The sequence below is a fragment of the Sphingomonas sp. genome (genome assembly GCF_036677245.1).
Classification (GTDB): Bacteria; Pseudomonadota; Alphaproteobacteria; order Sphingomonadales; family Sphingomonadaceae; genus Allosphingosinicella.
Genome location: NZ_JAKFCG010000008.1, coordinates 1 through 40,764, shown reverse-complemented (window position 1 = coordinate 40,764; position 40,764 = coordinate 1). Strand labels below are relative to the sequence as shown.

Genomic DNA, 40,764 nt, shown 5'->3' with positions numbered 1-40,764 from the left:
CAGCCCATATTGGTCCTTCGACCAATGTTCGGGATAGGCCCCTTCCGCCTCCTGCTTGACGTCGAGCAGCTTGCCCTCATTGTTGTAGACCCAGCCATGATAGGGGCAGGACCAGATCTTGCCAGAGCCGTGCGGCTTGCGGCAGACCATCGCCCCCCTGTGCGAGCAGGCGTTGATGAAGCCGCGCAGCTTGCCGTCCCCACCGCGGCTGATGATCACCGGCTGGCGCCCGATCACCGTCGTCAGATAATCATTGTTGTTCGGGATCTGGCTGTCGTGGCCGATGTAGATCCACGTCGCTTCCCAGATGTGCTTGATCTCGAGCTCGAACAGCTCCGGATCGGTGTAGAGCGAGCGATGAACCTTGAACGTCTCGCCCGGCTTGTCGATGATCTTCGAGGCAAGATCCTGAATATGCATCGTGCGCTCCACTCCATGGCGATGAGGCGGCGCTCGGCCGGCGCCTTGACCCAGAATTAGGCGCGCCGCGACCTTGCTGTCAAATGGAGGAAACGTCTTGCACCATGGGTACAGACGACCAGCCTCGCGCTCCCACGCCAGTCGTCCACCTTGGAACCCGCGCCAGCTTGCAGGAACGGCTTGCGCCGGCGCGGCAGGCCAGTACCATCCCGCCCGAGCTGCTCGCCGAGAAGCAGCCGAGAACATCAAGTGCGGGAGGGTTGCGTGCCAGAGTGGCTGAACAGCGGCGAGCGGCATGGCCGCGAGGGCCAGCACCCTGGCGTCTCGCTTCAAACCGTCGCCGACGGCGGATCGATTTCCGCGATCAGCAAGCGGGTCATCGCATTGATGTTCCTGGTCGCGCTGGTCGATAGCTACGACCAGATCTCGCTCGCCTTCGCGGCGCCCGCTCTGGTCGCCGAATGGGGGATCGAGAAGGGCGCGATGGGCCTGGTCTTCAGCGTCCAATTGTTCGGCCTGCTGATCGGCGGCATCCTGTTCGGCGCGATCGGCGACCGCCTTGGCCGCAAGTTCGCGATCACCTCGGGCCTGATCTTCTTCGGGCTGCTGAGCCTGGCGACGATGCTCGCGACCAACATCACCGAATTGACCATCATCCGCTTCCTCGTCGGCCTCGGCGTCGGCGGGGTCATTCCAAATGCGATCGCGCTCTCCAACGAATTCTCGCCGCGCCGCTATCAGGTCACCGCCGTCTCGTTGATGTTCATCGGCTACGTCTGCGGAGGCGTCGGCGGCGGGATCGTTTCGGCCTGGCTGATCCCGCGCTTCGGCTGGGAAGTCGTCTTCCTGGTCGGCGGGGTGACTCCGATCCTGCTCGCGGCCTTCCTGCTGTTCACCCTGCCCGAATCGATCCGCTATCTCGCTTCGCGCGACCGCGAGAAGAGCCAGCGGGAGGCCGCGCGGCTGGCGTCGCTGATGCGGCCCGACCTCGCGATCGGGCCCGAGACGCGGATCGTCGACGAGACGCTGTCGGTCAAGCACCCCGGGATCGGCCAGCTGTTCTCCGGCCCGCTCAAGGCGATGACGCTTTTGCTCTGGCTGATGTACCTCGCCAATTCGATGACCGCGTTCGGGCTGATCTCCTGGCTGCCGCTGCTGGCGGGGACGTTGGGCTTCGGCCACCAGCCCGCCGCTTTGGCGACGTCGCTGACCTTCGCCGGTGCCGCATTCGGCGGCGTGGTGATGAGCCGGATGGTCGACCGGTCCGGGCTCGGCCCGATCATCATCATGCCCGCGATCGCCATCCCGTTCGTCGTCGGCATCGGCTTCCTCACCGGCAACCAGACGGCGCTGCTCTATCTGCTGACCTTCATGACCGGCTTCTTCGCCTTGGGCTTCCAGAACGCGCTGCACGGCATCGGCGGCTCGATCTACCCGACGACGGTGCGCGCGACCGGCGTCGGCTGGGCGATGGCGGCGGGCAAGGTGGGCGGCGCCACCGGCCCCGCCGTGATCGGGGTGCTGATCTCCGCCGGCGCCGGCCCGCAGACCGTGTTCATCGTCGCGGCGGTCCCGCTCGTCGTCTCGATCATCGGCGTGGCGATCCTCAAGGGCATTTACGGCGCCAACGTCCACGCTGCGCCCGCGCAACGCGCCGCGCTCGCGGAGGGCGTCCTTTGAGACCAACCGGTCCTCGCAGCCGCGTCACCGTCACACGCTTGGCGGCGTGGCCAGGAAACGCATTGCACTCTCCTCGTGGCCGCCTACGATCAGCGCCAACGACGCAAGGTAAATAGCCGTCGAGAACATCGGGGAGGCGTCTGTGATCAAGCTGAGGCTCGGCGGCCGGCATGCCCGCTAGCATTTCCGTTCAGGCGGTCGGCGATGGCGCACGCATCTCGCCGATCAGCAAGCGAGTCATGGCGCTGATGTTCGTCGTGACGATGATCGACGCCTACGATCAAATCGCGATGACCTTCGCGGCGCCCTCGCTGATCGCCGAATGGGGCATCGACAAAGCGGCGATGGGCCATGTCTTCAGCGTCCAGATGTTCGGTCTGCTCGTCGGCGGCATCGGCTTCGGCGTGCTTGGCGACCGCATCGGCCGCAAGCTCTCGATCATCCTCGGCATGCTGCTGTTCGGTCTGCTCAGCCTTGCGACGATGGCCGCGGCCGACACGACCCAATTGCTTGTCGTCCGCTTCCTGGTCGGAGTCGGAGTGGGCGGGGTGCTTCCCAATGCGATCGCGCTGTCGAACGAATTCGCGCCGAAGCATTTCCGGGTGACTGCGGTTTCGCTGATGTACGTCGGCTACGTCTGCGGCGCCCTCGGCAGTGGCGCGGTCGCCGCCTGGATGCTGCCGCGCTTCGGCTGGGAGGTGATCTTCCTGGTCGGCGGCATCGTCCCGATCCTGCTCGTCGTCGTGCTCATCTTCGCGCTTCCCGAATCGGTCCATTATCTGGCGACGCGCGGCAGCGACAAGAAACAAGCGGAGGCGACGCGCATCGCCGGCTTGATGCGGCCCGAGCTCGAGATCACGCCGCAGACCAGGATCGTCAACGACACGGGGGCTGAGAAACTGGCGCTGCGCGAGCTGTTCGCCGGCCCGCTCAAGATCATGACGATCCTGCTCTGGCTGATCTACGTCGCCAATTCGACGACCAGCTTCGCACTGTTGGCGTGGATGCCGATCATGATCCGCGATCTCGGCTTCCTCCACGGGGCGGCAACGCTATCGACGTCGCTGATGTTCGCCGGCGCCGCGATCGGCGGGGTCGTCGCCGCGCGGTTCACCGACCGCGCCGGGCTGGGACCGGTCGTGCTGATGCCGGCGATCGGCATCCCGTTCATGGTCGGGCTCGGCTTCGTCGGCGGCGGCAGCCCCCTCCTGCTCTACCTCGTCTCGTTCGGCATCGGCTTCTTCGTCGCGGGCTTCCAGAACAATCTGCACGGCGTCGGCGCATCGATCTACCCGGCGCGAATCCGGGCAATGGGCGTCGGCTGGGCGATGGGGGCGAACAGAGTCGGCGGCATCATCGGACCGTCGCTCGCCGGTTATCTGATGTTCTACGGATTCAGCTCGCAGGCTTTGTGCATCGCCATCTCGATTCCGCTTTTGGTGTCGGTCGGCGCTGTGGCTATGCTGAGCGGCTTGTACCATGTGCATGTCCGTGGCGGACAGGCCGGGCCACCCGCCCTGGAGACGGCGCACTGATACTCGACGGGTCTCAAGGCCCACGCGCGAACGGAGGTGTGAAATGCCCCTGACGAACGACATCGAGGCGATCGTCGACGACCGTGTCGACGAGGGCGTCTTCCGGGTGCGGCGCGAGGCGTTCGTCGATCGCGACGTCTATGATCTCGAGGTCGTGCGCATCTTCGAGGGCACCTGGATCTACATCGGCCTCGAAAGCCAGATCGCCAAGCCGCACGACTTCTTCACGACGATGATCGGCCGCCAGCCGGTGATCGTGATGCGCGGTGCCGACGGCACCGCCGGCGCCTTCCTCAACAGCTGCCGTCACCGCGGAACCCTGCTTTGCCCGCTGCGCAACGGCCACAAGAAGATCCATGTCTGCCAATATCACGGCTGGGCCTATGACAGCGGCGGGCGCAACGTCGGGATTCCGCGCGAGGAGAGCGGCCAATATGACGAGGCATTCGGCCGGCTGGACCATGATCTGGTGCCGGTCGCCCGCTTCGCAAGCTATCGCGGCCTTTTGTTCGCGAGCCTTTCGCCGGACGTGCCGAGCCTCGAGGAGCATCTCGGCGATGCCCGAATCTTCATCGACCTGGTGGCCGACCAGGCCCCGGAAGGGCTCGAATATGTGCCTGGCTCGGTCAGCTACACGTTCGACGCCAATTGGAAATTCCAGTTCGAGAACGGGCTCGATTATTATCATTTCGAGACCGTCCACCGCTCGTTCGTCGACGTGCTCCAGCAGCGCGGCAACCGCAGCCAGGCGCCCTCTCCGGCCGCGCATCTCGCAGATCCCGAGCCGCAGGCACAGGGAACCTTCAGCTTCACGCACGGCCATGCAGTGATGTGGTCGATCGGGGTCCCCGGCCAGGGCCCCGAGGCGCGGCCGTTCGGGCGCGATCCCAAATTGCTCGCCGCGGCCAATGCGCGCTTCGATCCGGCGCGGGTGCAGTGGATGCTGCGCCACCGCAACCTCACTATTTTCCCCAACCTTCAGATCATCGACATCCAGTCGCTGCAGTTCCGCACCTGGCGCCCGCTCGGTGTCGGCCAGACCGAGATGGTTTCGAACTGCGTCGCGCCGATCGGCGAGTCCGCCGAGGCGCGGCGCTTCCGCATCCGCCAATATGAGGATTTCTTCAATCCGAGCGGCATGGCGACCTCGGACGACAATGTGACCTATGAATATTGCCAGGACGGCTTCGCCGCGCTCGCCGCCGGGGACACGCAGGGCCACGTCCGCGGGGTCGGCGCGCCACCCGAGCAGCAGATCAATTACGGCGCCGCGCTGGGGCTCGGCAGCGACACCGCCTGGGCCTATGGTCCAGCCGGCTTCGGCGACGAGAGCGCATTCCACACCGGCTGGCGCGAATGGCGCCGGCTGATGCTGCGTGACGGGGCCGCAAGGTGACGCAGACGAAGGAGGCGCGCGAGGATGAGCGGACGATGAGCGGCGCGGACGAGGACCCCACCCGGATCGCCACCCATTTGCTTTCGCTCGAGGGGCTCTGCCTCGACCGCCGCGAGTGGAAGCGCTGGCTCGCCCTCTATGACGAGGACGTCGTCTACCGCATCCCGGCCTGGCGCAACGAGGATGAGGAGACGAGCGATCCCAACACCGAGGTCTCGCTGATCTACCACGACAGCCGCACCGGCCTCGAGGACCGCGCGTCGCGGATCGAGGCGGGACGCTCGGCGACGACGATGCCGCTGCCGCGCACCGCGCATTTCGTCGGCAATGTCGTCGCGACTCTCGCCAGTGACGGCGTCATCGAAGCCGAGGCGAGCTGGAACGTCCATGTCTACCAGCCGCGCACCGCCAAGCAGTCGGTCCATTTCGGCCGCTACGAGGTCCAGCTGAAGAAAAGGGCTGACGTCTGGCGGATCAGCCGCAAGACGATCCATCTCCAGAACGACCGCGTCTCGACGGTGCTCGATTTCTATTCGGTGTGACAGCGATCCAAGCTGCCATGCCGGCCAACATTCAAGTGAGGACATCATGATTTCAAAGGCAGGCTTGTCGGTGGCGGAGCCGCTCGTCCAGCTCATCGAGCAGCAGGCGCTGCCCGGCACCGGCATCGAACCCGATGCCTTTTGGAAGGGATTCGCGGCGATCCTCGAGCGCTTCGAGCCGGAGAATCGCGCCTTGCTCGCGAAGCGCGATTCGCTCCAGGCGCAGCTCGACCAATGGCATGTCGCGCGGCGCGGCAAGGACATCGACCAGGCCGAGTATCAGCAGTTCCTGCGCTCGATCGGCTATCTGGTCGACGAGCCGGCTGCGTTCACGATCGGCTCGGCGAACGTCGACGAGGAGATCGCGACCAAGGCGGGGCCCCAGCTCGTCGTGCCGGTGCTCAACGCGCGCTTCCTGCTCAACGCCGCCAACGCGCGCTGGGGAAGCCTCTACGATGCGCTCTACGGCACCGATGCGCTTCCCGGCGCAGCCAAGGGCCCAGGCTATGATCCCGAACGCGGCGCGCAGGTGATCGCCTGGGCCAAGGCCTTTCTCGACCGTGCGGTCCCGCTCGCCGCGGGGAACCACGCCGAGGCCACCGGCTACAAGGTCGAGGACGGCCGATTGACGCCGGCGCTGGCCGAACCTTCCGCCTTCGTCGGCTATCAGGGCGATCCAGGCGACCCGTCTTCGATCCTGCTCCGCCACAACGGCCTCCACATCGAGCTTCGGCTCGGCCGCGACCATCCGATCGGCCGCAGCGACCCGGCCGGGCTGCAGGACGTGGTGCTCGAAGCGGCGCTGACGACGATCGTCGATTTCGAGGATTCGACCGCCGCGGTCGACGCGGAGGACAAGGTCGCGGCCTACGCCAATTGGCTCGCGCTGGCGAAGGGCGAGCTCGAGGCGAGCTTCGACAAGGCCGGGCGCTCGATGACGCGGCGGCTCGAAGCGGAGCGCCTCTATGTCACCCCCGACGGCGGCACTTTGACCTTGCCTGGCCGCAGCCTTTTGCTGGTGCGCAACGTCGGGCCGCTGATGACCACGCCGGCCGTGCGCCTCGCGAGCGGCGAAGAAGCGCATGAAGGCATCGTCGACGGCATCGTCACCAGCCTGATCGGCTGGCACAGCATCGATCCGCGCAATCGCTGGGTGAACAGCCGGGCGGGGTCGATCTACATCGTCAAGCCCAAGATGCACGGCCCCGAGGAAGCGGCTTTCACCAACCGGCTGTTCGACGCGATCGAGGATTTGCTCGGGCTCGCCCGCAACACCCTCAAGCTCGGGCTGATGGACGAGGAACGGCGGACCTCGGTCAACCTCGCGGCGTGCATCCACGCGGTCAGGGACCGGATCTTTTTCATCAACACCGGCTTCCTCGACCGCACCGGCGACGAGATCCACACCTCGATGCAGGCCGGCCCGATGATCGCCAAGGGCCAGATCGCCGCCAGCGAATGGATCGCCGCCTATGAAAGCCGCAACGTCCAGATCGGCCTTGCCAGCGGCTTTGCCGGCAAGGCGCAGATCGGCAAGGGGATGTGGGCCGCGCCCGACCGCATGGCCGACATGCTCGCCAAGAAGATCGGCCACGTCCAGGCCGGCGCGACCACGGCCTGGGTGCCGAGCCCGACCGCGGCGACGCTCCATGCCACCCATTATCACGGGATCGACGTGTTCGCTCGGCAGCGCGAGCTGGCGGGTGGCCCAACGCCCGGGCTCGAATCTTTGCTGAAGATTCCGCTCGCCCGCGCGCACAATTGGTCCGACGCCGAGATCCGCAACGAGCTCGACAACAATGCGCAGGGCATCCTCGGCTATGTCGTTCGCTGGATCGACCAGGGCGTCGGCTGCTCGAAGGTGCCGGACATCAACGGCATCGGCCTGATGGAAGACCGCGCGACGTTGCGCATCTCCTCGCAGCATATCGCCAATTGGCTGCTCCACGGCATCTGCTCGCCGGCCGACGTCGACGCGGCGCTCGGCCGGATGGCGGCCAAGGTCGACGCGCAGAACGAAGGCGATCCGCTCTACCGGCCGATGGCCGGGAACGAGCAGACCAGCCTCGCCTTCCAGACGGCGCGGGCGCTGATCTTCGAGGGGCTCGAGCAGCCGAACGGCTACACCGAACCGTTGCTCCATCGCCACCGCCTCGCGGTGAAGCAGGGCGATGCCCAGTCCCAGTCCGGGTCCCAGTCCCAGTCCCAGTCCGGGTCCCAGTCCCAGTCCGGGTCCCAGTCCCGGTCCTGAAGATTCGACCGATTTGACTGGTTCGACGAACACTTTGCAAAGAAGGGAGAGCTGTCTTAGACAGTCAGACAAAGCAAGATCGGGAACAATAAATGTTCCGGGCGACAAGAGGAGAGAATCGATGACGGCCACTGTAGCCGAGCGTGCACCTGCTTCGGATTCGGTCCGCGAATATGATGTGATCATCATCGGCGCCGGCGCGGCCGGTCTTCACGCCATCTACAGGCTGCGCGGTCAGGGCCTCAACACGATCTGCTTGGAAGCCGGCGAGGGGGTCGGGGGGACTTGGTACTGGAACCGCTATCCGGGCGCGCGGGTCGACATCGAAAGCGTCGAATATTCCTACACTTTTTCCGAAGAGCTTCAGCAGGAGTGGGAATGGCCGGAGCGTTATTCCGCCCAGCCCGAGCTGATGCGCTATTTCAATCATGTCGCCGACCGCTTCGACTTGCGCCGCTCGATCGAGTTCAATGCACGAGTCGCCACCGCCCATTTCAACGAAAGCGAAGACCGCTGGGACGTCGAGACGACCGACGGCCGCCGCTTCAGCGCGCGCTATGTCGTGATGGCGACTGGTTTCCTCTCGGCGCCCAACCAGCCCAAGTTCCCGGGCCAGGAGAGCTTCAAGGGCAAGACTTATCACACCGCTTACTGGCCCGCCGAAGGCGTCGATTTCTCCGGCCAAAGGGTCGGCATCATCGGCACCGGCTCTTCGGCGGTCCAGGCGATTCCGATCATCGCCCAGCAGGCCGAGCACCTCACCGTCTTCCAGCGCACGCCCAATTTCTCGGTGCCGCTCCGTAATGGCCCGCTGTCGAAGGAGTTCGAGGCCAAGGTCAAGGCCAATTACCCCGAATGGCGGCGCATGGAGCGCGAGGAATCGTTCACCGGCATGATCTGGATCAATGAACGGCCGGAGGGGATGGTCACCAAGCTGACCACGGAAACGACCCCCGAAGAGCGCGAGGCGATGTACGAGGATCGCTGGAAGAACGGCGGCATCTGCTTCTACAACATCTATCCGGACACCTTCTCGGATCCGATCGCCAACGAATATCTCGCCGATTTCATGCGCAACAAGATCCGCGAGAAGGTCAACGATCCCGACGTCGCCGAATTGCTCTGCCCGAAGGATTATCCGGTGCTGACCAAGCGGCTGTGCGCCGACACCAATTATTACGAGACCTACAACCGCGACAACGTCACCTTGGTCGACATCCGCGGCAAGGAGGTCGGCCTCAACGAGCAAGGCGTGGCCGTCGACGGCGAGGGCTATCAGCTCGACGCGGTGATCTTCGCGACCGGCTTCGACGCGCTGACCGGCGCACTCACCCGGATCGATCTGCGCGGCATCGACGGCCGCTCGCTCAACGACCATTGGTCGGACGGCGCGCGCACCGCTTACGGGCTGATGGTCGCCGGTTTCCCGAACCTGTTCCTGATCAACGGCCCGGGCAGCCCGACGCCGCTCTTCCAGCCGGTGCTGCTCGGCGAGGAGCAGGGCAATTGGTTCGGCGACTGGATCAGCTACATGGCCGAGAACGGCTATACGCGGATCGACGCGGCACCGGAGACCGAGGTCCAGTGGGTCCAAAGGTGCACCGACGTGATCAACGCCACGCTCTTCCCGAAGGCGAGGAGCTGGTACATGGGCGCGAACATCCCCGGAAAGCCGAGCCTGGGGCTGGTCGATTTCGGCGGCATCTGGAATTACCGCAAATATTGCACCGACCTGCTGCCCGACGGCTTCCCCGGCTTCACCTTGAGCAACGGCGCGCAGCAGGGCGCGCGCGCGGAGATGCACGCCGGCGCCGCCAGGGCCTGACAGCGGCGGGCCGCGGTCTGTCGGCCGCGGCAGCGCACCGCCGAACGGGCTTTGGCCCTTGACGTCGCGGCGTCGCGGCCGGCAACCAAGGCTTGCGCCGGATGTTGATCATCGCGAGGCTTTCGGCGCGCCCGTATTTGCGCAGGGCACCATGACAGAGGCGAGATGATGAGCGAGCAGAACGACCCGATCCAGGACGAGAAGGACCCGGCGGCGCTGTCCGAAGCGGAATGGCGCGCGCGGCTTTCGCCCGAACAATATCATGTCCTGCGCGAGGGCGGCACCGAACGCGCCTTCACCGGGCGCTATGTCGACAATCACGACCAGGGCGAATATCGCTGCGCCGGCTGCGGCGCGCCCTTGTTCTCGAGCGACACCAAGTTCGAGAGCGGCAGCGGCTGGCCGAGCTTCACCCAGCCGGAAGCGCCCGAGGCGGTCAGCGAGCATGTCGACGTCAGCTATGGCATGCGCCGCGTCGAGGTGCGCTGCGCGCGTTGCAACGGCCATCTTGGGCACGTCTTCCCCGACGGCCCGGGGCCGACCGGCCTGCGCTATTGCATGAATTCCGCCTCGCTCGACTTCGATCCGGAGGAATAGCTTCGGCTTGTGACGGGCCGGGACAGGGCCTATCTCTGAGCCTTCATGGCCAGTAATGCTTCCTCGCCGATCAGGCGCACCTTTGCCACTTTGCTCAAGATCGGTCTCTACGGCTTCATCGCCGCGCTGATCGCGCTGGTCGTCGCCGTCACGGTCGCGATGAACTCGCTGCCGAGCTACCAGGAACTCGTCCGCCGCGACGATCTCGGCCAGATGATCCGCGTCCGCGCCGCCGACGGCTCGGTGATCGTCTCGCTCGGGCCGAGCTTCGGACAATGGCTCCGCTACGAAGAGATCCCGCCGATCATGCGCAACGCGATGGTCGCAGTGGAAGACCGCCGTTTCCGCATGCACCCAGGCGTCGACGCGCTCGGCATCGCCCGCGCCGTGACGGTCCGGGTCGAGCGCGGCCGCTGGGTGCAGGGCGGATCGACGATCACCCAGCAGCTCGCGCGCAACATCTTCCTCACCAACTCGCGCACCTTCGGCCGCAAGATCCGCGAAGGCATATTGGCGCTCGCGCTCGAGCGCCGCTTCTCGAAGAACCAGATCCTCGAGCTCTATCTCAACCGGGTCTATTTCGGCGGCGGCGCCTATGGCATCGACGCCGCGTCGCGGCGCTTCTTCGGCCATAGCGCGAAGACGCTCGACCTCTCCGAGGCGGCGATCATCGCCGGCTTGGTCAAGGCGCCGTCCAATTATTCGCCGACCGCCGACGCCGAGGCCGCCAAGGGCCGTGCCAGGGTGGTGATCGATCTGATGCGCCGCAACGGCAGCATCACCGCAGTCGAGGCTGCGGCCGCCGAGCCGGCCGCGGTCAAGCTGATCCCCTCGCCGCGGCAGAACAGCGTCCGCTATTTCACCGATTGGGCGCTGCCGCAGCTCGATACGATGATCGACGAAACGGTCGAGCCGATCGACGTCTGGACGACGCTCGACCCGCGCATGCAGCGGCTTGCCGATACCGCGATCAACGCCGCCACGCCGCGCGGCGCGCAGGGCGCGCTGGTGGCGCTCGACCGCGACGGCGCGGTCCGCGCGATGGTCGGCGGGCGCGACTATGTCACCTCGCTCTACAACCGCGCGACCCAGGCGACGCGCCAGCCGGGATCGGCGTTCAAGCTGTTCGTCTATCTGGCGGCGCTCGAGGCGGGCCACAAACCCGACGAGACGATCGTCGACGAGCCGGTCACGATCGACGGCTGGAGCCCGCGCAACAGCAACCGGACCTTTTCGGGGCCGGTGACGATCCGCGAGGCGTTCGCCCGCTCGATCAACACCATCTCGGCCAAGCTCGGGCAGGAAGTCGGCTTCCGCACCGTCGCCGACATGGCGCAGCGCTTCGGGATCACGACCAAGGTCAACACCCAGCCCTCGATGGTGCTTGGCACGTCGGACGTCCGCCTGCTCGACATGACTCGCGCCTTTGCCGCGGTCGCACGGCGCGGCGTCGCGGTCGTTCCCTACGGCATCACCAAGGTCACCACAGCCGACGGCACGATGCTGTACAGCCACGAGGACGACGAATCGCGCGTCCTGGTCGCGCCTTGGGTCGCCGCCCAGATGACCGACCTGCTCCAGACCGCGGTCCTCACTGGAACCGGCCGTGCGGCGCATATCGGGCGGCCGGTCGCCGGCAAGACCGGAACGACCAGCTCGAACCGCGATGGCTGGTTCATCGGCTTTTCGAGCGGTCTGACCACCGGCGTCTGGATGGGGCGCGACAATGCGACGCCGATCCCCGGGCTGCAGGGCGGTCGCGCGCCGGCCCAGGCGTTCAACAATTTCATGACGCAGGCGGTGGCCAACCGGCCGGCCGAGAATTTCGAGGTGCAGGTGACCTTGCCCGATTGGCAGGTCGAGCCGGACGCGGAAGCCTGGTACGGATCGCCCGACGGCATGATGGTCGATCCCGACGGCAATCCGCTTCCCGCGCGCAATCCGGGCGCGCCGCCGTTCGAGGATCCGGTCGCGTCCGCGCCCGGGCGTGATGGGGGTCCGCGCGATGGGGCCCGAGACGGGGGCGTACGCGATCCCGCCGACGAGCCCGAGCGGCTCGACGAGGAATGGCTCGACCGCGCGATCAACCGCAACCGCGAGCCCGTCCCGGAGCGGCGGCCGCGGCCACCCGCCGACCGAACCGAGCTTTGAGGAATGAACTGAGGTAAAGGCGCAAGTCGTTGCGGCCTCGCGGGCCTGCGGGGATAGACCCCCCTCCCGCAGGCGCGACCGCTGCAAAACTCCGTTCGCGGTGAGCTTGTCGAACCGCTTTCCTTCCTATTCCTCCCCCGGTTTTCCGGGGGAGGGGGACCGCGCAGCGGTGGAGGGGGCGCTCTTCACGAAATCGCCCCTCCACCACCCTGCGGGTGGTCCCCCTCCCCTGCAAATGCAGGGGAGGAATGATGATTTATGCAGCGGTCGCGTGGGGGGGAAGGTCTTACGCCTCCAGTTCGAGGAAGCTGGGCGGACTTCAGGTCAGATTGGTCAGGCCCGGCCGAAGCGATGCAGCGAGGCGCCGTGGCGCCGCAGCCAGAGCCGCGCGGGCTTGGGATCGCTCTCCAGCAACTCTTCGACCAAGGCGTGGAAATCGGGGCCGTGGTTGAGGTGGACGCGGTGCGCGACCTCGTGCGCGACGGTCGCCCGCCGTACCCAATCGGGCGCGAGGATCAGGCGCCAGCTGTAGCGGATCGATCCGCGCGACGAGCAGCTCCCCCATCGCGACAGCGGGTCGCCGACACCGACGCGGGTGACGCTGACACAGGCCTTGGCGGCGAAGTGATGCGTCTCCTGCTCCAGCAGGGCATGGGCTTCGCGGCGCAACCAGCGCGTGATCCGCGCCTCGAGCGTCTCGAGCGGCCCGCCGATCCTGATCCGCCCCGGCTCGAGGCTCGCCGTGCGCGGGCGGCTCGGGTCCCAGTCGATCAGATGCGGCTTGCCGTGGAGCGGCACGCTCGCGCCCGGCTGGAGCGCCGCCGGCGGCGGGATCTCGGCCAGCGCCTGCTCGATCCATGCGCGATGGCCGGCAGCCCAGTCGAGCGCACGGCGGCGCGACACACGGCGCGGGACGGTGAGGATGACCTGGCCGGTGCGCGGATCGACCCGCAGCCGCATCACCTTGGCGCGCGGCGACAGACTGATCGTGAGGATTGCCGTGGTGGTGCCGCCGCTGAACGCGAGATCAGAGCTCATGATCGATCAGATGATGCTCGAGATCGCCCGCTTCGTCCTCGGAGACGGTCCAGCCGCGCACCGACATTCCGGCGCGATGCACCGCCTCGCGGTCGCCGCTGACGAGATAATGCCATCCCGGCAGCGGCTGACCGGCGGCGCGCAGCCGATAGGCGCAGGTCGATGGCAGCCAGGCGAGCTTCGCGAGATTGGCAAGGCTCAGGCGGATGCAGTCGGGGACGAAGGCGTGGCGCCCCTTGTAGTTGGAGCAGCGGGCGTTGTGGCGGTCGAGCAAGCGGCAAGCGACGTTGGTCGCGTGCACCTCGCCGCTGAAATCATCTTCCAACTTGTGAAGGCAGCATTTGCCGCAGCCGTCGCACAACGCCTCCCATTGCGCGCGGTCGAGCTGCTCGAGCGGACGCTCCCAAAAAGGAGGGGGCCCAGAAGGAGGATTCATTTCACCCATTTGTCGAGCGTCTCCACCACCGCCTTCGCGCCCTCATCCGAGGGCACCAGCGCGATCGGCTCGCCGCCGGGGCCGAACAGCATCGTCTGGCGCGAGTGATCGACAAGATAGGAGCTCGCGCCCTCGCTGTCCTGCTTCACGAAATAAATTCCATATTTTTTCGCGACCGCGCGAACCTGCTCGACCGGCCCGGTGAGGCCGATCAGACGCGGGTGGAACGCGCCGACATAGTCCTTGAGCACCGCCGGCGTGTCGCGCTCGGGATCGACGCTGATGAAGATCGGCTGCACCGTGCGCGCGCGCTCCGGCGCCGCCTTTTCGAACTGCGTCAGCGCCTGACCGATCACCTGCAGATCGGTCGGGCAGACATCCGGGCACGAGGCGTAGCCGAAGTAGATCAGCCGATAGCGGCCGGCGAGATCGCTGTCGCGCACCGTCCGTCCATTCTGGTCGGTGAGCGCGAACGGACCGCCGATCGAGGCCCCTTGCAGCGGCGGCTCCTCGCTCGATCGTGAGCAGCCGGCGGGCGCCAGCGACGCAACCGCCAGCAGGATCAGGCAAAGCCAATGCTTCATCACTTCGTTCATAGCGCGGCCAGCCTTGCTTTGCTAAGTGGCTGGAAGCAAGTCGGCATCGGCAAAGGTAAAGAGCGTGACGAACAGAATCGTGTGCGGCCTCAGCGCGACAATCGCCCTGTCGCTCGCAACCACATCAGCAGCGCAGGCGCAGATGTTTTCGGACGGCTTCAGCTTTCTGAAGGCGGTCAAGGAACGCGACGGCGAGACAGCGACCAGCCTGATCTCCACGCCGGGCTCGGTCGTAGTCAACGCCAAGGATCGAAGCACCGGGAACGGAGGGCTCCATATGCTCGCGCGCGAGCGCGATCTCGCCTGGCTGGGCTTCCTGCTCGCCAAGGGCGCCAAGCCCAACCTCCAGAACCACAAGGGCGATACGCCGCTCGCGGTCGCCGCGCAGATCGGCTGGGTCGAGGGCGCCGAGCTGCTGATCAAGACAGGCGCGTCGGTCGATCTCCCCAACGGCCGCGGCGAGACGCCGCTGATCGTCGCGGTTCATAACCGCGATGCGGCGATGGTCCGCCTGCTGCTGAACAGCGGCGCCAATCCCGAACGCTCGGACAGCGTCGCCGGCTATTCGGCGCTCGATTATGCGCGCCAGGACGGACGCTCGTCCGCGATTCTCAAGCTGATCGAATCGCACAAGACGGCGAAGGCGACGATCGCGGGCCCCAAGCTCTAACCGCGCCGTCGAGAGAGCCTCAGTCCAGGCCCGCCAAACCAGGGTCCAGGTCTCCCGCCAATCGGCGCGCGGCGCGGCGCGCGAAGCGCAACGTCTCGGCCTTGCGCCGTGCCGGCGCCAGCTTGCGCATCGCCGCCTCGCGGACCACCGCGGCATCGTAGCGGTCGGCGACGATCAGGCCGCAGCAATCGGGCTGCAGCGGCTCGCCGTCGAACAGGTCGAGCGCAAAGCCCGACGGCACCGCCCAGAAGAAGCGGTCGCAATAATCGAGATAGTCGGGCCATTTCTGGTCGCCGAGCAGGTCGGCGCGCGTCACCTTGATCTCGACGATCGTCAGCAGCCCGGCCGAATCGAGCGCCATCATGTCGGCGCGGCGGCCGTTGGGCAGCGGCACCTCGCACAAAGCGAACAGATCCTGGCGGAAGAACAGCCGCGTGACGCCGCGCGCGACGTCCTGCGCGGCAAGCGGCGCGTCGTCGAAGCAATCGGGTCGGGCGGGATTCGTGGCCACGTCCCCGTCTAGAATGAAGCGGGAACAAAGGGAAGCCGAACGTCGTCCGTTTAGGCGCCGACGAGCGTGTCAGCCTGCGGCTTCGCGGTTAGCGGTAGAAGACGTGATTGCCGACCGAGGCGACCCGGGTCAGCTTCCAGCCCGGGGAAACCCGGCGGGCGTGGAAGAACAAGGCGCGCGGAGCATTGCCGTCGGCGAGATCGTGGCGGGCGATATGCGCGATCGCCACGGCCCGGCGCCACTGCGGCGACGCATGCGAGATCGCAGGCAAACGGCCGCCGCGCACGAACGAGAATTGGCCGCGCTGCTTGACCACGCCGCACAGCGAGCTCGGGAAACGGCCTGACTGCGTGCGGTTGATCAGCACTTCGGCGACGGTGAGCTGCCCGGCCAGGGTTTCGCTCTTTGCCTCGAAATAGACTGCCGTCGCGAGGCATTCGAGCTCGGCGTCTGGAACTTCCGAGCTGGCATAGGCGTTTACCAACTCACTCAAGGACTTAGCCGAATCCGGCTTCTCGACGTCCTCGAGCGACGAAACGACCTGCTCGATCGACGCGAGCGAACGCTCCTCGGTAGGATTGGCCGGGATCGGGGTGCTGGTGACGCCGTCCGCCTCGCTCGAAAGCACGGGCGAAGGGGTGAGGCTGTTGACGGCAAGCTCGACGGCGACCGGCGCCGCCGAGGCGTGGTCGCTGTAATGCGCCGTGACCGGCGCGTCGCTTTGCTCTGCTCGAGAAGGGCCGGCAAAGGCGAGACCTGCTGCGGCCGTAAGTGCAGCCACGGCTAAACCCGTGGCCCGTCCATGACGGATCATTCTGACTCTTGTCTATGCGGTCGACTTGTCAACGCTGGATGCGCTTGTGCATCCCCGACTTGTCTCCCGGCTCGCGCGGTCGCTTGCCCCTTGGCGTACTGGCGACCCCCCGCTTCGTCGAAAACTGATGACCCGAGCTATGTTGTGCAGCGCAACAAGGTCAAGTCATCGAGTTCATTTCAGCGGCGAACCGTTCACCGTTCGGGATATCCAGTTCCACTACCCACAGGTCCGGATCATATTTGCGCCGCCGCTCGATCAAGGCGTTGAGTTGCGCCTCGTCCTGCGCCGATTGGCCGATATCCTGCCACAGATAGCGCCCCTCGGGCTGCAGCAGCCGCTCCAACACGCTCGATTTCTGGCCGCGTTCGGCGAGGATCACGAGTACTGCGCCGGCGGTCGCATCGCCTTTGGCGAGCACCGCGGCGAAGCCTCCGGCCGCCTGCGCCTGCCTGGTCAGCGCCCCGACCAGCATCGAGGTCGTGAGCCGCGCCACGATCACTCCGCCGCGCGATAGCCGGGCAGGCTGCTCAGCGGGATATGCGAGCGCATGAAGGTGCCGGTCCCCCGTGCCGCCTCGTCGCCCGCTTCGTCGATCAGCCGCGCCTCGCCGACGTAGAGCCGTTTGCGTCCGCTCACCCAATGGCCTTCCGCGATCAGGATGCCGGAGCGGACCGGCTTGGTGAAATGGAGGCTGAAGGCGGTGGTCAGCAGAAAGCGATCGGTGACGAGGCTGTTGCACGCATAGAAAGCGGCATCGTCGAGCATCTTGAAATAGAGCGTGCCATGCGCCGCTCCGGCGGCGTGATAGACGCTCTCGTCGACCGTGAAGCGGATCCGCGCAAAGCCTTGGTCGACGATCTCGAGCGCGGACGCGAACAGCCGGTTGACCGGCGCCTCTCGATACAGCGCCTCGAGCGCCCGGAAATGGGCGGCGGCCCCCGTTCCCAATGAGGTTGCCGATTCCGGGGCCGATTCCGAGGCCGGAGCAGATGCCGGACGATCAGGCGGCATTGAGCGTTTCGGTTCCCACCAGGAGCGCGAAAATGGCGTCCTTCGAGCGCGCGCCCCTCAGCTTCGCGATCGCCGAGCGGTCGCGCAATGCGCGGCTGACTCGGGCGAGCGCCTTGAGGTGATCCGCGCCGGAATCGGGCGGCGAGAGCAGCAGGAACACGAGGTCGACCGGCAGATTGTCGATCGCGTTGAAATCGATTGGTGTGTTCAGCCGCGCGAAGAAGCCGATCACGCCCGGCAAACCTTCCATCTTGCCGTGCGGAATCGCGATCCCGCCGCCGAATCCGGTCGAGCCAAGGCGCTCACGCTCGTTGAGGCAGGCCAGGATCTTCTTGGCCGGCAGCCCGGTGAGCCGCGCCCCTGCCGACGCGAGCTGCTGGAACAGCGCCTTCTTGTTCATCGCACTGAGATTGGCGTCGATGGCATCGACGCTGATCAGATCGGACAATATGTTCATAGCTGCACCAGCGGGCTCGCGGATTACGGCCTATGCCGCCGCCTATAGACCAAGCCGAACCGGCGTGCACGCCTCGCTCGAATCGGCCCGGTCGAAGGTGGTCAGCCGCCGTCGCGCTGCGGCTCGACCCAGCCGATGGTTCCGTCGTCGCGGCGATAGACCATGTTGAACGTGCCGGTGCCGCTGTTGCGGAACAGCAAGGCATTGGTGTTGCGCAGGTCGAGCTGCATCACCGCATCGGAGACGCTCACCTCGGGGATATCGACGCGCGTCTCAGCGATGATCGGCGGATTGTCGGCCGCTTCCTCTTCCTGATCGGCCGCAAACACCGTGTAGCCGGCGCCTCCGTCCAGCTCTGCGGCGACGTCGTCATTGCCCGGGCCATGATGCTCCTTGAGGCGGCGCATGTAGCGGCGGAGCTGCTTTTCGATCTTGTCCGATGCCTCGTCGAACGCGGGGTGGGCATCGGCGCCGCGGGTGCTCGCCTTCAGCACCACGCCGTTGCGGACATAGATGATGATGTCGCAGGTGAAATTATGATCGTGCGGTCCCTTGCCAAAGGTGGTCTGCGCCGAAACCGGCCGCGCGAAATATTTATCGGCCATGCCCGTGAGGCGTGCTTCGACGTGCTGCCGCAAGGCATCACCGGTATCGACCTGATGACCAGAGACACGAATGTCCATCTTCTTCTCCAACTAAACCCGGCGGCTGGATCAGGCGCCGCCCGGACTCTCCAACCGGGCGGCTTCCAGCCGGTTCCATATGGGGTCCTTGATGGCGCTGAGAAAGGCCGCATGCCGCTCGAGCTCGGCCGGCGACGGATGATGCGGCCGCGGCGGCCGGATGGAGATCCGTGACGGGAGCTCGGCCACCGGCGCCGCCTCGGCCCGCGGGGCGACCTGGGCGGCGAGCGAGAAGCCGATCTGCCGGCCGCCGGTGAGCTCGATATAGACCTGCGCGAGGAGCTGCGCATCGATCAGAGCGCCATGCTTGATCCGCAGGCTGCGATCGACGCCGTAGCGGGTGCACAGGGCATCGAGGCTGTGCTTGGCGCCGGGATGGCGCTGGCGGGCGAGCACGAGCGTGTCGACCATGCGGGTGAGGCAGACGAGCGGGCGGCCGCACAGGCTCAGCTCGTGATTGATGAAGCCGAAATCGAAGCTGGCGTTGTGCGCGACCAGCGGGCTGTCGCCGAGGAAGTCGAGCAATTCCTCGCAATGCTCCTCGAACAGCGCCTTGTCCGCGAGGAAGGCATCGGTCAGGCCGTGGATCGCCTCGGCGCCGCTCGGCATGCTGCGCCCCGGATTGAAATAAGCGTGGAAGGTTCGCCCGGTCTCGACCCGGTTGACGAGCTCGACGCAGCCGATCTCGACCAGACGATCGCCGGTGAGCGGGCTGAGGCCCGTGGTTTCGGTATCGAAGATGATTTCGCGCACGCGCAATTATGAATCGCGCAGGCCGGTGAGACAAGCGATGATCGAACGGACCACCGCATTCGTCTCCGCGAGCGAGCCGCCGGTAGGGATCACGAAGTCGGCGCGCGCGCGTTTTTCGGCGTCCGGCATCTGCAACGCGCGGATTTTCGCGAATCGGTCCTCGGTCATGCCCGGCCGCGCCAGCACTCGTTGGCGCTGCGCCGCCTCCGGCGCGGACACGACGGCGATCTTGTCGACCCGCGCCCCGCCGCCCTTTTCGAACAGCAACGGAATGTCGAGGACGACCAGCGGCGAATCGCGATGACGCTCGAGAAACGCCTCGCGCGCTTCGGCGACGGCGGGATGGACGAGCGCCTCGAGCCGCTGCAGCGCTTCCGAATCGCCGAGCACGGCCTCGGCGAGCGCGGTGCGATTGACCCCCGCCTCGCCGGTCGACCCAGGGAAATGCGCCTCGATCGCTTCGACGAGCGCCCCGCCGGGGCCTTGCAGCGCGTGGACCGCGGCGTCGGCATCGAACAAAGGCACGCCGGCCTCGGCGAACATCCTGGCGACGGTCGACTTGCCCATGCCGATCGAGCCGGTGAGGCCAAGGACGATCACGGCCGCACCGTCATGACGTCAGCAAGGCGCGCAATTCGGAATCGTGCGCGCGCGGCGCCTCGCGGCCGAAGAATTGGGCGAAGGCGAGCGCCGCCTGGCCGACCAGCATCTCGAGCCCGTCGATCGCGAGCAGCCCGCGCGCTCGCGCCGCGGCGAGCAACGCTGTTTCGAGCGGGGAATAGACCATGTCGAAAACCGCGACTTGGGGATTGGTGATCGCGCCGACATGACGCAGCACCTCGTCGGGCATTGCACTCTGGCCGGCCATTCCGAGCGTCGACGCATTGACGATCAAATCGGCGCCGAGCAGCCCCTCGCGGTCGTCGACCGGTCCGACCCGCCCATCGAGCCCGCTCGCGGCCAGCAGCCGCTCTCCCTTGGCGCGATCGCGCACGTTCAATGACACGAACGAGACCGAGAGCAAACGGAACGCCGCCAGCGCCGCCAGCGCCGCGCCTCCCGAGCCGATCAGGCAGGCGCGTGTCGGCCGAGCGATCGGCGACAGCGCATCGATGATCCCGCCGACATCGGTGTTGTCGCCGGCGAGTGCGCCATTGTCGGCGACAATCGTGTTCACCGCCCCCACCTCTCGCGCCCGCTCGCTCAGCCGGCCGAGCGACGCAATCACCGCCTGCTTGTGCGGAACCGTGACGTTGCACCCGCGCCAATCGCCCTGCGTCCGCCGCTCGCCGAAATAGGCCTCGAGCCCGTCCGCTGCGACCCGGGTCGCGCGATAATCGCCCTCGAGACCGAGCTTGGCGAGCCAGAATTTGTGGATCAGCGGCGATTTCGAATGGCCGATCGGATCGCCGATCACCTCAGCGTAAGGGGGCATCACCGCGGCACCACGCCGCGCCCGCGCAGGTAGGCGAGCAAAGGCAGCAACGGCAGCCCGAGGATCGCGAAATGACTGCCGTCGATACGGTCGAACAAGTGCGCCCCCAGCCCTTCAATCCGGTAGCCGCCGACATTGTGGCGGACCGCCTCATATTCCCGGTCGAGATACCAGGCGAGAAAATCCTCGCTCAGCGGACGCACGAACAAGGTGACCGTCTCGACCTCGCGCCAGACGATGGTGCCGTGCCCGGCGTCATGTTCGACAATCGCCGCCGCCGAATGGAGCCGGTGCGGCCGGCCGGCGAGGCTGCGCAGCTGGGCCGCCGCCTCCTCGGGCGAACGCGGCTTGTCGATCATGCTGCCGTCGTCGCGTTCGAGCGTCTGGTCGCAGCCCAGGACGAGCTCGTCGGCGTCGGCCGAACCGGCTGCCGCTTTCGCCTCGGCGAGCGCAAGCGCAAGCCCGAGGGCATTGAGCCCCTCTTCGCGCAAGCGCGCCTTGACCGCATCCTCGTCGATCGCTGCCGGGCGGACCTCGAACCCAAGTCCGGCCGCCTCGAGCATGTGGCGCCGCGTGCCGCTCGCGGAGGCAAGAATCAGCTTCATCCGCCGCTCGCCGCATCCATTCGTTCGTTGCACAATTTGACGATCGCGAACGCCGTTTCCTCGATCGAGCGGCGCGTGACGTCGATCACCGGCCAACCATTGTCGGCGAACATGCGGCGGGCGAAAGCCAGCTCCGCCTTGACCGCCTCGGCGTCGACATAATCGGTCTCGGGCACCTGGTTGAGCGACAGGAGCCGGTTGCGGCGCACCTGGATCAGCCGGTCGGGCCCAGTGGTAAGGCCGACGACGAGCGGGTGCTTGAGGTTGTAGAGGATCGGCGGCGGTGGCGATTCCGGCACGAGCGGGATGTTGGCGACCTTATAGCCGCGGTTGGCGAGATAGATGGAGGTCGGGGTCTTCGACGTTCGCGAAACCCCGGCGAGGACGATGTCGGCCTCTTCCCAATGGTCCGAGCCGATGCCGTCGTCATGGGCGATCGTATATTGGATCGCATCGACTCTCGCGAAATAGGCCGCGTCGAGCGCATGCTGCCGCCCCGGCCGCGCCTTCGCTTCCTGGCCGAGCACCGCCGAAAGCGCATCGACGACGGGATCGAGCGCCGAGACCGCGTGGATCCCGCGCCGCCGGCACTTGCGCTCGAGATCGCGCCGGATGTTGCTGTTCACCAAAGTGTAGAGGACGAGCCCCGGCCGCCTTTCGATGTCGTCGAGAACGCGGTCGAGATGGCCCTCGGAGCGCACCATCGGCCAGAAATGGCGCAGCACGTCGACCTCGTCGAACTGGGCCAGGCAGGCGGTCGCAACGACCTCCAATGTCTCGCCGGTTGAGTCTGACAGGAGGTGGAGATGAAGCCGGCTCATCGCGCGGACGGGCTGTGGAAAACCATGTTGAAAGCGCTAGCTGAAGTCTCGGGACGCTTTCAAGGAAAGGATTCCTCCCCGCTGTTCGGATTCAATCCACAGATTGACGAAGTGTGAAAAGTTCCAAGCCGCGCTTGTGGATTGCGGGGATAAGATATTCGAATCCGCAGCCGTCCGTGGGCCCTCCGGAGTCAAGCTGTTTGCAAAATCCGGCGGAGCCAATAAACCCCAGCTTCCGTCGCCCTACAACCTTCATCAGACTCTCTTATAATAAGACTCTATAGATAAGAGAGCGGAGCCCCAGCGCTTTCATGCCCGATTCCAACAAGCTCCTGCTTACAGCGCTAAATGGCGGAAAAACCGAGAGAAAACCTGTCTGGCTGATGCGCCAGGCAGGACGGTATCTGCCCGAATATCGGGCGCTGCGCGAAGCCAAGGGCGGCTTTCTCGATCTCGTCTACGACCCCGATGCGGCCGCCGAGATCACGCTCCAGCCGATCCGGCGGTTTGGCTTCGACGGGGCGATTTTGTTCTCGGACATATTGATCGTGCCGCACGCAATGGGCCAGGATCTGCGGTTCGAGGCCGGTGAAGGGCCGCGTCTCTCCCCTCCCCTGATCGACTCGGGTCTTACCGCGCTGAATGCCGTTCCAAGCCGACTCGAACCGATTTTCGAGACTGTGGAGAAGGTCAAGCAGGCATTGCCTGCCGAGACCACTTTTCTGGGCTTTGCAGGCAGCCCCTGGACGGTCGCGACCTACATGGTCGCGGGGCAGGGCAGCCGCGACCAAAGCGAGGCTCGGCGGCTCGCCTATCGCGATCCGGCGGCGTTCGGGGCGATCATCGCCGCGCTGGTCGAACAGACGATCGACTATCTGTCGCGGCAGGTGAAAGCGGGTGTCGATGCCGTGCAATTGTTCGACAGCTGGTCGGGCAGCCTTTCGCCCGACCAGTTCGAGCGCTGGGTGATCGCGCCGACTGCGGCGATCGTCGCCGCGTTCAAGAGCCGCCACCCCGAGGTGCCGGTGATCGGCTTCCCCAAGGGCGCCGGCGGCAAGCTGCCCGCTTATGCGCGCGAGACCGGGATCGATGCGATCGGGCTCGACGAGACGGTCGATCCGCATTGGGCGGCGGCAGCGCTGCCGCGCGACCTGCCGATCCAGGGCAATCTCGACCCGCTCGCGCTGATCGCGGGCGGGGAAATGCTTGAAAAAGCGGTCGCGCGCATCATATCAGCGTTCGAAGAGCGTCCGCATATCTTCAACCTGGGGCATGGCATCTTGCCGGACACGCCGCTTTCCCACGTCGAGCAATTGCTGAAGCTGGTTCGCCGGTGAACGGCAATGACTGGGAGAGAGTGTTCACCTTGACCTACGCCTGGATTGAGGCTGGCCACGTCATTTTCGTGATCTTCTGGATTGCCGGGCTGTTCCTGCTGCCGCGTTATTACATCTACCATCAGGAATCACCGGCAGGCTCCGACGAGGAACGGCGGTGGATCGACCGCGAGCGCAAGCTGCGGACGATCATCCTCAATCCCTCGATGGTCCTGGTCTGGATCTTCGGCGTCTCGCTCGCGACGATCGGCCATCTGTGGGGCGAAGCCTGGCTCCAGGCCAAGTTTCTCGTCGTGCTCGGCCTCTCCGGCTATCACGGCTGGATGGTCGGCTACGGCAGGAAGCTCGCGCGCGGGCAGCGGCCCGCCAGCGGTACTGCGCTCAGGCTGATGAACGAGCTTCCCGGAATCGCGACCGCGATCATCGTCATATTGGTGATCGTCAGGCCGTTCTGACCTTTCCCGGCCGTCTTTGCGCACCCATTTCCGCGCGCGTACGAATCAGTCCGCAATCCTGTTGACTTGATTTTTGCCCGCGCTTAACCCGTTTTCTGTCGTCACCCGCCAGTCGAGCGGGATTCCAGCGCCATTTCCTGTGTTTGCGTCGTGGACGGCAGTCTCCTTTCTCGAGTAAATCCAAATGCATCTCAAAGAGTTGAAGAAGAAATCCCCGGCTGAGCTGGTGGCCATGGCTGAAGAGCTCGGCATCGAAGGCGCATCGACCTTGCGCAAGCAAGAACTGATGTTTTCGATCCTCAAGGTTCAGGCCGAGAATGGCGACGAGATCATGGGCATGGGCACGATCGAGGTGCTGCCCGACGGCTTCGGCTTCCTGCGCTCGCCCGAGGCCAACTATCTGGCCGGGCCCGACGACATCTATGTTTCGCCCAATCAGGTCCGTAAATTCGGGCTGCGCACCGGCGATACCGTCGAGGGCGAAATCCGCGGCCCCAAGGAAGGCGAGCGCTATTTCGCGCTGACCCGTCTGGTCTCGGTCAATTTCGACGATCCCGACGCCGTCCGTCACCGCGTCAACTTCGACAATCTCACGCCGCTCTATCCGGACGAGAAGCTCACCCTCGACACCCAGGATCCGACGATCAAGGACAAGTCCGCGCGGGTGATCGACATCGTCTCGCCGCAGGGCAAGGGCCAGCGCGCGCTGATCGTCGCGCCGCCGCGGGTCGGCAAGACCGTGCTTCTCCAGAACATGGCGAAGGCGATCACCGACAACCACCCCGAGGTGTTCCTGATCGTGCTGCTGATCGACGAGCGGCCCGAGGAGGTCACCGACATGCAGCGCTCGGTCAAGGGCGAGGTCATCTCCTCGACGTTCGACGAGCCGGCCAGCCGCCACGTTCAGGTCGCCGAGATGGTGATCGAGAAGGCCAAGCGCCTCGTCGAGCACAAGAAGGATGTCGTCATCCTGCTCGATTCGATCACGCGCCTCGGCCGCGCCTACAACACCGTCGTGCCCTCGTCGGGCAAGGTGCTGACCGGCGGCGTCGACGCCAATGCACTGCAGCGCCCGAAGCGCTTCTTCGGCGCCGCGCGCAACATCGAGGAAGGCGGCTCGCTCTCGATCATCGCCACCGCGCTGATCGACACCGGCTCGAAGATGGACGAAGTGATCTTCGAGGAGTTCAAGGGCACCGGCAACTCCGAGATCGTGCTCGACCGCAAGGTCGCCGACAAGCGCATCTTCCCGGCGCTCGATGTCGGCAAGTCCGGCACGCGCAAGGAGGAGCTGCTCGTCGACCCCGCGACCCTGTCCAAAATGTGGGTGCTTCGCCGCATCCTGATGCAGATGGGCACGGTCGATGCGATGCAGTTCCTGCTCGACAAGATGAAGGACGCCAAGTCGAACGAAGATTTCTTCGCCTCGATGAACCAGTAAGCCTGCCGGCGGTTAGACGGCGATGTCCCATCTTTTGATTCAAGAAGCCATGTCGCTGAGCTGGCTGTGGCAGCAGATCGTCAGCGATTTCGCGAACTTCGGCAGCGCCTCGGCGATGACGGCGTTCGCCACCGTGGTGCTGCTCGATATCGCGCTCGCCGGCGACAATGCAATCATCGTCGGTGCGCTGGCGGCGGGGCTTCCCTCCGAGCAGCGCCGCAAGGTGATCGCGATCGGCATTCTCGCCGCATTGTTGCTGCGCATCGTCTTCGCGGTGGCGGTGCTCTACGGGCTCGAGAGCTTCAAGCAATATGGCCTGGTGCTCGCCGGCGGCCTGCTTCTGCTCTGGGTCGCCTGGAAGATGTACCGCGAGCTCCACCCCGGCGAGGCAGGCGGTTCGGCCGAGATCGAGGGCGACGAGCATAGCGGTGTTCGTCCCGCCAAGAGCTTCGCGAGCGCGGCCTGGGCTGTCGCCGTCGCCGACGTCTCGATGAGCCTCGACAATGTCCTCGCAGTCGCCGGCGCCGCGCGCGAGCATCCCGGGATCATGGTGATCGGCCTGGTGCTCTCCGTCGCGCTGATGGGCATCGCGGCCAATCTGATCGCACGCTATATCGAGCGCTACCGCTGGATCGCGTGGGTCGGGCTGATCATCATCCTCTATGTCGCAGGCAAGATGATCTGGGACGGCTGGATGGACGTCCAGCCTGCCGCCGTCACCTTCCTCGCCTAGAGCCTGATCGTTTGAGGTGGAAGCGCTCCGCGCTTCCACCGAGAGCGTGATCAGGCTCTATTCAAATGGTTGCGACCTTGATTCACGCTTCAGGCTGATTCAGCCTGAAGCGATCAAGGTCTAGAGTATTTCAAGTCAGGCGGAATTACCTGACGACTCCGAAATCACGGAAAACAAACAGAATTAGACTCAATCCCGGTTCAATCAAACCGGGATTGAGTCTGATCGCGAGGCGCTGCGGGATCAGTCGATATGCTCGGCCAGGAACTCCTCGGTACGGCGGTCGGCGAGCTCGGCCGCGGCGGGGCTGCGCCGGCTGCCCATTTCCGCAGCGAAGCCATGATCCTGGCCGGGATAGTCGTGCAGCACGACTTTCGGATGATCGTCTAGGGCGTCGTGGACCGCCTTCTGTTGCTCGGGCGGGACGAAATGGTCGGCGCCGGCGATGTGCAGCATCAATGGCCTGGCGATCGCATGCTTCTCGTGGAGCAACGGGTCGAGCATCACCGCGTAATAGCCGACGCTCGCGTCGATGTCGGTACGAGTTGCCGTCATGAAGGCAAGCCGGCCGCCGAGGCAGAAGCCGACGCAGCCGACCTTTCCCCCGTCCGGAAGCGCATGGCGCGCCGCGCGGATGGTGGCTTCGATGTCCTTGATCCCCTGGTCCTGATCGAATCGGCCCATCAGCCCGAGCGCCTGCTGCATCTGCTCGCCGACGTCGGGGTCGAGCTCGACGCCGGGCTCGATCCGCCAGAATAGGTCCGGTGCGATCGCGAGGTAGCCGAGCGCGGCCCAGCGATCGCATTTGCCGCGAATCCCCTCGTTGACGCCGAAGATCTCCTGAATGACGATGACTGCGCCGCGCGCCGCGCCTTCGGGCTCGGCCACATAGGCCTTGAACGAACCATCGCCCTCGAGCGTCCGGACATCCATCATCGCCATTCTCTTTCTCCTTCGTCACTTGAGCATGGCAGCGATATACACCTAAGCCGCACCCGCGCCGCAACCGCAAAGCCGAGCCGGACCGCCACCGGCGCGCGAAACCGCAAAGGAAGCGCCATGAAAGTCACCGTCGATATCGACTGCACACCCGAAGAGGCGCGCCGCTTCCTCGGCCTGCCGGACCTTACCCCCGTCCACGACGCCTATGTCGAGGCGATGCGCAAGGCGGTGAGCGACGCGATCGGCCCCGATGCGCTCGCCGGCGCGGTCAAGAATTGGGGGCCGATGAGCGATGCGGTGCTCGCACCGTGGAAGGCCCTGTTCGAGCAGATGGGGATCGAGCAGATGGGCTTCGGCAAGCCGGGTGGCGCCAACAAGTGAATGCGGGCGCGCGCGACACGATCTACGCGTTGTCCTCGGGCAGCCCGCCGGCAGCGATCGCGCTGGTCCGCCTGAGCGGCCCCCGCGCGTCCGACGCTTTGGTCGCGCTGGGCGGCCGTCTCCCCGCTCCCCGCCAGGCGACCTTGGCGGCGATACGTCACCCGCGCACCGGCGAGCTGCTCGACAATGGGCTGGTGCTTCACTTTCCCGCGCCCGCCAGCGCCACCGGCGAAGACGTCGCCGAGCTTCACCTTCATGGCGGCCGCTCTGTGGTCGCCGCAGTGTTGGCGGCGCTCGAGACGATCGACGGCCTTCGCCCCGCTGCGGCCGGCGAGTTCACCCGGCGCGCGTTCGACAATGGGCGGATCGACCTCACCGAAGCGGAGGGCCTTGCCGATCTGCTGCTCGCCGAGACCCAGTCGCAACGGCGTGCCGCGCTCGCGCTCGCCGGCGGGTCGCTGACGCGCCAGGTCGAGGATTGGCAGCGGCAGGTGCTGGCGCTCGGCGCCGCGGTCGAGGCGGCGCTCGATTTCGCCGACGAGGACGATGTTGCGGTCGAGCTTCCGGCCGGATGGCATGAGGAGCTCGCCGTGGTCGTGGACGCGCTTTGGGCAGCGCTAGCACGGCCGCCGGCAGAGCGGCTGCGCGATGGCATCAGGGTCGTCATCGCCGGCCCGCCGAATGCCGGAAAGTCCACTTTGCTCAACGCTTTAGCCGGGCGTGAGGCGGCGATTACCTCGGCGATCGCCGGAACCACCCGCGATCTCGTCGAAGCCCCGACCGCGATCGCTGGAACGCCGTTCCTGCTGATCGATACCGCGGGCCTGCGCGCCAGCAACGACGAGGTCGAGGCGATCGGCGTCGCGCGCGCCGAGGCAAGCATAGCCGCAGCCGATCTCATCCTGTGGCTCGGCGATCCCCAGGATTGTCCCGATCCTTCGCGTACGATCATCGTCCACTCGAAATGCGACCTCGTCGCTCACGCGCCGGACGATCGAGCGTTGCCGGTCTCGCCGGCGACCGGCGCGGGAATGGACGAGCTGACCAACCGGCTGATCAGCTGCGCGCGCCGCCTTCTGCCCGGTGAGGCCGATGTCCCGCTCAACGCCCGCCACCGCGCTGCATTGCGGGGATGCGTGGATGCGCTTGTTGCAGCGCAACATGAGCCGGACATCATCCTTGTTGCCGAGGCGTTACGAGTGGCGCGAGCCGCGCTCGACCGCGTCACGGGTAATGCCGGAGTTGAGAATATGCTCGATACGCTGTTCAGTCGTCTGTGCATCGGTAAATGATGTTCCACGTGGAACATCGCTCGCTCTTCGCTGAAGCGCTGGATTGCGCTATGGGCGCGCCATGACTCAGCGCTACGACATCATCGTTGTGGGTGGCGGCCACGCGGGCTGTGAGGCCGCGGCCGCGGCAGCGCGCATGGGCGCATCGACCGCCTTGGTCAGCTTTTCCCATGACGGAATCGGCGCGATGTCCTGCAACCCTGCAATCGGGGGCCTCGGCAAGGGTCATCTCGTGCGCGAGGTCGATGCTTTCGATGGACTGATCGCGCGCGCGGCGGATCATGCCGCGATCCATTATCGGATGCTCAACGCCAGCAAGGGCGCCGCGGTGCGGGGGCCGCGAGTCCAGGCCGATCGCCGGCGTTTCAAGTCAGCGATCCACGATCTGCTCGCGGCGCAGCCCAATTTGACAATTATCGAGGGCGAGGCGGCGGCACTGCGGCTGGAGAATGATGTCGGGACGCGGATCACCGGACTCCAGCTCGCTGGTGGCCGCATCCTGGCGGCCAGCGCGGTTGTGCTCGCGACCGGTACCTTCCTCAACGGCAAGCTCCACTTCGGCATGACGAACTGCGTCGGCGGCCGGGTCGGCGAGCGCGCCGCGGTCACGCTGGCTGAGCAACTGCGCGCGCTTGAGCTGCCGCTGGCGCGGCTGAAGACGGGAACGCCGCCGCGGCTCGACGGGCGGACGATCGACTGGGCCGGGCTCGACCGGCAACCGTCTGACGATGGCGACTGGACGATGTCGGCGCTGACGAGCCATCGGCCAGCGCCGCAGGTTGCCTGCGCGATCACCCGGACCAATCGGCGGACGCACGAGATCATCGCCGCCTCGCTCGATCGCTCCCCGCTGTTCGCCGGCGAGATCACCGGGGTCGGCCCGCGCTATTGCCCCTCGATCGAGGACAAGGTGCACCGTTTCGCCGACCGCGACGGCCACCAGATCTTCCTTGAGCCCGAGGGCCTCGACGATTCGACCGTCTATCCCAACGGCATCTCGACCTCGCTTCCGGCCGACGTGCAGGTCGAGATGGTGCGGTCGATGGAGGGCCTTGAGCGCGCCGTGATCGTCCAGCCGGGCTACGCGGTCGAATATGATCATGTCGATCCGCGCGTCCTCGAGCCGACCTTGCAAGTCCGCGACGTCGAGGGCCTTTATCTGGCGGGGCAGATCAACGGCACCACCGGCTATGAAGAGGCGGCTGCGCAAGGGCTGGTCGCCGGCCTCAATGCGGCCGCGGCGGTGGCGGGGGACGCACCGGTGCTGTTCGATCGCAGCAACAGCTACATTGGTGTGATGATCGACGACCTCACCTTGCAGGGCGTAACCGAGCCCTATCGGATGCTCACCGCGCGCGCAGAATATCGGCTCCGATTGCGCGCGGACAATGCCGACACGCGGCTGACGCCACAGGCGATCACGGCCGGCTGCGCCTCCCCGGAGCGTTCGCGGCATTTCCACCACCGGCTTGAGGAGCGCGGCACCGTCGAGCAGCTGTTCACCCGCGCTTACACGGCGCGCGAGCTGGCCGAGGCCGGCGTCGAACTGCGCGACGATGGCGTCCGGCGCAGCCTGGCCGAGTGGCTGCGCTTCCCCGACGTCGATGCGGACGCCGTTCACTCGTTGGTACCCGAGCTCGCCAAATGCTCGGCCGCGACGGTCGAGGAAGTCATCCAGGACTGCCGTTATGCGCCCTATGTCGCTCGCCAGCAGAGCGAGATCGCACGGCTGCAGGCGGATGAGGAAGTGCGGATTCCGCCCGAACTGGATTTCGGCACGATCGCTGGCCTCTCCACCGAAATGGTCGAGCGCCTGATGAAGGCGCGCCCGTCTACGCTCGGCGCCGCGTCGCGCATCCGCGGGATCACGCCCGCGGCACTGGCGGCCATCCTCGTCCATTGCCGGCGCAAAGCCGCCTGATGGACGAGCAAGGCGCGCGGGACTGGCTCGGGCAACACTGCGATGTTTCACGTGAAACACTCGAGCGGCTCGACAGGTTCGTGGATTTTCTGAGCCAGGAGAACAAGCAGCAGAATCTTGTGGCGGAATCGTCGCTCGAGTCGGTGTGGGAGCGCCATATCGTTGATTCCGCTCAGCTATTTAACCTTGGGAAAGGGCCCGACCGCTGGCTCGACCTCGGCTCGGGTGCGGGTTTTCCGGGCCTTGTCCTCGCGGTGCTCGGAGGGTCGGTCACGTTGGTCGAGGAACGGCGTTTGCGGTCCGATTTCCTCGCTCGGGCCGCCGATGTGCTCGAAGTAAGCGACCGGGTCGAGATCGTCCGCGGGCGCGTGGAGACGTTTCAGGCCCCACCGTTCGCCACGATCAGCGCCCGCGCGTTCGCGCCGCTCGATCGCCTGTTCAACGTGGCGGCGCATCTCGCCGCACCGGAGACTCGTTGGGTCCTGCCCAAAGGCCGCAATGCAAAGTCCGAACTGGAAGCGGCGCAAGCTTCATGGCAGGGTGAATTCCGGCTCGAACCGAGCATCACCGATGCCGATGCGATGATCATCGTGGCGGAGCGAGTGCAGCGGAAGTCCAAGGGGAAGCAGGCGCGATGATCCGCATTGCAGTGGCGAACCAGAAGGGCGGGGTCGGCAAGACGACCACCGCGATCAACGTGGCGACCGCGCTCGCGGCCACCGGGTGGCGGGTGCTGCTGATCGACCTCGATCCGCAAGGCAATGCCTCGACCGGACTTGGCGTCAGCCAGTCCGAGCGGAGCTGCTCGAGCTACGAGCTGCTCACCGGCGGCTGTACGATGGACGAAGCGGTCACCGCGACGAGAGTCCCGCGCCTCGAGCTGATCCCGGCGACGGTCGATCTCTCGGGCGCGGAGATCGAGCTGATCGAATATGAGCAGCGCACCCATCGCCTCGAGCAGGCGCTCGATTCGGCTCCCGGCCGCTGGGACATTTGCCTGATCGATTGCCCGCCCTCGCTCGGCCTGCTGACGATCAACGCTCTGGTCGCCGCGCGCCTGGTGCTGGTGCCGCTGCAGACCGAATTCTTCGCGCTCGAAGGGCTCAGCCAGCTCCTCCAGACGGTCGAACGAGTGCGCGCGCGCTTCAATCCCGAGCTTTCGATTCTCGGCGTCGCGCTGACGATGTTCGACCGCCGCAACAATCTTTCGTCGCAGGTTGCCGACGACGTCCGCGCCTGCCTCGGCAAGGTCGTGTTCGACACCGTCATCCCGCGCAACGTCCGCCTTTCCGAGGCGCCAAGCTATGGGATCCCCGCCTTGATCTACGACCTGCGCTGTCCTGGTTCGGAAGCCTATATGGCGCTGGCGCGCGAGCTGATCGGGCGGCTGCCCGCGCCGGCGGCTGCGGCATGAGCAGCGAGCCGCCGCTCAAGCGCCGTCCTTCCGGCCTCGGCCGCGGCCTTTCCTCGCTGCTGGGCGAGGTCGCCGAGGAAACCGCGGTCTCCGGCAGCAGCCGTGCCGGTGTCCAGCAGATCGCGGTCGCGAGCATCGATCCCCACCCGGATCAGCCGCGCCGCGAGTTCGACGACGAGGCCCTCGCCGAGCTCGCCGCTTCGATCCGCACCCGCGGGCTGATCCAGCCGATCGTCGTGCGGCCGCACGCCGGCCGCTACCAGATCGTCGCCGGCGAGCGGCGCTGGCGCGCGGCGCAAAAGGCGCAGCTTCACGAGATCCCGGTGATCATCCGCGAGTTCAGCGACAGCGATGCGTTCGAGGTCGCATTGCTCGAGAACATCCAGCGCCAGGATCTCAATGCGATCGAGGAGGCCGAGGCGTATAAAAGGCTGGTCAGCGAATATGGCCACAGCCAGGAGACGCTCGGCCGGCTGGTCCACAAGTCGCGAAGCCATGTCGCCAATCTGATGCGGCTGCTCGAGCTGCCGACCCGCGTGCGCAATATGGTGGCGACAGGCGATCTCAGCATGGGTCACGCCCGCGCGCTGATCCTGGCCCCGGACCCCGCAGCACTCGCCGACGAGGTGGTGCGCCGCGGCCTCTCGGTGCGCGACACCGAAAGGCTGGCGCGCGAGCACAAGCCGCGTACCCCGGCCGCCGACGGCCAGCGCACCGTCGCCAACGCCGATATCGAAGCGCTCGAACGCCAGCTCGGCGACATCCTCGGGCTCAAGGTCAGGATAAGCTACAAGCGCGACGGCGGCAGTGTCGCGCTTCACTATTCCTCGCTCGACCAGCTTGATATGATCTGCCAGCGGCTGAGCGGCGAGCGGATCTAACCGCCGCCCCGCAGACTCTCGATCGGACCACCCCGCATCCGCACAATCGGCAGGATCAGCTCAATCGCGCCGCCTGCCGGCAGATCGCGAACAATTCCTCGTCGACCGCGAGCGGCCCCAGTCCGCCGGGCGCCTTCACCTGCCGCTCTGCCTCGAGCAGCCGCGCGGCGGCCTTGGCGAGCAGCGGCGAACGCCAGCGCACGAGCTGCTGGGCGATAGCCGGTTTCTCTTTCCAGAACAAAGACTTACCTTGTGACGCCATGACGGCGTCGACGCTGTTGCCGCGGTCGACCTCGGCGCGCAGCCGGGCGAGCAGCAGCATCCGGCGCAGCATCGCGCGGATCAGCGATATGCCTTCGATCCCTTCGCTCGACAGGCGCAGCAGCTCGGCCTTGAGCAATTTTGAATCGCCGCCGCTGACGCTGTCGACGAGGCGGCTGAGATCGCCCTCCTCGCTTGCCGCGCCAAGAGAGTCGACCGTGTCGTGGTCGATCTCGCGTGGGTGGTCGGGTGCCGCGTCGAGATAGAGCGCGAACTTCTCGAGCTCGTTGGCGATCACCGCGCGATTGCCGCCGGCGGCCTCGGCGATGCGGCGCGCGACGTCCGGCCGCACCTGCAGTCCCTGCTGGCGCGCCATGTCGATCACCAATTTGTCGGCCTCGCGACCATCCGGAACGTAGCTTGCCAGGGCGAGCGCGGCCGGCTCGGCGAGCGCGCGCTTGAGCAGCTTCGACGTCGGCTTCAGCATGCCTGTGACGATAAGGATCGGATTGCCGCCGGCGGAGCTGTCGAGCAACGCCTCGACCGCGGCCATGACTTCGTCGCCATTGGTCTCGACGACGATATAGCGCGCGCCGCCGAACAGCGAGATCGACGCGGCCTCGTCGGCAAGCCGCGCCGGATCACTCTTGAGCTCGCTGCCGCTGAGATCGATACGTTCGGCGTCGCCACCCATAGCCTGGCCGAGCAGCCCGAGCAGGGCGCGCGATCCCGCCTCGTCCGGCCCGTGCAGCAGGATGAAGCGGAAACCTTCGCAGCGCGCCCGCAGCGCAGCTTCGACCTGGCTCCGGTTGGCCTTCATCAGGGGGTGGTGCCGCTCGCAGGCGCCCCACTGGTCGGGGCAGGGCCGCTGCGCGCCGCGTAGAGCGCGATTCGCGCGACGATCTGGTCGGCGACCTCTTTCGCCAGCCGCTCGAGCGCCGTCTGCTCGGCGGCGACGGTGGCATATTCCGAGCTGACCACGTCGACTCCGGCATCGGAGCCGGCGGTGGCGTCGAGCAGCAATGTGCCGACCGCGGCATCGACGAGGCGGTAGCGCGCTCGCAACGTCCGCCGCTCGCGGGTGATCGTGTTGTCGGCGCGCGTGCCGAAGCCCTCGATGCGGTCGTCGAGCTCGACCTCGAGGCGATAGGGCGCGCCGCTGCCGCCGTCCGAGCCAAGGCGCTCTTCGAGCGAATTGCGCACCAGCCAGCCGGCGCGGCCGGCGATCGGCGCGACGGTGACTCCCTTGAGCGCCTGCGCGACCTGGCCGTTACCGCCGCCGCTGTAGAGCGGCCGAAGCCCGCATCCGCCGAGCATGATCACCAGGCAAAGGGCGGCGAGCGCTCTCACGCGACCAGATTGACCAGCCGGTCGGGCACCACGATCACCTTGCGCGGCGGCGCGCCGGCAAGCACCCGCACCACTTTCTCGGAGGCAAGCGCCATTTCCTCGATCGTCTCCCTGGCGGAGCCCTTGGGCACAATCAGCGTGTCGCGAAGCTTGCCGTTGACCTGGACCGCGATCGTCACCTGATCCTCAACCAGCAGCGCCGGATCGACCTTCGGCCAGGGCTGGTCGGCGATCAAGCCCTCGCGGCCGAGCGCCGTCCAGGCCTCTTCGGCGAGATGCGGCACCATTGGCGCGATCAGCAGCAGCAGGCTCTCGATCGCCTGGTCGCGCGAGCCAGAAGGCGGCGCCTTCTCGATCGCGTTGGCGAGCTCGTAGATGTTGGCGACCGCCTTGTTGAACGCGAGCGCATCGATATTGGCCGCGACGCTGGCGATCGTCTGGTGGAGCTTGCGGTCGAGCGCCAGATCCTCGCCTTCGCCGGCGACGCGCGCGGCGCCGTCGGGAAGCGCACCGGCGCTCATCCGCCACAGCCGCTGCACGAAACGCCAAGCCCCTTCGATCCCGGCCTCGCTCCACGGCAGGTCGCGCTCGGGCGGGCTGTCCGACAGCATGAACCAGCGCACCGCGTCGGCGCCGTATTGGTCGAGGATCGGCTCCGGATCGACGGTGTTCTTCTTGGACTTGGACATCTTCTCGACCCGGCCGGGCTCGGCCGGCTCGCCGGTCGCGGCAACCACCAGGCGGCCGTCGCGTTGCTCGACCTCGTCGGGCGAGAGCCAGCGGCCGTCGGGCGCGCGGTAGGTCTCGTGAGTCACCATGCCCTGGGTGAACAGCCCCTTGAACGGCTCGTCGATGTCGAGCTGGCCGATCCGCTTCAGCGCGCGCGTCCAGAAACGCGCGTAGAGCAGGTGCAGGATCGCATGCTCGACCCCGCCGATATACTGGTTCACCGGCAGCCAGCGCTCGGCCATCGCCTTGTCGAACGGGCGGTCGGCGGGCTGGCTGGCGAAGCGGATGAAATACCAGGAGGAATCGACGAACGTGTCGAGCGTGTCGGTCTCCCGCCGCGCCGGCTTGCCGCAACGCGGGCAGTCGACCTTCCCCCAGGTCGGGTGGCGCTCCAGCGGATTGCCGGGAAGCTCGAAGCTGACGTCTTCGGGCAGCACCACCGGAAGCTGCTCGCGCGGCACGCCAACCGCGCCGCAGCCCTCGCAATGGATGATCGGGATCGGCGTTCCCCAGTAGCGCTGGCGCGAGACTCCCCAGTCGCGCAGCCGCCAGACCACGGTGCCCTCGCCCCAGCCCTCGCTTTCGGCGCGGCGGACGATCTCGGCTTTGGCGCTCTCGACGTCCATGCCGTCGAGGAAGCGCGAGTTGACGACCACGCCGCCACCGCTGAACGCCTCGTCGCCGATCGGCTCGTCCGCCTGGTCGGCCGAGGAGGCGACGACGCGCTTGATCTCAAGGCCGTATTTGCTGGCGAACTCATAGTCGCGCTGGTCGTGGCCGGGCACGCCGAAGATCGCGCCGGTGCCGTAATCCATCAGCACGAAATTGGCGATGTAGAGCGGCAGCTCGCGCCCCGCCTCGAGCGGGTGGAGCGCCTTGATGCCGGTGTCGAAGCCGAGTTTCTCCGCGGTGTCGATCGCCGCCGCGGTGGTCGCGCCGCGCTTGCATTCGGCGATGAACGCCGCGACCGCCGCATCTTCCCGGGCGAGATGCAAGGCGATCGGATGGTCGGGCGAGATGGCGGTGAAGCTGGTGCCGAAGATCGTGTCGGGACGGGTGGTGAACACTTCGAGCTCAGCGGTGCCCGCGACCGGCCGGTCGAGCTGGAAGCGGAACTTGAGTCCCTGGCTCTTGCCGATCCAATTCTCCTGCATCAGCCGGACCTTGTCCGGCCATTGGTCGAGGCTAGCCAGGCCGTCGAGCAGTTCGTCGGCGAAATCGGTGATCTTGAGGAACCACTGGTTGAGCTTGCGCCGCTCGACCGGCGCGCCCGAGCGCCAGCCCTTGCCGTCGATCACCTGCTCGTTGGCGAGCACGGTCATGTCGACCGGGTCCCAATTGACCTCGCTCTGCTTGCGGTAGACCAGCCCGGCTTCGAGCAGGTCGAGGAACAGCGCCTGCTCCTGGCCGTAATAATCGGGTTCACAGGTCGCGAGCTCGCGGCTCCAGTCGAGCGCGAGGCCGAGCCGCTTCAACTGGCTGCGCATCGTCGCGATGTTGGCGCGCGTCCACTCGCCGGGATGGACCTTCTTCTCCATCGCCGCATTTTCGGCCGGCATTCCGAACGCGTCCCAGCCCATCGGGTGGAGCACCTCGAAGCCGTTCATCCGCCGGTAGCGGGCGAGCACGTCGCCCATCGTGTAGTTGCGGACGTGGCCCATGTGGATGCGCCCCGATGGATAGGGGAACATCTCGAGGACATAGGATCGCGGCTTGGCGCTGTCGTCGGAGGCGTGGAACGAGCCGCGCTCTTCCCAGGTCCGTTGCCAGCGTGCGTCGGCCTCGAGCGGATTGAAACGCACAGGCATGAACGAAAAAAGCCTTTAGCTGAGTATGTTAGCCGGCGACGGCGTTCCGCCGCAGGTCGCGCGCCTTGGTGAGGATGATCTCCTCCAGCTTCTGCACGGTGGCGGCGGCGACCGGCGCATCGACCCACTGGCCGTTCTGATTGACCTGGCGCGACGCGGCGACGCGCAGCGCATCGGCGCGCAGATCCTGATCGAGGATCGTGACGGTGACCTTGACCCGGTCGCTGGGCGAATTGGGATTGGCGTACCAGTCGGTGACGATCACGCCGCCGTTCGAATCGACCTGCGCCATCGGCGCGAACGACAAGGTGTCGAGCGCGGCCTGCCACAGATAGGCGTTGACGCCGATGCTCGTCACTTTCGAGGCAGCAAGATCGGCGGTGCGGGCGCGGCTCTTCGACATGCCGCTATCGTCGTCGCCGCCGCCGAGGCCCTTCGAGAGGTCTTCCTGGACCCATCCGCAGGCGGAGAGCGAAACGGCGGCGCCAACCACCCATGCAAGCTTGATCATGCGTGCCATAGTAAATCCTTGGAAGTGCCGCTTTGCGGTCGTTATAGATGCTGGCGCGCAGGCGGCAAGCGGTCTGTGGCCCAGAGCCATTGGGGGATGCTAAGGCCGGCGTCGGTGGCGAATCGGGCCGCACGTCCGGCGGCTGTGGATAAGATGCAACATGCTGAGATGATTCGACTCCCGCAAGGGGGTAGGACCCGGTCATCGTCTGGTCATCTGCGCTCCGGCATACTAAATCTGACCCTCGGGGAGTCGAAAACAATATGATGCAGGGCGGCAGAGCAATGGTGGGAGGCACAGCGCTGATTGCGCTGTCGCTGGTGCTCGCCCCTGCCTTTGCTGCATCGCTTCAGCCCAAAGCCAAGAAAAAGCCGTCCACGCCGACCTTGGCGGTGGGCGGATTCACGCCTGCCGTTGCCGATCCTCGCCTTGCCGCCTTGTTCGCCAATCGTGGGCTCAGCGGCGGAAGCTTCCATTTCACGCCGTCCGCGACTCCCAACGGCAGCAAGGCCGTGAAGGTCGCAGTCCGGGCGCGCGCCGCCACCACCGCGGCGGCGGCGATGCGCGGCGGCAGCGAAAGCGCCGCGGTCGCCGGCCTGACGCCCACTGCCTACAATCTCGGCGTTGCCGTCGGCTGGAAGCAATTCGCTTTGTCGGGCGACGTCGCCAAGGTCGACAGCGGCCTGTTGCCGGGCGGGCGCGAGGCGGCCGAGGTCGGCCTCAGCTACGCGGGCAAGAAATTCACCGGCCGGTTGCAGGTCGGCGCCGAGCGCAGCGACGGGCGGCAGCTGCGGATCCTCCCGCAGGAGAGCAGCTATTCGGTCGATCTCGGCGGGTCCTATACGATCGCGCGCAACGTCGATCTGACCGGCGGCGTGCGCTACCGGATCCAGCACGACCGGCTCGAGCGGCTCGACGATCAGCGCCGCGACAGCCAGGCCGTCTATATAGGCACCGCCTTCCGCTTCTGACCTGGGCCGAACCGACCCATCGCTTCCCACCCGTTCAACGATCGTCGGCGTCGTGCCGCGTCCAGGCATCGATCGCGGCCCAGCCGTAGAGGCCGCTCGCGCCGAGCCGCCGTGCCCGCGCCGCGCTCATCCCGCCGAGCGCGATCACCGGCAGTGCGGTTTGCCGCGCGAGCCCCGCGAACCGCAGCGGCCCGAGCGCGGCAGCCTGCGGGTGGGATCGAGTCTGGAATACGGGCGAGAGGAACAGCAGGCGGGCACCGGCGCGCTCCGCCGCCCTGATCTCGCGCAGGTCATGAACCGGCGCGCTCGCCAGGCCCATGCCGCGACCCGCGGGCCGGCGCCCATGGCTGCCGTCCGCGCCCCAGGCGGCGGCGAGCTGCGGCGGCCCGGCGAGCAGCAGCCGTAGTCCCCGCCGGTGCGCGATCGCACGGACCTTGCGGAACAAGGCCCGGCGCGCAGCCGGCGCCAGGCTGTAATGGCGGAAGACAACACCGGCGCTGCGCGGCAGCCGCTCGAGCGCCGTCCACAAAGCGTCGCCCTGCCGCTCGTCGGTCATCATCCAGAGCCGCGGCAGGCGCTTGGGCTGGGGCTGGCGGCGGTTCATGACGCTTCCTATAGCAGCGCCCATGAGCGACGCAGCAGCCGCCGAGCGCCTGGACGAGGTCAGGCGCCGCATCGACAAAGCGGCACGGCTTTCGGGCCGCTCGCCGGGCGAGGTCACCCTGGTCGCGATCTCGAAAACCCATCCGGCCGAGGCGGTGGCGCCGCTGATCCGCGCCGGCCAGCGCCATTTCGGCGAGAACAAGGTGCAGGAGGCCGCGGCCAAATGGCCGGGCCTGCGCGCCGCCCACGACGGCATCGTGCTGCACCTCGTCGGAAGCCTCCAGTCGAACAAGGCCGAGGAAGCGGTGGCCTTGTTCGACGTCATCCATACGGTCGACCGGCCGTCGCTGGTCGCAGCGCTCGCCAAGGCGATCGCCAGGCACGGCCGGCAGCCCGACTGCTTCGTCCAGGTCAACATCGGCGACGAGCCGCAGAAGGGCGGCTGCGCGGTGGCGGCGCTGCCCGCGCTGCTCGCGCAATGCCGCGACGTGGGACTTCCGATCGTCGGGCTGATGGCGATCCCGCCGGCCGGCCTCGAGCCCGCCCCCTATTTCGCCTTGCTGGCCGAACTCGCCCGGCGGCACGACCTCGCCCAGCTCAGCATCGGCATGTCGGGCGATTTCGAGACGGCAGTGACCCTCGGGGCGACGCATGTGCGGGTCGGGACGGCATTGTTCGGCGAGCGGAGCTAAGTTTTAGCGACAAAGTCGACTGGGATTCCCCTCGCCCCTTGCGGGGGACCGCTGCAAGAGGTGCCGAGTCACCCAAAAAACCGTTCGGCCTGAGCCCGTCGAAGGCCTTTTCTTCTCTGAGAAAGAAGGAAAGCGGTTCGACAAGCTCACCGCGAACGGAGTTTTGCAGCGGTCCCTGCGGGAGAGGGGGGTCAGAGCTGCCAGCCCTCCCCAGGGAGAGGGAGTCAGAGCTGGTGGCCGCTGCGCTTCTTCTTGGTGTCCAAGTAAGCTTGGTTGTGCGGATTGGTGGTCGTCTTCAGCGGCACCTGCGCGACCACCTTGATTCCGGCAGCCTCCAGCGCCGCGACCTTGCGCGGATTGTTGGTCAGGAGCCGCACGTGCGGCTGCGCGAGCAGCTCGAGCATCCGCGCGGCGACCGCGAAGCTACGCTCGTCGTCGGCGAAGCCGAGCCGCAGATTGGCATCGACCGTGTCGAACCCCTGATCCTGCAGCGCATAGGCGCGCAGCTTGTTGATCAGCCCGATGCCGCGCCCCTCCTGGCGCAGATAGAGCAAGATCCCCCAGCCCGACCTCGCGATCGCCGCAAGCGCCTCCTGGAGCTGCGGCCCGCAGTCGCATTTGAGCGAGCCGAGCACGTCGCCGGTGAGGCATTCGCTGTGCACGCGCACCAACGGCGGTTCGCCGCCTTCTGCTCCCGGCTCGCCAATCAGCAACGCGACATGCTCGGTGGCGTCGGCTTCGGTGCGAAAGGCGACGATCTCCGCTTTCTCGGCAGCGGCGGCAGGCAATTTGGCGCGCGAGGCGATCACCAG

Annotated in this window: 43 protein-coding genes; 21 read left to right on the top strand and 22 right to left on the bottom strand. The window is 66.6% G+C overall.

Features of this window, described 5'->3' with window-relative positions; all coding sequences use genetic code 11:
* Window positions 1–420: Rieske 2Fe-2S domain-containing protein (locus V6M48_RS00870; protein ID WP_332810625.1), on the bottom strand; the 420-nt coding region annotated here is incomplete at its 3' end.
* A 264-nt stretch (window positions 421–684) separates the two neighbouring features.
* On the opposite strand from V6M48_RS00870, the gene V6M48_RS00865 reads away from it, so the two are divergent.
* The 8 genes from V6M48_RS00865 (at window position 685) to V6M48_RS00830 (ending at window position 12,397) form a co-directional block, all read left to right on the top strand.
* Entirely contained in the window at window positions 685–2,100 is a 1,416-nt protein-coding gene (locus V6M48_RS00865; RefSeq protein WP_332810624.1) for an MFS transporter, read from the top strand.
* Between the two features lie 170 nt (window positions 2,101–2,270).
* Window positions 2,271–3,635 (top strand): MFS transporter, encoded by a 1,365-nt coding sequence (locus V6M48_RS00860; protein WP_332810623.1) that lies wholly within the window; start codon window positions 2,271–2,273, stop codon window positions 3,633–3,635.
* A gap of 43 nt (window positions 3,636–3,678) precedes the next feature.
* Window positions 3,679–5,031, top strand: a complete 1,353-nt coding sequence (locus V6M48_RS00855; RefSeq protein WP_332810622.1) for an aromatic ring-hydroxylating oxygenase subunit alpha — start codon at window positions 3,679–3,681, stop codon at window positions 5,029–5,031.
* Entirely contained in the window at window positions 5,028–5,573 is a 546-nt protein-coding gene (locus V6M48_RS00850; RefSeq protein ID WP_332810621.1) for an aromatic-ring-hydroxylating dioxygenase subunit beta, read from the top strand. The genes V6M48_RS00855 and V6M48_RS00850 overlap by 4 nt, the downstream gene beginning before the upstream one ends.
* A gap of 46 nt (window positions 5,574–5,619) precedes the next feature.
* Window positions 5,620–7,824 (top strand): malate synthase G, encoded by a 2,205-nt coding sequence (locus V6M48_RS00845; RefSeq protein ID WP_332810620.1) that lies wholly within the window; start codon window positions 5,620–5,622, stop codon window positions 7,822–7,824.
* 121 nt (window positions 7,825–7,945) lie between these two features.
* Window positions 7,946–9,649 (top strand): flavin-containing monooxygenase, encoded by a 1,704-nt coding sequence (locus tag V6M48_RS00840; protein ID WP_332810619.1) that lies wholly within the window; start codon window positions 7,946–7,948, stop codon window positions 9,647–9,649.
* Window positions 9,650–9,817: 168 nt separating this feature from the next.
* Window positions 9,818–10,246, top strand: a complete 429-nt coding sequence (gene msrB, locus V6M48_RS00835; RefSeq protein ID WP_332810618.1) for a peptide-methionine (R)-S-oxide reductase MsrB — start codon at window positions 9,818–9,820, stop codon at window positions 10,244–10,246.
* A 45-nt stretch (window positions 10,247–10,291) separates the two neighbouring features.
* On the top strand, window positions 10,292–12,397 hold the full coding sequence (locus V6M48_RS00830; protein WP_332810617.1) for a transglycosylase domain-containing protein: 2,106 nt from the start codon (window positions 10,292–10,294) through the stop codon (window positions 12,395–12,397).
* Window positions 12,398–12,730: 333 nt separating this feature from the next.
* Here V6M48_RS00830 and V6M48_RS00825 read toward each other — a convergent pair whose 3' ends face one another.
* The 3 genes from V6M48_RS00825 to V6M48_RS00815 are packed head-to-tail and all read right to left on the bottom strand — an operon-like array spanning window position 12,731 to window position 14,467.
* A complete protein-coding gene (locus V6M48_RS00825) occupies window positions 12,731–13,435 on the bottom strand; it encodes a M48 family metallopeptidase (RefSeq protein ID WP_332810616.1) in 705 nt (234 codons plus the stop codon).
* Window positions 13,425–13,871 (bottom strand): YcgN family cysteine cluster protein, encoded by a 447-nt coding sequence (locus tag V6M48_RS00820; protein WP_332810615.1) that lies wholly within the window; start codon window positions 13,869–13,871, stop codon window positions 13,425–13,427. Before V6M48_RS00820 ends, V6M48_RS00825 begins: the two co-directional genes overlap by 11 nt.
* The gene (locus tag V6M48_RS00815) at window positions 13,868–14,467 is read right to left on the bottom strand and encodes an SCO family protein (RefSeq protein ID WP_332810614.1); all 600 of its coding nucleotides are present in this window, start codon (window positions 14,465–14,467) and stop codon (window positions 13,868–13,870) included. The genes V6M48_RS00820 and V6M48_RS00815 overlap by 4 nt, the downstream gene beginning before the upstream one ends.
* A gap of 64 nt (window positions 14,468–14,531) precedes the next feature.
* Between V6M48_RS00815 and V6M48_RS00810 the strand changes: the two genes are divergently transcribed.
* Window positions 14,532–15,137, top strand: coding sequence for an ankyrin repeat domain-containing protein (locus V6M48_RS00810; RefSeq protein ID WP_332810613.1), 606 nt, complete (start codon window positions 14,532–14,534; stop codon window positions 15,135–15,137).
* Window positions 15,138–15,156: 19 nt separating this feature from the next.
* Here V6M48_RS00810 and V6M48_RS00805 read toward each other — a convergent pair whose 3' ends face one another.
* The 11 genes from V6M48_RS00805 to V6M48_RS00755 form a co-directional block, all read right to left on the bottom strand.
* Window positions 15,157–15,648 (bottom strand): MmcB family DNA repair protein, encoded by a 492-nt coding sequence (locus V6M48_RS00805; RefSeq protein ID WP_332810612.1) that lies wholly within the window; start codon window positions 15,646–15,648, stop codon window positions 15,157–15,159.
* An 88-nt stretch (window positions 15,649–15,736) separates the two neighbouring features.
* A complete protein-coding gene (locus V6M48_RS00800) occupies window positions 15,737–16,429 on the bottom strand; it encodes a cell wall hydrolase (protein WP_332810611.1) in 693 nt (230 codons plus the stop codon).
* A gap of 193 nt (window positions 16,430–16,622) precedes the next feature.
* The gene (locus V6M48_RS00795) at window positions 16,623–16,937 is read right to left on the bottom strand and encodes a DUF1491 family protein (protein ID WP_443019022.1); all 315 of its coding nucleotides are present in this window, start codon (window positions 16,935–16,937) and stop codon (window positions 16,623–16,625) included.
* A gap of 23 nt (window positions 16,938–16,960) precedes the next feature.
* Complete coding sequence (locus V6M48_RS00790; RefSeq protein ID WP_332810609.1) at window positions 16,961–17,476, bottom strand: PaaI family thioesterase; 516 nt, start codon at window positions 17,474–17,476, stop codon at window positions 16,961–16,963.
* A complete protein-coding gene (locus V6M48_RS00785) occupies window positions 17,466–17,933 on the bottom strand; it encodes a PTS sugar transporter subunit IIA (RefSeq protein WP_332810608.1) in 468 nt (155 codons plus the stop codon). The genes V6M48_RS00790 and V6M48_RS00785 overlap by 11 nt, the downstream gene beginning before the upstream one ends.
* A gap of 101 nt (window positions 17,934–18,034) precedes the next feature.
* Complete coding sequence (gene hpf, locus V6M48_RS00780) at window positions 18,035–18,616, bottom strand: ribosome hibernation-promoting factor, HPF/YfiA family (protein ID WP_332810607.1); 582 nt, start codon at window positions 18,614–18,616, stop codon at window positions 18,035–18,037.
* A gap of 30 nt (window positions 18,617–18,646) precedes the next feature.
* Window positions 18,647–19,369: a DNA polymerase III subunit epsilon gene (gene dnaQ, locus V6M48_RS00775; protein WP_332810628.1), complete on the bottom strand. Its 723-nt coding sequence runs from the start codon at window positions 19,367–19,369 to the stop codon at window positions 18,647–18,649.
* A 6-nt stretch (window positions 19,370–19,375) separates the two neighbouring features.
* Window positions 19,376–19,969 (bottom strand): dephospho-CoA kinase, encoded by a 594-nt coding sequence (gene coaE / locus V6M48_RS00770; RefSeq protein WP_332810606.1) that lies wholly within the window; start codon window positions 19,967–19,969, stop codon window positions 19,376–19,378.
* A 10-nt stretch (window positions 19,970–19,979) separates the two neighbouring features.
* Window positions 19,980–20,804: a shikimate dehydrogenase family protein gene (locus V6M48_RS00765; RefSeq protein ID WP_332810605.1), complete on the bottom strand. Its 825-nt coding sequence runs from the start codon at window positions 20,802–20,804 to the stop codon at window positions 19,980–19,982.
* Entirely contained in the window at window positions 20,804–21,409 is a 606-nt protein-coding gene (locus tag V6M48_RS00760; RefSeq protein WP_332810604.1) for a Maf family protein, read from the bottom strand. Before V6M48_RS00760 ends, V6M48_RS00765 begins: the two co-directional genes overlap by 1 nt.
* Window positions 21,406–22,230, bottom strand: a complete 825-nt coding sequence (locus V6M48_RS00755) for a pyruvate, water dikinase regulatory protein (protein ID WP_332810603.1) — start codon at window positions 22,228–22,230, stop codon at window positions 21,406–21,408. Before V6M48_RS00755 ends, V6M48_RS00760 begins: the two co-directional genes overlap by 4 nt.
* Window positions 22,231–22,541: 311 nt before the next feature.
* Here V6M48_RS00755 and hemE point away from each other — a divergent pair, with 311 nt between their 5' ends.
* From hemE to V6M48_RS00735, 4 genes are all read left to right on the top strand, one after another.
* Window positions 22,542–23,567, top strand: a complete 1,026-nt coding sequence (gene hemE, locus V6M48_RS00750; protein WP_332810602.1) for a uroporphyrinogen decarboxylase — start codon at window positions 22,542–22,544, stop codon at window positions 23,565–23,567.
* Window positions 23,564–24,022, top strand: a complete 459-nt coding sequence (locus tag V6M48_RS00745; protein ID WP_332810601.1) for a CopD family protein — start codon at window positions 23,564–23,566, stop codon at window positions 24,020–24,022. Before hemE ends, V6M48_RS00745 begins: the two co-directional genes overlap by 4 nt.
* 184 nt (window positions 24,023–24,206) lie before the next feature.
* The gene (gene rho / locus V6M48_RS00740; RefSeq protein ID WP_332810600.1) at window positions 24,207–25,463 is read left to right on the top strand and encodes a transcription termination factor Rho; all 1,257 of its coding nucleotides are present in this window, start codon (window positions 24,207–24,209) and stop codon (window positions 25,461–25,463) included.
* A 49-nt stretch (window positions 25,464–25,512) separates the two neighbouring features.
* Window positions 25,513–26,196, top strand: coding sequence for a YjbE family putative metal transport protein (locus tag V6M48_RS00735; protein WP_332810599.1), 684 nt, complete (start codon window positions 25,513–25,515; stop codon window positions 26,194–26,196).
* Between the two features lie 243 nt (window positions 26,197–26,439).
* Here V6M48_RS00735 and V6M48_RS00730 read toward each other — a convergent pair whose 3' ends face one another.
* Entirely contained in the window at window positions 26,440–27,138 is a 699-nt protein-coding gene (locus V6M48_RS00730) for a dienelactone hydrolase family protein (RefSeq protein WP_332810598.1), read from the bottom strand.
* A 117-nt stretch (window positions 27,139–27,255) separates the two neighbouring features.
* Here V6M48_RS00730 and V6M48_RS00725 point away from each other — a divergent pair, with 117 nt between their 5' ends.
* The 6 genes from V6M48_RS00725 to V6M48_RS00700 all read left to right on the top strand — a co-directional run bounded on the left by V6M48_RS00725 (window position 27,256) and on the right by V6M48_RS00700 (window position 33,027).
* Complete coding sequence (locus V6M48_RS00725) at window positions 27,256–27,519, top strand: DUF6489 family protein (RefSeq protein ID WP_332810597.1); 264 nt, start codon at window positions 27,256–27,258, stop codon at window positions 27,517–27,519.
* Window positions 27,516–28,811 carry a tRNA uridine-5-carboxymethylaminomethyl(34) synthesis GTPase MnmE gene (gene mnmE, locus V6M48_RS00720; protein ID WP_332810596.1) on the top strand — a complete coding sequence of 432 codons (1,296 nt, stop codon included), beginning with the start codon at window positions 27,516–27,518 and terminating at the stop codon, window positions 28,809–28,811. The genes V6M48_RS00725 and mnmE overlap by 4 nt, the downstream gene beginning before the upstream one ends.
* Before the next feature lie 61 nt (window positions 28,812–28,872).
* Window positions 28,873–30,732: a tRNA uridine-5-carboxymethylaminomethyl(34) synthesis enzyme MnmG gene (gene mnmG, locus V6M48_RS00715; protein ID WP_332810595.1), complete on the top strand. Its 1,860-nt coding sequence runs from the start codon at window positions 28,873–28,875 to the stop codon at window positions 30,730–30,732.
* Window positions 30,732–31,370 carry a 16S rRNA (guanine(527)-N(7))-methyltransferase RsmG gene (gene rsmG / locus V6M48_RS00710; protein WP_332810594.1) on the top strand — a complete coding sequence of 213 codons (639 nt, stop codon included), beginning with the start codon at window positions 30,732–30,734 and terminating at the stop codon, window positions 31,368–31,370. The genes mnmG and rsmG overlap by 1 nt, the downstream gene beginning before the upstream one ends.
* Complete coding sequence (locus tag V6M48_RS00705; RefSeq protein WP_332810593.1) at window positions 31,367–32,146, top strand: ParA family protein; 780 nt, start codon at window positions 31,367–31,369, stop codon at window positions 32,144–32,146. Before rsmG ends, V6M48_RS00705 begins: the two co-directional genes overlap by 4 nt.
* On the top strand, window positions 32,143–33,027 hold the full coding sequence (locus V6M48_RS00700) for a ParB/RepB/Spo0J family partition protein (RefSeq protein WP_332810592.1): 885 nt from the start codon (window positions 32,143–32,145) through the stop codon (window positions 33,025–33,027). Before V6M48_RS00705 ends, V6M48_RS00700 begins: the two co-directional genes overlap by 4 nt.
* Before the next feature lie 55 nt (window positions 33,028–33,082).
* Here the strand turns inward: V6M48_RS00700 and holA are convergent, their stop codons facing one another.
* The 4 genes from holA to V6M48_RS00680 are packed head-to-tail and all read right to left on the bottom strand — an operon-like array spanning window position 33,083 to window position 37,695.
* Window positions 33,083–34,108: a DNA polymerase III subunit delta gene (gene holA, locus V6M48_RS00695; protein ID WP_332810591.1), complete on the bottom strand. Its 1,026-nt coding sequence runs from the start codon at window positions 34,106–34,108 to the stop codon at window positions 33,083–33,085.
* Window positions 34,108–34,605, bottom strand: a complete 498-nt coding sequence (gene lptE, locus V6M48_RS00690; RefSeq protein WP_332810627.1) for an LPS assembly lipoprotein LptE — start codon at window positions 34,603–34,605, stop codon at window positions 34,108–34,110. Before lptE ends, holA begins: the two co-directional genes overlap by 1 nt.
* Window positions 34,606–34,634: 29 nt before the next feature.
* A complete protein-coding gene (leuS, locus tag V6M48_RS00685; RefSeq protein ID WP_332810590.1) occupies window positions 34,635–37,175 on the bottom strand; it encodes a leucine--tRNA ligase in 2,541 nt (846 codons plus the stop codon).
* Window positions 37,176–37,203: 28 nt separating this feature from the next.
* Window positions 37,204–37,695 (bottom strand): DUF3576 domain-containing protein, encoded by a 492-nt coding sequence (locus V6M48_RS00680; protein ID WP_443019021.1) that lies wholly within the window; start codon window positions 37,693–37,695, stop codon window positions 37,204–37,206.
* Between the two features lie 275 nt (window positions 37,696–37,970).
* On the opposite strand from V6M48_RS00680, the gene V6M48_RS00675 reads away from it, so the two are divergent.
* Complete coding sequence (locus tag V6M48_RS00675) at window positions 37,971–38,657, top strand: porin (protein ID WP_332810589.1); 687 nt, start codon at window positions 37,971–37,973, stop codon at window positions 38,655–38,657.
* 34 nt (window positions 38,658–38,691) lie between these two features.
* Here the strand turns inward: V6M48_RS00675 and V6M48_RS00670 are convergent, their stop codons facing one another.
* Complete coding sequence (locus tag V6M48_RS00670) at window positions 38,692–39,261, bottom strand: thiamine phosphate synthase (protein WP_332810588.1); 570 nt, start codon at window positions 39,259–39,261, stop codon at window positions 38,692–38,694.
* A gap of 22 nt (window positions 39,262–39,283) precedes the next feature.
* Here V6M48_RS00670 and V6M48_RS00665 point away from each other — a divergent pair, with 22 nt between their 5' ends.
* A complete protein-coding gene (locus V6M48_RS00665; RefSeq protein WP_332810587.1) occupies window positions 39,284–39,952 on the top strand; it encodes a YggS family pyridoxal phosphate-dependent enzyme in 669 nt (222 codons plus the stop codon).
* A 224-nt stretch (window positions 39,953–40,176) separates the two neighbouring features.
* Here V6M48_RS00665 and ribA read toward each other — a convergent pair.
* On the bottom strand, window positions 40,177–40,764 hold a 588-nt coding region (gene ribA, locus V6M48_RS00660), incomplete at its 5' end, for a GTP cyclohydrolase II (protein WP_332810586.1).

Coding starts and splice junctions, on each gene's coding strand:
- V6M48_RS00840 (WP_332810619.1), top strand. CDS start 7,946: ATGACGGCCACTGTAGCCGAGCGTGCACCTGCTTCGGATTCGGTCCGC.
- V6M48_RS00765 (WP_332810605.1), bottom strand. CDS start 20,804: ATGCCCCCTTACGCTGAGGTGATCGGCGATCCGATCGGCCATTCGAAA.
- rho (WP_332810600.1), top strand. CDS start 24,207: ATGCATCTCAAAGAGTTGAAGAAGAAATCCCCGGCTGAGCTGGTGGCC.
- V6M48_RS00675 (WP_332810589.1), top strand. CDS start 37,971: ATGGTGGGAGGCACAGCGCTGATTGCGCTGTCGCTGGTGCTCGCCCCT.
- leuS (WP_332810590.1), bottom strand. CDS start 37,175: ATGCCTGTGCGTTTCAATCCGCTCGAGGCCGACGCACGCTGGCAACGG.
- V6M48_RS00815 (WP_332810614.1), bottom strand. CDS start 14,467: ATGAACGAAGTGATGAAGCATTGGCTTTGCCTGATCCTGCTGGCGGTT.
- V6M48_RS00700 (WP_332810592.1), top strand. CDS start 32,143: ATGAGCAGCGAGCCGCCGCTCAAGCGCCGTCCTTCCGGCCTCGGCCGC.
- V6M48_RS00760 (WP_332810604.1), bottom strand. CDS start 21,409: ATGAAGCTGATTCTTGCCTCCGCGAGCGGCACGCGGCGCCACATGCTC.
- msrB (WP_332810618.1), top strand. CDS start 9,818: ATGAGCGAGCAGAACGACCCGATCCAGGACGAGAAGGACCCGGCGGCG.
- lptE (WP_332810627.1), bottom strand. CDS start 34,605: ATGCTCGGCGGATGCGGGCTTCGGCCGCTCTACAGCGGCGGCGGTAAC.
- V6M48_RS00730 (WP_332810598.1), bottom strand. CDS start 27,138: ATGGCGATGATGGATGTCCGGACGCTCGAGGGCGATGGTTCGTTCAAG.
- V6M48_RS00755 (WP_332810603.1), bottom strand. CDS start 22,230: ATGAGCCGGCTTCATCTCCACCTCCTGTCAGACTCAACCGGCGAGACA.
- V6M48_RS00725 (WP_332810597.1), top strand. CDS start 27,256: ATGAAAGTCACCGTCGATATCGACTGCACACCCGAAGAGGCGCGCCGC.
- V6M48_RS00855 (WP_332810622.1), top strand. CDS start 3,679: ATGCCCCTGACGAACGACATCGAGGCGATCGTCGACGACCGTGTCGAC.
- V6M48_RS00830 (WP_332810617.1), top strand. CDS start 10,292: ATGGCCAGTAATGCTTCCTCGCCGATCAGGCGCACCTTTGCCACTTTG.
- V6M48_RS00680 (WP_443019021.1), bottom strand. CDS start 37,695: ATGGCACGCATGATCAAGCTTGCATGGGTGGTTGGCGCCGCCGTTTCG.
- V6M48_RS00845 (WP_332810620.1), top strand. CDS start 5,620: ATGATTTCAAAGGCAGGCTTGTCGGTGGCGGAGCCGCTCGTCCAGCTC.
- mnmG (WP_332810595.1), top strand. CDS start 28,873: ATGACTCAGCGCTACGACATCATCGTTGTGGGTGGCGGCCACGCGGGC.
- V6M48_RS00670 (WP_332810588.1), bottom strand. CDS start 39,261: ATGAACCGCCGCCAGCCCCAGCCCAAGCGCCTGCCGCGGCTCTGGATG.
- V6M48_RS00705 (WP_332810593.1), top strand. CDS start 31,367: ATGATCCGCATTGCAGTGGCGAACCAGAAGGGCGGGGTCGGCAAGACG.
- V6M48_RS00665 (WP_332810587.1), top strand. CDS start 39,284: ATGAGCGACGCAGCAGCCGCCGAGCGCCTGGACGAGGTCAGGCGCCGC.
- hpf (WP_332810607.1), bottom strand. CDS start 18,616: ATGGACATTCGTGTCTCTGGTCATCAGGTCGATACCGGTGATGCCTTG.
- rsmG (WP_332810594.1), top strand. CDS start 30,732: ATGGACGAGCAAGGCGCGCGGGACTGGCTCGGGCAACACTGCGATGTT.
- holA (WP_332810591.1), bottom strand. CDS start 34,108: ATGAAGGCCAACCGGAGCCAGGTCGAAGCTGCGCTGCGGGCGCGCTGC.
- V6M48_RS00820 (WP_332810615.1), bottom strand. CDS start 13,871: ATGAATCCTCCTTCTGGGCCCCCTCCTTTTTGGGAGCGTCCGCTCGAG.
- hemE (WP_332810602.1), top strand. CDS start 22,542: ATGCCCGATTCCAACAAGCTCCTGCTTACAGCGCTAAATGGCGGAAAA.
- V6M48_RS00860 (WP_332810623.1), top strand. CDS start 2,271: ATGCCCGCTAGCATTTCCGTTCAGGCGGTCGGCGATGGCGCACGCATC.
- V6M48_RS00785 (WP_332810608.1), bottom strand. CDS start 17,933: ATGAACATATTGTCCGATCTGATCAGCGTCGATGCCATCGACGCCAAT.
- V6M48_RS00825 (WP_332810616.1), bottom strand. CDS start 13,435: ATGAGCTCTGATCTCGCGTTCAGCGGCGGCACCACCACGGCAATCCTC.
- V6M48_RS00735 (WP_332810599.1), top strand. CDS start 25,513: ATGTCGCTGAGCTGGCTGTGGCAGCAGATCGTCAGCGATTTCGCGAAC.
- V6M48_RS00790 (WP_332810609.1), bottom strand. CDS start 17,476: ATGCCGCCTGATCGTCCGGCATCTGCTCCGGCCTCGGAATCGGCCCCG.
- V6M48_RS00795 (WP_443019022.1), bottom strand. CDS start 16,937: ATGCTGGTCGGGGCGCTGACCAGGCAGGCGCAGGCGGCCGGAGGCTTC.